This is a genomic window from Methylomonas koyamae (assembly GCF_019669905.1).
GTDB lineage: Bacteria > Pseudomonadota > Gammaproteobacteria > Methylococcales > Methylomonadaceae > Methylomonas > Methylomonas koyamae.
Window position 1 is genome coordinate 3,436,455 of sequence record NZ_AP019777.1, and the last position, 57,671, is coordinate 3,494,125.

Sequence of the window (57,671 nt, forward strand, 5' to 3'; positions counted from 1 at the left end):
TAATCTTCCCCGAAGACTCGGCCCTACATTTCTCCGCCTACTCAGTCTCCCTAATAGGCAAATACCTAACCTTCGCCCTACTCGGTTTGTCACTCGACATGGTCTGGGGCTACGCCGGCATTCTGGTCCTCGGCCAAGGCGCATTTTTCGCGCTAGGCGGCTATGCAATGGGCATGTATTTGATGCGGCAAATCGGCACCCGCGGCGTCTACGGCAACGCCGAGCTGCCCGACTTCATGGTGTTCCTGAACTGGACAGAACTGCCCTGGTATTGGCTCGGCTTCGAGAACTTCGGCTTTGCGATGCTGATGGTGTTACTGGCACCGGGCCTGCTGGCTTTCGTGTTCGGCTGGCTGGCTTTCCGTTCGCGCGTCACCGGCGTGTATCTGTCCATCATCACCCAGGCTCTGACCTACGCCTTGTTGCTGGCCTTTTTCCGCAACGAAATGGGCTTCGGCGGCAATAACGGCCTGACCGATTTCAAAGACATCCTCGGCTTCAATATCCAATCCGAAGCGGTCCGTTCAGTGTTGCTACTGATGACAGGCCTCAGCCTGATCGGCGCACTGCTGCTGTGCCGCTGGATCGTCAACAGCAAACTGGGCCGTGTGGTCACGGCAATTCGCGACCAAGAATCGCGGGTGCGCTTCCTGGGTTACCGGGTGGAATTGTTCAAGCTCTGGGTGTTCGTGTTCGCGGCGATGCTGGCCGGTTTGGCCGGCGCGCTGTATGTGCCGCAAGTCGGCATCATCAACCCCAGCGAATTCTCGCCGCTCAACTCCTTGGAAATCGTCATCTGGGTGGCGGTCGGCGGTCGCGGCACGCTTTACGGGGCCATCATCGGCGCTGTGCTGGTCAACTACGCCAAAACCGTGTTGACTGGCTTAATGCCGGACGCCTGGCTGTTCTGCCTGGGCGGCGCCTTTATTCTGGTGACCTTATTAATGCCCGATGGCATCGTCGGCCTACTGCGCCGCCGCGCCAAACCTAAACCCGAATCCACTCTTAACGCTACCGGAGGACAACCGGCATGATGATCTCGGCTGCATCCACACCCGAAGGCGGCGCCAGCCTGCCCTTGGCCGGCGAAGTCGACGCCCGCCACGGCCCGATTCTGTATATGGAAGACGTCAGCGTCAGCTTCGACGGCTTCCGCGCCCTCAACCACCTGTCGCTGTACATCGACGACGGCGAATTGCGCTGCCTAATCGGCCCGAACGGCGCCGGCAAGACCACGCTGATGGACGTCATCACCGGCAAAACCAAGCCCGACAGCGGATCGGTGTTTTTCGGCCAGACCATCGATTTGCTGGAGCTGGACGAACCGGCCATCGCCCAGGCCGGCATCTGCCGCAAGTTTCAGAAACCCAGCGTGTTCGACGCGCTGACCGTGTTCGAGAACCTGGAACTGGCCTTGAAAACCGACAAACGCACCTGGCCGACCCTGTTTCATAAATTAAACGCCGAGCAGCACGACCGCATCCAGGACGTGTTGCAAACCATCGCCCTACCCGCCCAACAACGGCAATTGGCCGGCGCGCTGTCGCACGGCCAGAAACAATGGCTGGAAATCGGCATGCTGCTGATGCAAGACCCGAAAGTAATGTTGGTCGACGAACCCATCGCCGGCATGACCCATCAGGAAGTCGAGCGCACCGCCGAATTATTGCTGTCCTTGCAAGGCAAACATTCCATCGTCGTCGTCGAGCACGATATGGAATTTGTACGCAGCATCGCCCGCAAGGTCACCGTGCTGCACGAAGGCTCGGTGCTCACCGAAGGCACCATGGACGAAGTCCAAAACGATCCGCGCGTGATCCAAGTTTATCTGGGGGGATGATGTTAAACATTAGCGCATTGCAACAATACTACGGCGCGAGCCACACCTTGTGGGACCTGGATTTAAGCGTGCCGGCCGGGGCCTGCGTCTGCCTAATGGGCCGCAATGGCGTCGGCAAAACCACGCTACTCAAAGCCATCATGGGTCTGCTGCCGGTATCCGACGGCAGCATCCAATTCGACGGCGTGGAACTGGCCAAAGCCAAGGCCGAATCGCGCGCCGAATTGGGCATAGGCTATGTGCCGCAGGGCCGGGAAATCTTTCCACTGCTAACCGTGGAAGAAAACCTGAAAACCGGCTTGCGCGCCGCCCACAAACACGGCATCAAAAAAGTCCCGGACAGCATTTTCGAGATTTTCCCGGTGCTGAAACAAATGCTGAAACGCCGTGGCGGCGACTTGTCCGGCGGCCAGCAACAGCAATTGGCCATTGGCCGAGCCTTGGTATTGAATCCGCGCCTATTGATTCTGGACGAACCCACCGAAGGCATCCAACCCAACATCGTCAGCGAAATCGGCGACGTGATTATCCGCTTGAACAAATCGCGCGGCGTGCCTACGCCAAGCCCCAAGCCGGAAACCGGCGAAATCCACCAAGCCATCGATCGGATTCATAAAGAACTGGGCGTAACGGTATTGCTGGTCGAACAAAAACTGCCCTTCGCCCGCAAGGTGGCGAACCAGTTTTGCATCATGGACCGGGGTAGGCATGTGGCGGTGGGGGCGATGGACGCGTTGGCCGATGATATGGTCAAGCGTTACCTCACAGTCTGAATATTCCTCTCTTTGCAAAAGCGGGGCTAATGGAGATTTTCTAAACGGGCGTAGGATAGGCTGAACAACGTGAAGCCCATCGTAGTTATTCAAAGCTTGATCACGGAGAAATGAAAATGAATTCCGATAAATTTTTGCTGGCCGCAGGAGCGCTATTGTTGGCTTGGTCGATGCGTAGTGAGGCACATGACAGTTACGATGCCATGATGGAAGGCGGCAATCTTCTGCAATTGACCCGTGCTTTAATCCATCCGATATTGGAAATCCCTTATCTGCCGGCCTTGCTGATTAGCGCATTGATTTTGGGATTCGTGTTCGGCCCGGTTATATTGCACCTCATCCGCCAGCGCGACGCGAACAAAGCGCAGCATCCGCACCTGTCGGAAAAATCGGCCATCGCGCCTAAGACCAAGAACTTGTAACCCTACCTTACCATGCCAGCTAACTGCGCCGCTTTAACCCACACAGCTGCCTCAACCGCTACCACGGCGTGGGAAGCCGAATTAACGCTGGGCTTTAGCCAACGCGGCGACAAAACCGCTTTGGTCAAGCGCCAGCATCGCGGCCCATTAACGGTACAGAGGCCGTTTTATCCGGAAGGCGAAGTCTGCCACGTATACCTGCTGCATCCACCCGGTGGCGTAGTGGCCGGCGACCGTTTGACCATCAACGCCAACGTCGAATCCGAAGCCCAAGCCCTAATCACCACCCCGGCCGCCGGCAAGTTTTATCGCAGCGGCGGCGGCGAAGCCCAGCAGACTGTTAATCTCAAAGTTGCTGAACACGCCAGCCTGGAATGGCTGCCGCAGGAAACCATCGTTTACCAAGGCGCCCGCTTACATTCGAGCATGACTATCGATCTGGCCGAGCGTGGCCGCTTCATCGGCTGGGAAATATTAGCCCTGGGCCGCCCGGCCGCCGACGAAGGTTTTGACAATGGTTCAGCCAACCTAAATTGGCGCATCAGTCGTGCCGGGCGTTTGGTATACCTGGAACTCTTGCGTCTGGATGCGGCCGCCTTCCAAGCCCGCTGGGGCTTATCCGGGCATTCTGCGTGCGGGACGTTGTTTGCTTATCCTGCTACATCTTTGCATTTGGCGGCGGTGCAGGCATTGATTGGTGATGAACCGAATCGTGGGGTGACCTTGATTGAGGGCTTGTTGATTTGTCGGGCGTTGGATAAGCGGGCGGATTTGTTGAAGGGCTTTTTTGAGAAGGTTTGGGGATTGGTGCGGGGGGACGTGGTTGGTAAGGAGGTTTGTTTGCCGAGGATTTGGGCGACATGAAGTTTTGAATTTGCTCGGAGACTAGCCCCCTCTCCCGCTGGGAGAGGGTTGGGGTGAGGGGTTTTGTGTCGCTGACGCGACAGCTTTATTTTGAAGTCGGTCCGCAAACCGACGTTAAAAAACCGTCGCGACAGCGACACCAATTAAACAAGCAGCCACATTAACCAACGTCAATACTCATAGTGATACCGCAACTGAGCAATCCACAACATATCGCCGGCAACCTTGTAAACGATCCTATGCTCGTCGTTAATCCGCCGCGACCAATAGCCGGACAAACCGTGTTTCAGGGGTTCCGGCTTGCCGATGCCTTCGAAGGGTTGGCGCTGAATTTCCTTTATCAGTTGGTTAATGCGTTTAAGTATGGCTTTGTCGGTGGCTTGCCAGTACAGGTAACTGTCCCAGGCGTCGGACGAAAAGGTGATTTTCACTCAATCAACTCGCGCTCGCTGCCTTGGCCGGATTCCAATTCGGCAATGGATTCCAGCAAGCGGCGGGCGTTGGCTGGCGAGCGCAGCAGGTAGGCGGTTTCTTCCATGGCTTGGTAGTCTTCCAGCGACAGCATCACCACCGGCGACTCGCTTTTGCGGGTGATGATGATGGGGGCATGGTCGGCACAAACCTTGTCCATGGTTTTGGCTAAATTGGCGCGAGCGGCGCTGTAACTGATGGCGTCCATGGGCGCTCCTTTTGTACAAAAAAGTGTACGATAGCTTAACGCCGACAGTTGGTTACTGCAAATTAGGAAAAACGCGTGGGCTCGATAAATCCACCCACTCTACGAAAACACGACTTTAACTAGACAAACCACCATGCAATTAACCCCAAGAGAAAAAGACAAACTCCTCCTCTTCACTGCCGCCCTGCTCGCCGAGCGCCGCAAAGCCAGAGGCTTGAAACTCAACTACCCGGAAGCGGTGGCTTATATCTCCGCCGCGATCATGGAAGGCGCCCGCGACGGCCAAAGCGTAGCGGAGTTGATGAGCTATGGACGAACGTTGTTGAGCCGTGATGACGTGATGGACGGCGTAGCGGAAATGATTCCCGACGTACAGGTGGAGGCAACGTTTCCAGATGGCACTAAATTGGTAACGGTACATGAGCCAATTGTTTGATGTACCCGTGGGCACAAAAAGCGTGTGCCCACCCTACGAAAATTCGCCAGAAAGCCAAGAAAATCCAATAGGTAGGGTGGACACGATGCTTCGTGCCCACGCGGAAAACCCAATTTAAAAGGAGCCCCACATGATCCCCGGAGAAATATTCCCCGCCGCCGGCGACATCGAACTGAATGTCGGTCTGGCCACTGTCAAAGTCCTGGTTGCCAATAGCGGTGACCGGCCAATTCAAGTTGGCTCGCATTACCATTTTTACGAAACCAACCCTGCTCTGCATTTCGACCGCGAGGCGGCGCGCGGCTTTAGATTGGACATCCCGGCCGGCACGGCGGTGCGCTTCGAGCCCGGCCAGCAGCGCGAAGTGCAGTTGGTGGCTTTCGCCGGCGAACGCAAGGTCTACGGTTTTAGAGGTGAGGTGATGGGCGCATTGGAGAAACACGCATGAGCAAAATCAGCCGACACGCTTACGCCGACATGTTCGGCCCCACCACCGGCGACCGCTTGCGGCTGGCGGACACCGATTTGATTCTGCAAGTCGAAGCCGATTACACCGTCTACGGCGACGAGGTGAAATTCGGCGGCGGCAAGGTGATCCGCGACGGCATGGGCCAAAGCCAGCTAGATAGCGAACACGCGGTGGATTTGGTGATTACCAACGCCTTGATCATCGACTATTGGGGCATCGTCAAAGCCGATGTTGGCGTCAAAGACGGCCGCATTTTCAAGATCGGCAAAGCCGGCAATCCGGACGTGCAAGCCGGCGTTGACATCATCGTCGGCCCCGGCACCGAAGTCATCGCCGGCGAAGGCCAGATTCTGACCGCCGGCGGCATCGACGCCCACATCCATTTCATTTGCCCGCAGCAGATCGAGGAAGCGCTGTGCTCCGGCGTTACCACCATGATCGGCGGCGGCACCGGCCCCGCCACCGGCACCAACGCCACCACCTGCACGCCGGGGCCGTGGCATATCCAGCAAATGCTAAAAGCGCTGGACGGTTTGCCGATGAACTTTGGCTTGCTCGGCAAGGGCAACGCCAGCCTGCCCGGCGCTTTGGTAGAACAGGTCAAAGCCGGGGCAATGGGCCTGAAACTGCACGAAGACTGGGGCACTACGCCGGCATCGATTGATTGCTGCCTGGGCGTGGCCGAGGATTACGACGTACAGGTGGCGATCCATACCGACACCTTGAACGAATCGGGCTTTGTCGAAGACACCTTCGCCGCCTTCAAGGGCCGCACCATCCACACCTACCATACCGAAGGCGCCGGTGGCGGCCATGCGCCGGACATTATTAAGGCTTGCGGTTTGGGCAACGTGTTGCCGTCTTCGACCAATCCGACCCGGCCTTATACAGTTAACACTGTCGATGAACATTTGGACATGCTGATGGTCTGCCACCACCTCGACCCGAGTATCCCGGAAGACGTGGCCTTCGCCGAATCGCGCATTCGCCGCGAAACTATCGCCGCCGAGGACATCCTGCACGACCTGGGGGCGTTTTCGATGATTTCGTCGGATTCGCAAGCGATGGGCCGGGTCGGCGAAGTGGTGATCCGCACCTGGCAGACCGCGCACAAAATGAAGGCGCAACGCGGCGCGCTGGCCGGCGACCCAGCGACGAGCGACAACCAGCGCATCAAACGCTACATCGCCAAATACACCATCAATCCGGCTATCAGCCACGGCATCAGCCACGAAGTAGGCTCCATCGAAGCCGGCAAACTGGCCGATTTGGTGTTGTGGCAACCGGCCTTCTTCGGCGTCAAACCCAGTTTGGTGATCAAAGGCGGTCTGATCGCCGCCGCGCCGATGGGCGACGCCAACGCCTCCATCCCCACCCCGCAACCGGTGCATTACCGGCCGATGTTCGGCAGCTTCGGCCGCACCGCAGCCAACACCTCGATGATCTTTCTGCCGCAAGCGGCGGTATCGGCCGGCGTGGCCGGGCAATTGGGCTTGCAGAAGCGGGTCGGTGTCGTGCGGAATACGCGAAATATAGGCAAGTCGGATATGAAGCTGAACGACTATCAGCCGGCGATGGAGGTTTGTCCGCAAACTTATCAAGTCAAGGCGGATGGAGTGTTGTTGACCTGCGAGCCGGCGGTGGTGTTGCCGATGGCGCAGCGGTATTTTTTGTTTTGATTTTGTTTGGGTTTGACTGATTCCCAAACTCCGGCTGGGGAATCGGAGCGCTCGAAAGCTCCAGCTTTTGAATATGTGTCGCTACCGCGACGGATTATTTGGACGTCGGGTCTCGGCCCGACAACCGACATTTAAAACATCCGTCGCGACAGCGACACAATAAAACCAAAAGACATCAAATAATCTAGAAGCCGACGTGTCGGGTTACTCTTCGCTAACCCGACCTACACAAATTAAACAAAATGCTAAAACTCACCGAAACCACCCAAACCTCAGAATCCCCCGACGACACCCTCACCCTCCCCTTCGAGGCTAGGCAAAAATCCCGGCAACCAGCCACTACTCAAGGCGGCATTAAAGTCGGCGTGTTTCTGCCCCGTGGACAAACCCTGAAACACGGCGCGGTGCTGACCAACGGCCAAGGCTTCAAGGTGCGGGTCAACGCCGCGCCGGAGCCGTTGTCGGTGGTGAAATGCGCCGATCCTCTGCTGTTCGCCCGCGCCTGTTACCACTTGGGCAACCGCCATGTGGCCTTGCAGATTCTGCCCGGCGAATTGCGGTTTTTGACCGACCACGTGCTGGACCAAATGCTGATTGGCTTGGGTTTGACCGTCGAACACGAAACCTTGCCGTTCGAACCGGAAGCTGGCGCTTATCACAGCCATGGTCACTAATTTAAGCCTGTTGCGGCTACTGCAACTGGTCAGCCCCAGCTTGCCGATCGGCATGTACAGCTACTCGCAGGGGCTGGAAACGGCGGTGCACGACGGCTGGGTAACCAATGCCGAACAAACCGGCGATTGGCTACGCGGTTTGTTGCATAACGGTTTGGGCAAGGTCGATGCGCCGCTGTTGGCACGGCTGCACGACGCCTGGCAAGCTGACAACCTGGATGCCGTCGAACGCTGGAGCCAAACCCTGATCGCTTGCCGCGAAACCGCCGAATTGCGTGCCGAAGACAAACAAACCGGCCAGGCGCTGGCCCGATTGTTGGTCAATCTGGACATGCCGGAAGCGCAAGTCTGGCAAAAGCGGCCCGATGCGACCTTGGCGACCTTGTTTGCATTGGCGGCGACTCGCTGGCAAATCGACAAAGCCGACGCGATTGCTGGCTATTTGTGGGGCTGGCTGGAAAATCAGGTGTTGGGCGCGATCAAGCTGGTGCCGCTGGGGCAAGTGGCCGGGCAGCGGTTGTTGCATGATCTAGCCGGCGAATTGCCGGGATTGGTCGAGCAAGCATTAATTATGAGTGACGATGACATCGGCGGCAGTTGCTTCGGCTTGGCCTTGGCCAGCAGCCGGCACGAAATGCAGTATTCCCGGCTGTTTCGGTCTTGAGCTTACGCGTGGGCACTTATTGTGCCCACCCTACGCTCTGTCGCAAACGCAAATGTAGGTTGGGTTGAGCAAAGCGAAGCCCAACAAAATTAAACCGTTGGGCTTCATTGCATTCAGCCCAACCTACCTTTTGCGACAGTCTCCAAAGGGAGAGGATTTGTTCAGCGTTTTGAGATACAAACCAAACCTCGATGCTGCGCGGCGAAATCGGGGTTTGGCAAACTTAACTCCCGGATTGCCTCCGGGCTACAGGAGACAACATGAACGACAAACAAGTATTAAGAATCGGCGTCGGCGGCCCGGTGGGTTCCGGCAAGACGGCGTTGGTGGACGCCTTGTGTAAGAAGATGCGCGACGATTATCAGATCGGCGTCGTCACCAACGACATTTACACCCGCGAAGATCAGCAGTTTTTGATCCGCAGCCAGGCGCTGCCGGAAGAACGCATCCTGGGTGTGGAAACCGGTGGCTGCCCGCATACCGCGATTCGCGAGGATGCATCGATGAACCTGGCGGCGGTGGACGAACTTTGCGAGCGCTGGCCGGAGCTGGATTTTGTGCTGGTGGAAAGCGGCGGCGACAACCTCAGCGCCACTTTCAGCCCGGAACTGGCCGATCTGACCATTTACGTGATCGACGTCTCGGCCGGTGACAAGATTCCGCGCAAGGGCGGCCCCGGTATTACCAAATCGGATTTGCTGGTCATCAATAAAATCGACTTGGCACCTTACGTCGGTGCGTCTTTGGAGGTGATGGACCGCGACGCGAAAAAGATGCGCGGCGAGCGGCCGTTTGTGTTCAGCAACATCAAAACCGGCCACGGCTTGGAGCAGATTGTCGACTTCATCGTCCGCCAGGGCATGCTGGAAGCGGCCTAATCGTATTAAGGCCGCCAAATTCCGGTCAGGCTCTATTCCCCTTCTTTGGGACCTAGGGGGCTGGGGAGATTGTTCGAACGCACTCCAACTCCCTCTGCCCTGGCGGTGCTTTGTCGAGTTGGCTAAAGCTCGGCTTTGCCCGGCTCACGCCCGACCGGCCCCAAATACCCGCCGGCTTTTCGGCCACCGGCCGCGGCAAGCGCGCGCCGAAACTTGCTCAAACTCGGGCGTTCGGAATCTGCAAGGCCGGCCAATCGAAAGCCGGGCCGATGTCCCATTTATCCTGCCGAAAATTGACGTGGCTGGCGATGCCGCTGTAGTTCTGGAAAAAATCCGGATCGCGTTCGAATTGTTTCGTCGCCGGCGGCAGCGTTCGCGGAATATCGAAGCGGGCGCATAAGTCCTCTAACAACCGCCGGATCGATTCGGTTTGTACGACCGGAAAGCTGGCAAAGTAATGTTCGCCGCGGTAGCTGTGTTTCCGGTATTTTTCGGTCTGGCTCAGTTCGCAATACTTGGTGCCGAACGGCGCAGTTTCGCCGCGTTTCGGCGGCCACCAATTCAAAATATCCGGATTGTCCGCCGCCGGCCGCAACGGGCCGACGTTGGCGATTTCGATGGCAATCGAGCGTTTGTCGTGGCGGCCGCCGCTGCCCTGGACGCCAAGATGGTAAGCCCATTGCGCCGGATCGAACACCTCGTACACGGTGCCGTCCACATCCACCAGATAGGCCGCACCGATGCGGCCGGCGTCGCCGTTCCAGGTATCGAACGCCGATTTGGCGCTGGAGCCGGCGGTAAAGTGCAGCACGATCAAATCCTTGTGCGGCCGCTCGCTGTAATACTGCCCGGCCGGCAAACGGAAGCGGCTGCGGTTGATCGCCGGCGCCGATGCTGCGGCCGCGGCCGGCGCCGAGACCGCCATGGTATCGGTGGTGCTGCGGCCGGCCGGATCGGTGTCCAGCAGGGCCTTGGGATCGGGCCGTTCGCTGGCGCCGGCCCAGAAAAAATGTCCGTCCAAATCGCGGTACCAATAGCGGTTGCCGGAGACCGTTTCGCCGACCACAAAACCGCCGATTTCGACCCGGCTCCCGGCCGGCAGCACTTTGACCAGGGCGCCGTTCAAGGCCGGCGCTTGCCGCAGTTTGACGTTCGCCGGCAAGCCGATCTGCTTGCCGGCCAGGCTGGCGGACTCCGCTTCCGGCACCGCCGCCGCCAGCAACTCGGCCACATTCAATGCCGCCCCCGGACAGTCGGCCGACGCCCGGATCGCGCTGTGCGGCAACACGTGTTCGGCATCGAGCGCGATGCGCCAGCGGTCGGCAATCTCACGCAACAAACGGGCGCAGACCGCGCGTTGTTCGGCGCTAAACCCTCGGCCGGCCGCCGCTTCCAAAACGATGCCTATCGTGTAGTAATTCGGGTTGCCGTTCGGCCGCTGTTTGACCAAGGCCGCGCTGGGATTGACTACGAATCCGGCGTGAAATGCCGTGTCTTTTTCGTCGACGTACTGCCGCACCCGGCCGTCGCCGGCGATTGCATAATGGGTGGAGACGAAGCTGCCGCCGTTCCGGTAGCCGAGTTCGGCTTGGGCCAAATCGTCGACGCTGTGCAACACGATCGCGTCCGGCCGGAAACCGCCCGGCCGGCCCGGGCGAAAGTTGTCCGCGGCGCAGCCTATCCAATCGATCTGCATCTGCCCTCCTCAGCCCAGCGCTTTCAAATCGCCGCGCTCGCCTTGCAGCGGATTGGCGGCTACCGGCGCTTCCGTCGCGGCGGTGGCCTGGGAACCCTGGCGGATGGCTTTCTGTTCGTCGTCTTTGCGCGCCAGTCCGGAACGCAATTGCAGCAGCTTGCTCAATGCGTTGTACCAGAACGGCCCGCCCAGGCTCAGCAGAAATATCGACAGCACCACGCCGGGCAGGCTGGCGTTTTGTTGCCAATTGTCCTGCCAAGCTTGCCAATCCTTGGGCCAGGTAATCAGGCCGCGGTCGGCCAACACGTTCAGGTAATATTTTTCGGTTTCGAGCCCTACCGCGGACTTGCCGGATTCGCTAGCTGCATCGCCGCTCTGGCCGGGTTTGGCCGAACTTTTGCCGTCGCCGCCAACCTTGGCTTTGACGGCCTCGTCCTGGGCAAAGGTCGGCGCCAATTGCACGAAAGCGCTGCGCATCTGCTCGTCCATAGCCAAGCGGTTGATGATGGCCAATGCATCCAATTGCAGGCCAATGGCGATCAATGCCGCGCTGAGCACGCTGGCCGTGCGCGCCGTCGCGGTAAATCGCAGCTTGACTCGGTCCAGCAGATTGTCGAAATTCAGATAAATCACGGCCAGAAAATCGCTGGCGGCCTCCTGCAGCAAGGCGTTGGCTTCGCGCACGTCCTGGGCCAGTTCCGGATTGGATTTTTCGAATTGCAACGCCAGCATCCGCACGTTCTTCAACGTTGCGGCCGGCGTTTCGATCCCGCTGTCGCGCAAGGTCTGACCCAGTTTCTCCGCCAGATCGATCTGTTGGCCGACGATGCCTTTCAGTTTTTGGTAAAGCCGTTTCTGTTTGTTGACGCCGGTTTCGGTCTTGACCTTATGGATCAGCCGGCCCGCTTCCAGGCTCTTCAAAAACGCCGGATGTTCGCGCAATGTGCTCTCCAGCGCCGCCAAACCGACGTTGACGGTAATCGCCCCGTTCGCCAATTCGGCGTTGACCCGGTCGAATTCGGCTTTAATGCCGGCATCGTAAGCCGCAGCCAATTCCAGCAGGCTTTTGACGAACTCTTCGCGGTGGATCACTTCGCCGTAAGACAGGAAACGCAGCCGCGGCGGCAGCCAACTGCGGAAGCGGCCGCCGATGGTTTGCTGGCTCAGCACTTTATCGGCGATGGCTTCGGCATCGGCCCGCGCCAAACGCGGGTCCAGCAATTCCAGCAGATCGGCCAGACCGTGGTGCAAATTGCGGCCGCGGCTGGCCAACAGATTGAGGATGGCCTGGCTGATCAGCGTCACGGCCATGCTGGCGATCAACATCACCACCGACAATCCCAGCAATATATCCAAGGACTTCAACATCAGTTCGTCTCCCCTACCACGCTAAAACGGTTCGCCGCGGCCGGCACCGGAGCATTTTCCCGGCGCCGGCGCGACGCATAAACGGTTAAGCTTAGACCATTAGGCCCAATCGCCAAACTTGAGGAGAGTTCCGAACCGGTCGCTTGCGGATCGGCTATAGCCCAATGCCGTTAAGTTAAGCCTCCCCCTTTGGAAAAGGGGGATTGAGGGGGATTTTTTTGAAGAATCTCCCCCAACCCCTTTTATACCCTTGGGTGCTTTTTCAAAGAGGGGAGCGGAAGTTGAAATGCTTAACTTAATGGCATTGGGGCATACCCTACAGCTCAGGTAATAGCACAGGATCAAAGCCGCTCGGCGTCCGGCGCTAGCCGCTCCATCAAATAGCACAGGCAATCCTGCCGAATCACCCGCTCGTCCAAAGTCAGCATCGACGGCATCGTCGGCCGCTGCAGCGTTAACTGCCCGTCCCGAATCGCGAAAAAGCGCTCGGTGACCGGCAGGCCGGCATTATCCTTAACGACCACCGGCAAGCGCGCCGCCGCCGTGCAGCCGAATACGGTACCGGCGGCGATTTCGGTGAAGTTCAACCGCTCCAGCCCGCTGTCCAGCAGCAAATCGGCACCGGCTTCCGTAAAGCTGAAACTGGCGTCCTCGGCGATACAAACCTGGGCCACCGTATGGAAGATATCGACATCCTGCCGGGCAAGCGGATGCGCCGGAAACTCGCGCAGATGCAGGCAACTGTCCAGAAACTCGAACGCGTGCTCGGTGCCGTAAGGTTGGCCGGGCCGGCCGCATTCCAAGGTCACGGCCGGGCAAAACTCGGCAAAGGCGCCGGATTGAATCCCCTTGGGTTGGGTAAAGTACACCAGCAAGCGGCCGAACAAGGCGCCCAGATGCAGAAACTCGGGCTCCAGCTTGTTGATGCAGGCGTAATGCGGATTGCGGCCGGTATTGTTATGCACGTCGACGCTGGCGAACACGCCGCGCCGGCGCATAACCTGGCAAATCTGCGCGGCCCATGCGGTCTCCGCCGACGCCGGCAGCCCGGTACCGGGCCAAATCCGGTTGAAATCGGGCTGGCCGTCCAGCCGGCGCAAATTATGGCGGGCGGCTTGGGTATTGCCGAAAAACAGCGTCAGCCCGCGCGGCAAGCTTTGCTCGCGGTATTTTTGCAATAGCTGTTGCACGGCCAGAAAACCGGTCGACTCGTTGCCATGCAGCAGCACCGACACGAACAGCGTCTCCGGCCGCTTGCCGGGCAGATGAAACAAGGCCGGTTCCGGCACCAGGGTATGTAAGGCTTCGACCGGGATGTCCAGCAAACCCGGCGGCAGGTTGTCGAATTGTTTCAGGGAAGACGAGGTCGATGGCATTGCAGTATTTTCGGTGGTTCGTTCAGTGGCTCAACATGCCCGAATATTCGGCCGAGAGCAACCAAAACGCGTTGTTCGGCGGCGGAGGTTCAGATGCCCCAGCTCGACACCGGCTCGCCGCCGAGCTGGCGCTGCAAATACTGCCGCGTCATTTCGCCGAATTGGCCGGGATGGGCTTCGATGAAGCGGCGCTGCCACTGGCTGCCGGTCTGGCGGCTGGCAACGCGGCGGCGGACGATGCCGAGGTAGTCCAGCGCATCGCGGTTGCGGATACCGAGGGCGTCCAGACCCAGGCCGGCGCGCGGCAGCAATTCCTGTTCGATCAGATTGGCCAGCCGCTGCTTGCGGTTGCCGAACCAGACCACATGGCAATCCAGCCCGTGCCGGGCCGCCTGGTAGAAATTGTCCTTGGCTTGGGCAAAAGGCAATAACGCCCCGCCCTCCGCCCGCTCGTCGGCCAGATTTTTCACCAGCCCGTAGAAAAACGCGGCGTTAGCGAGCATATCGATCAGCGTCGGCCCGGCCGCCGGCGTGCGGTGTTCGATGCGGATATGCGGTGTACCGTCGGCGTCGAACCCGACCAGCGGCCGGTTCCAGCGCCAAATCGTGCCGTTGTGCAGCCGCAGATAACGGAAGGCTTCGGCCGCGTCGTCGAACGGTTCCGGCAACAGCACCGGAAAATGTTGCAGATTCTCGATAAAGCATTCCTGAATCGAATGCCGGGCATAATCCGAACCGAAGCTGACCCGATGCAACGGCCCGTCCGCCGCACCGCTATACCCGCCGGCAGCGATGGCCTGCTCGAACATCGGAATCCGGCTCTCGGCCCATAAATCCTTGCCGAACAAATACGGCGCATTGGCGGCCACCGCCACCATCGCCGCCGAAGCGATGATAGAGGCGTTGTAAATATGGTGGGCCTGGCTCAGCGGACATTGGATATGCAATTGAAACGATGTGGTGGCCGCTTCTAGCATCACGTCGCGGTGCTCCAGCTTCAGATGCTCGTGGCCGCAGATATCCAGACAAATCGGCCGGCTGCGGTTTTGCAAAATCTGCTGGTTCAAGGCCCGGTAGCGGTTCATGTCCGACATATTGCCCAGGTGCAAATCGCCCTGCTCCAGCGTCGGCAGGGTACCGATCGCCAACAGATTCAAATCCATTTGCCGGGCATGCCGAACCGCATCGTGCCAGGTCTGTTGCAATTGTTTGTGCAACGTGGCGAACGCCGCGCCGGTCAGGGGTTGCGGCGGCGTGTTCAGTTCGATATTGAATTTCGCCAGCTCCGGGCCGGCCAGCGGCTGGCCGAAAGATTGCAGAAATGCCTGGTTAGCCGGCGCCGGCCGCATTTGCGCGTCCAGCAGCCAGGCTTCGATTTCGAAGCCGGCCACCGGCTCGGCTTCGGAACAGGCTTTAGCGGCGACCAATCTGCCCAGCAACTCGGTTTCCGCCTGCAAACGCTGGCAAAACCGCTGAAAATCGGCTTCTTGATACGCTGCGGCGCGGATTTCTTGGCCCATAGCTACGTCCGGCGGTGTGGCGGGAGTGCAGATAGTAAGTGCCCCTGCTCGCCCCGGTCAATCTCGAACCTAGCCAACGGCTGCCCGCCACCGGACCGTGCCGCCGAAAACGCGCCGGCAATCGCCGACCGGCATCGGCAACGACCGCTCGTCCCTGCAACGCGGGTCAATTCCGGTAAGCCAACATTGCCAAGCTCCCCTATTTGAAAAAGAGGGGCTGGGGGAGATTTTATAAGCAGCCCCGCGGGTGCGGGGAATGCCTCAAGGTAGACGAGTATGCTAACCAGACCGGTTAAGCCTTGCGGCCGCGCGTTTTAACGGCGGCGCGCAAGGCCCGGTTTGCGGCCGTTACGCGGCGAGCTTACGTTTGGCGGACAGGCGCAACGTGGCCAACATGCCAGTGCCGAACAACCAGACCGCAGCCGGGACCGGTACCGGGGCCGCGTAGTTGCCCAAGTCGGCGGCCGATATTTTATAGGCATGCAGCACGCCGGGCAGCAGTTTGTAATCGGCGCTCAGCGTCGCGCCGGCGCCGTTTGCGGTCCAGACGCAGGCTTCGGTTTGGCCCAGCGGGCATTGGATCGAGCTGGCGTAAGGGTCGGCGTCGCTGAAACGGAAATAGACGTCGAATTGGGTACCGCCGGCATTCTGGGTGACGCTGTAATCGTTATCGGTGCCGGCTAACAGCAAATAACTGCCGTCGGCCAGTTTCGGGCCGATGGCCAGACCTTCCCATTTTTCCGGCGACTTATTGCCCAGTTCGGCCAGCGTATTGGCATCCAGGTCCAGGAATTGGGCGGATTTGGCCACCTTGGTATAGGCGGCGCCGGCCGCATCCAGATCGATACCCGACACGTCGGTGGCGCCGGTCAGATCGATTTTATAGACTTCCTTGTCGGCGGTCGCCAGCTCGGCGCCGACGCCGACGCCGCGGTTGTTGCGTTCCAACACCAAAAATTCGTGGTCGTTCAACGCCACCAGTGCCGACACGCCCTGGCCCTGGCCGGAGCGTTTCATCTGGTAGGCGTATTGCGCCACTGCCTCGCCGGTGGCGGTATCGAATTTGACGATGCGGTTGACCGAACCGTTGCCGCCGCCTTCGTCCAACATCGCGCTTTGTAAAATCGCAAACGCATATTTGCCGTCCGGGCTGATGGCCAAGCCTTCGAAACCGCGGTTAGTGCGCTTGCCGGCGTCGTTGCCGCTATCGGCGGCGTAATTGGCGACGCCGCTGGCGGCATTGCGCGGAATCAGATTGGCCGGCGTGGTGTAGGTTTTGACCACGGCGCCGCTGTTACGGTCGATTTCGTACAAAGACGGGCCGTATTCGTCGGACACCAGCAAATTGCCGTTTTTGGGATTGACGACGATGCCTTCCGGATCGAAAGCGTTGCCCAACGCGCTGGTCGGATTGGGCGCCAGGCCATTCAAAGCGGAACCGTTTTTGGTGAATTTCAACGTCTGTGCAATCTGGAAATTCGAGATCGCGCCGGATACCGGATTGATGCCCAAGGTAAAACGCTGCACCCGGGTTTCATAGTTCAAGCTGCCGCCGCCCGGACCGCGGTCGGACAGGCCCCACCACTCGTTGCGGTTGGTGTCGTAATAAATATCGGAAAAGAAACCGACGCGGCCGTCGTTGACGCTGCTGCCGAACTGGTCGGGGGTGGCGCCGGGAATTGCCAAGCCGTTGACGAAGGTCGGTGCGGCGGAAACGGTGTCGGCCAGCAGCAAACCGGCCATCAGCAAAGTGGGTGTAAAACGCATAACAACATCCTGATTGGTTGAAAATCTTGTGATCGGATTCTCAACTTTATCCGGCGTTTGTGACATTCGCGTGACACGGCGCGGCCATACGGCACACGCCTGTTCTGGAAAAAGCTTTCGGCGGGCAGGCGCTCGACGCCGCCTGCAAAACAAGCAGCCGCCGCTACCGTGGCCGGCTACGGATGAACCGAAGCAAACAGTTACCGTTCATCCCGCAGGATCGAATCGGCGCTTGCCTACCTTTTGAATTGGCCGACTAACTGGTTCAACTGCCCGGCCAGCTTCACCAATTCGCCGATCGCGGCGTTGGTTTGTTCGGCATCGCGCGAGGTGCGTTCGGTCAGTTGGCCGATATTGCCGACGCTTTGGCCGACGTGCTGCGCCATCCGGCTCTGGGTGTCGGCCGCTTCCGACATTTTCGAGTTCAAACGGCGGATTTGGGTAACCCGTTCGGCGATGGTACTCAAGCCCTGGTCGGCGCTTTGCACCTGTTCGCGGCGTTGCTCGGCGCTGATTTTGGCCTTGCTCATCACCTCCACCGCATCTTTGGCCTCGTGCTGCAGTTGCTCGATGATGCTATGGATTTCTTCGGTCGCTTGGTGGGAACGGGTGGCCAAGGTGCGCACCTCATCGGCGACCACGGCAAAGCCCCTGCCCTGTTCGCCGGCGCGGGCGGCTTCGATTGCCGCGTTCAAGGCCAGCAGATTGGTCTGCTCGGCCAAGCCTTTAATCACGTCCAGCACCGCGCCGACGCCTTTGCTGCGTTGGTCCAGGCGTTTGATCACCTCGCTGGCCCGTTCGATTTCGTTGACCAATTCGTAAATGCCGTCGATTGCGTTTTTGGTGGTTGCCGCACCTTGGGCCGCATGCTGGTCGGCTTCCACCGAAGCGTCCGCGGCGCCGTTGGCGCCGCTGCGCACGTCCCGCACCGAGGATTCCAGCTCGTGAATCGCCCGAATCACCGATTCGGTCTCGTTACGTTGCTGGCTGGCGGCCTGCGCGGTTTGGCGGGCGACGTCGGAAATGCGGCCGCTGGCCGCGGCTAGCTGTTGGCTGACGGCCGAGACCTGCTCCAAACTGTCGGCGAAGTTGGCCAGCATCGAATTGAACGATTCGCTGACTTGGCCGATTTCGTCGCCGGATGCGACAACCAGGCGCTTGCGCAAATCGGACTGGCCGGCGATGGCGTTGACCGCGTCGCGCATCGCCACCAACGGATTGACCACGACTTTGCGCATCAACACGTTGACCAGCAGCAAGCCGGCGGCGAACATCGCCAGCGATATCAACGAAGCCGTGACCAGATGGCTATTGATTTGCGCATCCAGATTGGCCAACGAATACGACACCCGCACCGCCCCGACCACGGTACCTTCCGGCACCGCATGGCAGGTCAGGCAGTTGGTACCGCGAAAATCGGCGCTGGCCTTGATCGGTTCCACTACCGTGATCAAGCGGCCGGCGTTGTTTTCGCCGTAGTGGGTGATGCGTTCGCCGGCCAGCGCGCGCTGGTCCAGATCGTCGAGCGGCCGCTGATCCGCCTTACCCGGACCGTAGGCGTCGCCAATCGCTTTGCCGCGCACCAGACGCACCTCGGTGATATCGGCATGGGCGCGGGCTTTGTCGCGCAGCACATCGCTTTGGCCCATGGCTCCGGTCAGCATTAAGGTATTCAGGCCGTCGAAATAACTGTTGGCAGTATCTTGCGCCTTGCCGGTCGCCAGGCTGGCGACCATGTCTTTCTGCCGGTCGGCCATAAACAGCGTGCTGACGAACATCAGCAGCAAAAACACGCTGGCGATGCTGAGCAGAATTTTGGATTGGATCGTGGAATGGTTAGTCATGGAATATCGGCGGCTGTGCTGAATTTGAAGGAACATCCGATTTCGTTATCGGCCTCGGCCGGGAAAACTGAATGTGCACCCCGCGCCGAAGGCCTGTCATCTTACGCTGACAAGCATAGCCCAAGCCGGCGCCAAAAGCGTGTCCGCCACACATCTTTATTCGCATTCCGCTCGGCGAGCCGCTATGCTGCCGGCTGTCGAGATTTTGGAATTCCGGGAGCGTTGCCGTGGACGATTTTTGGGGATTTATCGCCGTTTTACTGCTGGCCTTGCCGATCGCCCTGATCGTGATGCTGAGCATGTTGCTGTCGCGGCAAAGGCTGGCGCGCGAGGAAGTTGCCGCCGCGCTGGCAAACATCGAGCGCCGTTTGCGGGCACAACAAGATTTGCTGGAACGGCTGGACGCGCAGCCGCCGCAAGCGGCCTTCGCTGCCGAACAAGCCGCGGCCGCGGCGGAAACGGCCGCGGAACCGCCACCGCCCCCGGAACCAGCGCCCGTTGCGGTAAGCGAAATGGCGGAACCGGTTTCGGCCCCCGCCGCACCGGCAATCCGGGTCGAACAGCCCGCTGCCGATCCCTGGCAAACCGCAGACTGGCAGCCGGCCGAACCGAGCCGATTCGAACTGGCCGCGCAGAAAATCCTGAAAGAAATCTGGAACTGGATCATCGTCGGCGAAGGCCACCGGCCGCAAGGTGCGGCGATGGAATACGCGGTAGCCAGCAATTGGCTGCTGCGGATCGGCGTGTTGATTCTGGTCACCGGCATCGGCTTCTTTTTGAAATATTCTATCGACAACGGTCTGATCGGCGAACAGGCCCGGGTGGCGTTGACCTTGCTGGCCGGGGTCGGCATGGTGGCCGGCGGCGTCAGGCTGGTCGGCGGCCAATACCATTTGTTCGGCCAGGGCTTGCTGGGCGGCGGCATCGCCGTGTTGTATTTCGGCGTGTTTGCCGCCTTTGCCTTCTACCATTTGCTCGGCGTGTATCCGACCTTCGCCTTGATGGTGCTGGTCACCGCCAGCGCGGCCTTCCTGGCGGTACGTTTGAACTCGATGCTGGTGGCGATCTTCGCCATCGTCGGCGGCTATTGCACGCCGTTGCTGTTATCCACCGGCCAGGTCAATTTCGTCGGCCTGTTTAGCTATATGCTGCTGCTCGGCGGCGGCCTGCTGGCGATCAACGGCTACAAACACTGGCATCTTTTGAATTTTTTGAGTTTTGTCTGCAACTGCCTGCTGTTTTTCGGAGCGATGCAGAAATATCAGACCGAGTATTTCTGGCAGGTGTTGCCGTTTCTGGTCGGGTTTTTCGTGCTGTATTCGACGATGGTATTCCTGTTTTGCCTGGTTAACCGCAGCAAATCGACCCTGCTGGATTTGATCGCACTGCTGGCCAACGCCGCGATATTCTTCGCCACGGCTTACCAATTGATCGACGAGGCTTACGGCCAAATCTGGACCGCGCTGTTGGCCGTCGCACTGGCGGCGTTTTACGTCGGCCACGCTTATTACTGCCTAGCGCGAAAAATTGCCGACCGCGAGTTGCTGGTCAGCTTCATCGGTCTGGCGGCGTTTTTCCTGAGCGTGACGCTGCCGCTGTTGCTGTCGGCCCCGTGGCTGACCGCCAGTTGGTCGCTGCAAGCGCTGGCGATGGTATGGATGGCCGGCAAGGTCAACAGCGCGTTTCTGCGCCAAGCCGCCTATTTGCTGTATTTGCTGGTGATCGTCCGCTTCTGTTTTGTCGATCTGCCCGGCCAATACGCCGCCGCCAGCGACTACGGCGCCAGCCTGGGCGGTTTCCTGTTCGGCCTGCTGCAGCGCCTGGCCGGTTTCGGCATCCCGATCGCATCGCTGGCACTGGCTTACCGCTTGATCGAACAGCCGGCCGCCGCCTCGGCGCTGGCCTGCACCCCGGAAACCGATACGCCGTTGTGGATCAAGGATCGCTGGCTGCTGCAGGCCATTGCCGTCGCCGGCGCCGGCTTGCTGTTCGTCGCGCTGCAACTGGAGCTGTACCGCAGCTTCGCCTACCTGTACCCACCGTTGCAATTGCCGATGCTGAGCCTGGTCTGGCTGGCGCTGTGCTGGTTGCTGCTGCAACGCTTCCTGGCCGGCTCCGGCGCTTGGCTGCTGACGGCTTTGCAATGGTTTTTAGTGGGCGTTGCCGTCAAATTGGTGTTTTTCGATTTGCCGTCCTGGGATCTGGCGCTGGGCGCCATCGGCGGCGGCGACGATTTGTTCACGCTGCGATACGCCGGCGCCTACCGCTTCGAAGCCGCGCTAATGCGGCTGTTCGATTTTGCCGCGATCATCGCCTTCCTGCTGTTTGCGCTGAACCGGCTGGCGGCCGGCGCAGCCGATACCGGCCGGCTGCGGCAATGGTTGGGCGGATCGGCGCTGGCCTTGCTGTTTACCTTTTCGAGTCTGGAGATTAACTCGATTTTGTATCAATATGTGCCGGGTTTGCGCTCCGGCGGCGTGACGATTTTATGGTCGATATTCGCGCTGGCGCTGGTGTTCAACGGCATCAAGCGCCGGATACCGGCCTTGCGTTTGGTCGGCTTAGGCCTGTTCGCGCTGGTGGCCTGGAAGGTGTTTTTCGTCGATCTGGCCCGGCTCGAGCAAATCTACCGGATCGTCGCCTTTATCGTGCTGGGCATGCTGGCGCTGGGCGGCGCGTTTTTTTACATGCGTTACCAACAAAACTTTATCGGCAACGATACCGCAGAGAAATCGCCATGATCGCCAAATCCGTTTTGCTGTTCTGCCTGGCGCTAACCGCCGCCGCGGCCGACCCAACGCCGCCGCAGCGTTTCAGCCGCAGCGTGGCCGGCGCCGGGCCAGACCAAGCCCTGCTCGCCGTCAAGTTGGATAGCGCGGTCTATGCCGCCAGCGCCGCCGACTTCCGCGACCTGCGCCTGATCGACCAAGACGGCGTCGAAACCCCGTATTTATTGCAAAAAATTGCCGAGCAAAAGACTGTGGTTCGGCGCGTTCCCAGCACCGGCAAGATTGCCAGCCTGAACCGGTCCGGCGAAAACGGCATCGAACTGGTCGCCGAGCTGGATAAAACCGCCGCCAATCCCGACGGCCTGACTATCGTTACGGCGCAGCGCGACTACGAATACCTACTGCAGATTTTCGGTTCGGCGGACGGCAAAACCTGGCAACCGTTGGCGGATAACGCCCGGATTTTCGACTATTCGCGCTACGCCCGGATCGGCAACAACGCTATCGAACTGCCGGCCAACGCTTACCGCCAATTCAAAATCGTCGTGGCCCAGGCCAGCCAGACCCAAAGCAGCGGCCTGACCGAACTGACCCGTACCCTGCAAAACGGCACCGAACAGCAACGCAGCGAAAGCGTGGCATTGCGCAGCGAACCCTTGCATATCGACCGCATCGAGTTCTGGCAAAACGTCACGGATACCGTGGCCGACGAAGCGCAGCGCTTCGACTATCCGGTTGCGTTCAAGATCGTCCAGGACGCCGAGTTGAAGGCCAGCCTGATCGAGATCGACAGCAAACGCCAACCGTTGACCGGTTTCAGCGTGCAAAGCTACACGCCCAATTTCAGCCGCCGCGCCGAGGTGCAGGTCAGCGACAGCCAGGGCCTGGAAAGCCGTATCCGCACTCTCGGCCAGGCTGATTTGCAGGCCCTGCATTTTCAAGGCTTCGACCGCGACCAAACCGAAATCGAATTTGCCGAGCAACGCCGGGAGCACTACCGAATCGTGATCTATAACGACGACAACCCGCCGTTGCACATCAACACCGTGACCGGCATCGGCCCCGGTTACCGCCTGTTGTTTCTGGCCCAAGCCGGCCGCAGCTACCAACTGCTGTACGGCGCCGATAAAGCCGAAGCTCCGCGCTACGACGTCGCTCCGATCCAGGAACTGCTGCGCCGCGGCTACCGGAGCAGCGATGCCGAATTGGGCGAAGAGGTGGCGCTGGCTCAGCCCGAGCCGGAATTCGACTGGGCGGAACTGGTCAACAGCCGCTGGTTTCTGGGTCTGGCAATCGCGGCGGTCGCGCTGGTACTGGCCTGGAGTTTGTTCAAAATCGGCAAACGCATCGGCGATTTCGATTGACCATCAACCCTGGCAATGCCGACCGCTCGCCTGCCGATGGCGCTTGGTTAAGCCGTTCGCCCCAAGGCGCGCTCTCAGCGTTATACACATCTCTGTTTAATACCCGTCATTCAGGCAGGGATTGCCGGAATCCAAGCTGCACGGATAGCTTGAGGCGACCATCCATGGCACTGGATGCCCGCGTCCTGCGGGCATGACGGCACTTGTGTATAACGATGAGCGGCGCGCTCGGGGCGAACGGTATTTGATGGCTGGGTTAATAGTTCTAGAGTCTGCCCGCAACCACATCCGCTACCATAGAACCAAGCCTGCTCAACGCGTTCTCCAATCGGTCGTTCCAGGGCACCGCACAACTCAAGCGAATGAAATTGCCGTACTTCCGTTGCGTAGCGGAGAACAACGGGCCGGGCGCGATAATGACGTTTTCCCGACTGGCACGACGGTGCAACTCCATGGCATCGACGCCGTTCGGCAACTCCACCCATAGGGCAAAGCCGCCTTCGGGCTGGGTGACGCGGGTGCCTTCCGGAAAATATTGGCTGACGGCCTTGACCGTCAGCGCGATATTGCGGGCGTATTCCTGGCGCACATGGCGCAGGTAACGGTCGTAACCGCCCTGCTCCAACATATGCGCGACGATCAACTGGTTCAGCGTCGGCACGGCCTGGTGTTTCATATATTTCAGATTTTCCACCCGCGCCATATAGCGACCAGGCACCAACCAGCCGACTCGCAAGCCGGGCGATAAGGTCTTAGCGAAGGAATTGCAATATAGCACCTGACCTTGCCGGCTCCAGGCCTTACACACCGCCGGCCGGCACAGGCCAAATCCCAGGTCGCCGTAAACATCGTCTTCGATCAGCGGAATTTCATGCCGCTCCAGCAATTCCACCAAGGCCTGCTTGCGCTCGTCGCTCATGCACGAACCCAGCGGGTTATTGTAATTGGAGACGATCAAACAGGCTTTGATCGGCCATTGTTCGATAGCCATTTGTAGCGCATCCAACGACAAACCGTCGCGGGGATGCGTGGGAATCTCCAGCGCTTCCATGCCGCAAGACTCGATGACCTGCAACAGCCCGTAAAAAGTCGGAGATTCGATCGCTATCAGGTCGCCGGGCTCGCAGACGGCCATTAGGGCCAATCGCACCGCCTCGCGAGCGCCATGGGTGACGACGATATCTTCCGGGCTGTCTGCACACTGCAGTTCCACCATGCGCTTGGCGATTTGCCGACGCAATTCCTGATTGCCGAGCAATTCGTCGGCATCGAAACAACGCTTACCATAACTGCGCGACACCTTACCGGTCGCTTGCTGCAAGGCGTGGGCCGGCAAGAAATCGGCATGCGGCACCGACGAGCCCAGATTGATCTGATACGGGTCCTTGGCCGCGCGCAGGATTTGCCGAGTCAGCGATTGCCCGGTGACCTTGGCCGGCACGACCGGCGCATCGGACATTTCCGGTTCCACCATCGCTTGCGGGCGAAAACCGCTGACATAGTAGCCCGATCTGGGCCGGGCCTGGATGCGGCCGGCGTCTTCCAGCAAACGATAGGCTTCCAGCGCGGTAGCGATACTGACATGCAATTGCCGGCTCAGCTTTCTGACGCCGGGCAGCTTTTCGCCGGGGTTGTAGACACCTTGTTCGATATGGGCAATCACCGTTTCCGCGACGGTTTCGTATAAATGTTTCATGCGCCGGTCCAAATTAATCCGCCAATTGTTACCTGGCCGTGGTTAGGTCGGGTAACGTCATTTTGACCCAGGCCAGCTCCGAATTGAATCGTCAGCCAAACAGCGGCCAAATGCTAGGCGCCTTATGCCATATCCTTGACCGCCAACCGGCCTTCGATTATCCCTGCCAGATACTGCGCGTCGTCGGCTATGCCCAAAAACCGTCCCGAACCCCAGGTATGCAGCCAAGGCAAGCCGATAAAATACAGGCCGTCGACGTTGGAGATGCCGCGATCGAATTGCGGAAAACCGCGGCCATCGAAGGCCGGCAATTCTATCCAGCGGTAATTCGGTCTGAAGCCGATCGCCCAGACGATGCTGGTGATGTTTTCCCGGTCGGCGTCGATGGCTGTCGGATCGAATTCAGGCTGCCAGACTTTACGGAACGGCGGCTCGACTGGGGCGTCGATATTGTGGGCGGCAATGTAGCTGTCGATGTCGTTGCGGATGCTGACATAGACCTCGTCGGCATCGTCCAGGTTTTTGGTCAGATCCGGTAGAAACTCCAATTTGCTGCCGCTGATATTGACCATGCTGCCGTAGAGTTTGACGCCTTCCAGTGCGAATTTGCGCAGATCGATTTCGTGGCCGCCGCCGCGGCCGGTCAGATAATGGTTGGTCTTGTGCTTGGCGGCATCGCCCAACGGATGCTTGTCTATCGTCAGATCGTAGAAGCCTAAGTCGTACAACCATTCGGTGGTTTCGCGGCCGCGATACATGCGCGGCGAGCGCGGCGCACTGCCGACGGCCAGATGCACCTTGCGGCCGGCCAGATGCAGGTCTTCCATCAATTGGACGCCGGATTGGCCGGAGCCGACCACCAGCACTTCGCCATCGGGCAATTGATCCGGGTTGCGATAATCGACCGAGTGCAGTTGGGTAATGTGTTTGGGCAAGCTATGGGCGTAATCGGGCACGATGGGTATGTCGTAACCGCCGGTCGCGACTACCACGTGGTCCGCCGTAAACTCGCCGTTGCTGGTAACGACATGCAGCACGCTATTTTTGCCCCGCCACACCCGATTCACCGACACACCTTCCATGATCGGCGGATTCACTTTTTTGGCGAAGGCTTCGACGTATTCGACGATTTCGTGTTTCAGCATGAAGCCTTGCGGATCGTCGCCCTGGTATGGAAAGTCCGGCAACCGGCATTGCCAGTTGGGCGTAACCAGGCAAAAGCTGTCCCAACGGTCGTGGCGCCAAGAATGGCCGATGCGGTTTTTCTCGAAGACGACGTGGTTGATGCCATGTTTTTGCAGGTAATAACTGACCGACAAACCGGCTTGGCCGCCACCGACGACAATAACTTCGTAGTGCAGATGGGTGTTTTCGCGTTTTTCTTTCATGGCTTCCTCTGTTTCTGGTGGTTGTTTTTATGCCCAATCGACACCGGGCTCGTTGAATGGCGTTTTTACCCGAACTTCGACCGGCTCAGCCCGAACGGAATACCGCTGATAAAACGAGACGGGTTGACAAGCCTCAAGCGCATCGCGTCAGGCCCAGGATTTATTCGATAAATTCGATTACGGTGACGGTCGGCGTTTGCTGTTCCCAAAACCGCATCGCGTCGGCTTCGATTTGCGCTAACTGATCCAACGCACCGGAACAGGCGTAGCCATACTTGTGCCGCACCCGCTCGCTAGCGATGTTCAGGGCCTCTCGGCTACGGCCGACAAAGTCGTCCAACGCATAACTCCGGCCGGGTTGAAAATAGTCCTTGATCACCAGCGACGGCGAATAGCACAGGCTTTCGCTGCTATCGGGCCAGCGGATTTTGAAATGCATTTCAGGCATGGGCGTTTCCTTGGGTTGCGAGTAACGAACGGTAATGGTTTGAATGGGTGTGTGCCGAACGCTGCCAGGAATACTCGGCGGCCAATCGCTTGGCGATGGCGGACAGGCGCGACCGGGGAAAGTTTTCGGCGGCGGCCAGCATCGCACCGGCGATCGAGTCGATCCGTTCCGGGTCGCACCAGACGCCGTCGTCCCGCCGTAGATAGTCGGTAAACGGCGGCCGATCCGAAACCACGACCGGCGTGCCGGAGGCGATGGCTTCCAAAACCGCCAAGCCGAAGCCCTCGGTCAGCGACGGAAATACCAGCGCGTCGGCTAAGCGATACAAAGCCGGCAGATCGGCGTCGGGCAACGGGCCGGTGACTAGCAGCGCCTGGCCGGGGCCGTCTGCGATGCTACTGGCGGCCCGTTCGGCTGCGAACCGGCGACGATAGTCGTTGTGGTCGAGCAGGCTGGCGCCGCCGGCAATCACCAATTGCGCGTCCGGGCGTTGCCTGAGCACTTGCCTAAAAGCCTGAAAAATCCTCAGCGTGTTCTTGCGCCGCTCCACGCCGCCGACCGCCAGAAACACCGGACCGACGCGGTTCAGGCCCAGCAAATGGCGCAAGGCTTCGTCGTTGCGCCCCATTTTGGGGTTGAAACGGTCGATATCGACGCCGTTGTTGATCAATTGCGCGGCGATGCCGTAGTCCTGGAGTAAACTGACTTGCCAGAGCCGGCTGACGCACAGCACATAATCGGCGGCGAGAAACGACGCGGTTTGCCATCGGTTGAGCCGGTCGTCGTCGAAGCGGTCCAAGTGATGCACGGTGCGAATGAACGTCCGGATCATGCCGGCTTGCTTCAACTCCGCCAGCGCACAACCGCTGATCGCGTCCTGGGCATGGTAAATGTCGTAGTCTTCCTGGCTGCTGCGGGCGAAATAATCAACATAGGCCTGGATGCGTTGGCCGACGGTGGCAACCAAATCGCCAACCAAGCCCATTAGCGGTATCAGCACGGTTTTGCAGCGCACCGGACGGAAGAAGTCTTTGCCGGCTTCGGCGGGGGCAATCAAGGTCACATCGTAGCCCAGGTCATGTAGGGCTTCGGCCAGTTGCAGGGCGTGGACCACTCCGCCGCGCGGATTGACGGAATGGGTCAGCATGGCGATTTTGAGTGTTGACATAGGGTTATCTCCCTCACCCCATCCCCTCTCCCTGAGGGAGAGGGGCTTTCAGTTATGATTGGGCCGCAGCCGGTCAAGGGCTGTTCGTTCAAATCCCACAGCGCTTGTTGTTCATCGCCAAGGGCGAGGCGTAACTGGCGACTGGAGTCGGTCGTGCCGATCACCGCGCAAGCGATGCCGCGTTGCGTGAAGCGTTCGATCACCGCCGCGCTATTCTCGCTGTCGACACTGAGCACGAAGCCGAAGCTAGGAAAGCAACTCAGCCATCTTTCCAAGACTATGCCTGCCGGGCGCGGTATCGCTTGGATATCCACGGTGCCGCCCAAGTCCGAGCATTCCAACAGCATTAATATGGTGCCGACGACGCCGGCATTGCTGATGTCCTTGGCGGCAGCGCAAAGGCCGGTTTCGGCCAGGGTCGGCAGGATTTCCAAGTCTTGGCGCAGGCGCTCGGGCGGCGCGCCGGTGCTGGCGTCCCACCATAAATAGGGTTCGCGGAAGTGGCCGCGCAAATCGATGGCCGCCAGCAGTTGTTGGCCTGGTTTTGCGGCGAAGCTGCTGAGCAGTTTTTGGGCGCGGCCCAAAATCGCCACCGACAGTTGCGGGCGGTCGTTACGCAGGTTGCTATGGCCGCCGACCACCGGCACGCCGTAAACTTGCGAGGCGGTCGCTAGGCCTTCCAGTATCGGCTTGGCTTGACCAGCACCGTCGCTCCAGAGCGCATCGACCACCGCGATTGGCCGGCCGCCCATCGCGTAAATGTCGCTGACGTTGACCATCACCCCGCAGTAGCCGGCAAACCAGGGCTGGCTGGCGACGAAGTCGTTCAAATAGCCTTCGCTTGCCAGCAGCAGGTAGCCGTCGCCGTCAGGGATGGCGGCGCAGTCGTCGCCGACCGGTACATCGTTCCCACGCTGCGCGCGGGAATGCATACTGAACCGCTCCGCGGTTCGGGACGCTGGAGCGTCCGTGGCGGGGTTCCAACGCGGAGCGTGGGAACCATAGAGTCTTCCCATCACCTCGGCGATGTCGCGCTTATGCGCTAGCCCCAAGCCTTGCCGGATGCTCAGCGTCAATTCGGCGAGCGCACTCATGCCGCGATCCGGGAGGTGGCGACGAAACCGGTGGCGCCGTCGGCATAGGGCGGATAGCTATCCAGGTCTGCCTGCATCAAATAATGCGACCGGCCATGCGCCTCGATTTCCTTCAGCGAGCGCCAATGCAGGCGACGGAACAGCAACTGGTTGCGGGCCTGCACCTGGGCCAAAAAGGTGTTGCAGCCCTGGGCGTGGGCGCTGGTCACCGCCAGCTTAATCAAGGCCGCGCCGAGACTGCCTTGCTTGCGGTAGTCCCGATCCACCGCCAAGCGCGAGCCCCACCAGACGCCGGGCTTTTCCTGGTGGATGCGCACGGTGCCGACCACCCGGTCCGGCATGCCGGCCAGGCAGGCGATGGCGACGATGGGCGTGGCGACTTTATCGATATCGTCCAGATCGTCGCCGGCGAAGATGCCTTGCTCCTCGCAGAACACCGCCTGGCGCAGTTCCCGCATCTGCTTGCGCTCCCAATCCTGGGTGACGAACTTGATCAAATATTCGTTGGCGAAATAGGGTTTAAAGTTATCGGTCCACATCTCACACCTCGTAGCTGGCCAGTGCCGAGCAGGCGCCGCATTTGGCGCAGCCGGCCTTGATGTCTTGGGATAACAGCCGGGCTTGTTTGAGCATCGCGCCGAGCGTCGGCAGGATTTGCGCCATGAAGGCCGGCGTCGGTGCCGGATGGTTTTCCAGCGGCGTGCCGGTGATCGGCACGAAGGGCACGACGAAGGGGTAAACGCCTTTGGCTATCAAGTGTTGCGAGACTTCCAGGATCGCCTCCGCCGTATCGCCCAGCCCCGCCAGGATGTAGGTGCTGACCTGGCCGCGGCCGAATACCGCCACCGCAGCGTCGAAGGCGTCCATGTAACGCGCCATAGTCAGGCCGGCTTTGCCAGGCATGATGCGGGCGCGCACTTCCGGCGTCACCGCTTCCAAATGCATGCCCAAACTATCGATGCCGCAAGCCTTCATGCGCTGGAACCAGAGGTCTTCATCCGGCGGCTCGCATTGGCCCTGAATCGGCAGATCGACGGCGGCTTTGACGGCCTGGGCGCTTTCGCAGAGGATGGCCGCGCCCCGGTCGGTCAGATTGGGCGTGCCGGTGGTCATCACCATGTGCTTGACGCCGTCCAGCTCGACGGCGGCCTTGGCGACCTCCGCCAGTTGCTTAGGCGTCTTGCGCAAAATGGTATTGCCGGCTGCCAGCGATAGTCCTATGGCGCAGAACTGGCAGGCGGTCTTGCGGTTGCCGTAGCGGATACAGGATTGCAGCAGCGTGGTCGCCAGCACGTCCGACGAATGCAGCGTGGCGATTTGCGAATAAGCTATGCCGTCCTCGGTTTTTAAATCGTAAAAGCGCGGCTGCCGCGGAAATTCGATATGGCTGACCACGACGCCGTCGCGCCGAATTTCGCTGATACCGTGCTGGTCCGGCTTGCCGGCGACGAAGGGCGAGTCGCAGGCCGAGGCGGTGGCGATTGGGATCATCACCGTTCGCCCGGCGAAATTGACGGCCTTGTGATCGGAAGGCCCGGCGCCGCCGCGCCGGCCTGTGACGCCAACTTCGCTGTCTTCCAGGCGTAATCCTAAGGATTGCAGATCGAGCAGCAAAGCAGCGGTGCCGGCGTCAGCCAAGGCTAATGGATTCATCGCGATCTCCTGTTGGGACGGTGGGGGAAACATGGCTGGACGGATTGGCCGCCGCATCGCTGAACATCGGCACGGCCGGCCTGTCGGCTATACGCAGGCTGAGCAGTTCCGGGCGGGCGTAATGGCCGACCGAATCCATCATGCGCTTGCGCTTAGTGATCAAATTCATGTCCAGGTCGGCGATCAGGATGCCTTCGCCTGCGCGCAAGGGTTCGACGACGTGCTGGCCTTCCGGCGAGACGATGGCGGTGCAACAGCCGCCGCGCAGGGCTTTTTGCAAGTTGGGATCGGTGGTCACTGCGTCGATTTGTTCGTCCGAGAGCCAGCCGGTGGCGTTGACCACGAAGCAGCCGGATTCCAGGGCGTGGTGGCGTATCGTCACTTCAATTTGCTCGGCGAAGATAGGGCCGACTAATGAGCCCGGAAACTGGCTGCAGTGGATTTGTTCGTGCTGGGCCATTAATGCATAACGGGCCAGTGGGTTGTAATGTTCCCAGCAGGCCAGCGCGCCGATGCGGCCGATGCCGGTTTCGACGACTTTGAGACCCGCGCCGTCGCCTTGACCCCAGACCATGCGTTCGTGGTAGGTCGGGGTGATCTTGCGGCGTTTCAACGCCAGACGGCCGGTTTCGTCGAAAATCAATTGGGTGTTATAGAGACTGCCATGGTCGCGTTCGTTGACGCCCAACACCACGACCACACCATGAGCCTTGGCCTGCGCCGCGACCGCGTCGGTGACCGGGCCAGGCACCGTCGGCGCTAAATCGTAAAGCTTCAAGTGTTCGCGTCCCTGGGCGACCGGCGGCAGCACGAAGGAAAAGTAGGGGTAATAAGGCACGAAGGTTTCCGGGAACACCACGATTTGCGCCCCCTTGGCGGCGGCGTCGCTGATGGCCTGGCAAACCTTGTCGGCGGTGGCAGTGGCGGATTCGAACACCGGCGCGATCTGTACCGCCGCCGCTCTGACGATATTGGGATGGGTCACAATGAGTTCTCCTGTGGCAGTGCGTAGGGTACACACCGCGTACCTTCCGCAGCGTTACCGTTGGAAGGCGCAAAAAGGCACGCAATGCGTACCCGGCTAATTTGGACTTACAAAGTCCAGGTATCCAGGATGAAGGCGTTGTCGCGCTGGTGCAGCAACACAATATCTAACACGTCTAATGGGTTGATAGGACGAATGCCCGGCAGCAGGCTGGGTTCGCCGTGGCCGTACAAGGCTTGCAGCGCAAAGCGGCAGGCGTAGACCTTGCCGCCCTCCTCGATGAATTTGGCGATCTGGTTGGCGTAATTCTGGTGCCCCGGAAATGACTCGTCGCCCAGGCGCGGAAAGCCGCGTTGCAGACCCAGCGTCACGCCGGGGCCGTACAACAAGATCGAGGTTTCGAAGCCTTTGCGTTGCAGGCGAGTCGCTTGCAACAAGTTGACGAAGCCTATCGAGCCCTCGAAGGCGACGGTGTGGAATTTGACCAGGGCTTTCTGGCCCGGTTCTGCTTTGACGTCTTCGAAGACTTTTTCTTCGAAATCGACAAAAAAGTCGCCTTTTTGGTGGGCTGGTGCGGTAACGGCTGGCATCTAAATCTCCTGATGATCGGTAAAAAACCCGGTGCCGGCGAGCGACGCCGGGAGCAACAATGACTGTCAATCCTGTGTTCGATCGACGGGAGATACTTTACTGACGCGTATAAAAGCGGAACAGATTCAGTCAGTCGTATAATTTTTCAGTACAGATACACCTGAAACGGATCTGTATGGTGCCAAAACGCGCCTAACTGTTACGTTTGAATTTTGCCCGGTCCGATAGCGTTCGAAACAACCAGGCCGGAGCTGGCTGCGCGGTTTGTGCGATGATGGCCGGACCGGCTTCACTTTACCGACCATGACGCAAAAACGCTTTTTCGGCCATCCGCCCGGCCTGTTCGTGCTGTTTTTCACCGAGATGTGGGAACGCTTTTCCTATTACGGCATGCGCGCCCTGTTGGTGCTGTACATGACCGAACACCTGCTAAAGGCGGCGCAAACCGGCCGGGAGGTATACGGCCTGCCGCTGCTGAAGCGGGTTTTGCAAGCGGTTTTCGGCCCGCTCGGCGAGCAAGCGTTGGCGTCGCAGATTTACGGCCTGTACACCGGCTTGGTCTATCTGACGCCGCTGTTCGGCGGCCTGCTGGCCGACCGGGTGCTGGGCCGGCGCCGCGCCGTGCTGTTGGGCGGCAGCCTGATGGCAGTCGGCCATTTCTTGATGGCCGACGAAGCCTGGTTTCTGCCGGCGCTGTTGTTTTTGATCGTCGGTAACGGCTGCTTCAAACCCAATATTTCCGGCCAGGTCGGCGACTTGTATCCGCCTGGCGATCCGCGCCGCGACGGTGCATTCACCATTTTTTACATGGGCGTCAATCTCGGCGCATTTTTTTCGCCGCTGGTATGCGGCACGTTGGGCCAGCGCTATGGCTGGCATTACGGCTTTGCCGCCGCCGGCGTCGGCATGCTGCTGGGCTTGCTGGTTTACGGCTGGGGCCGGCGTTATTTGCCGGCGGCCGAGCCGCCGCAGCCGCGGGTTGGCCAGGCCGAAGCCTTATCCGGCGAGGATTACCGAGCCATCGCCGCACTCGGCACTATCGCGCTGCTGAACGTGATGTTCTGGGCCGTTTACGAACAGCAAGGCAACACGCTGCAACTGTTTGCCGAACACGAGACCGATTGGCACCTGTTCGGTTGGGAAATGCCGTCCACCTGGTTCCAGTCCTTGAATCCGGCGTTTATTTTTATGCTGGCGCCGCTGATCGACGCCCACGCCCGCCGGCAAAGCCGACGCGGCCGCCAGGCGTCCAGCATCGGCAAAATGGCCTTGGGTGCGGTGTTGTTGGGCGCTTCGTTTTTCGTATTGATTTTCGCGGTCGGCGCTACCGGCCAACCCGGCAAAATCAGTTTTCTGTGGCTGGCCTTGTGCACGCTGGTGTACACGCTGGGCGAACTGTACCTGTCACCGGTCGGTTTGTCGCTGGTCAGCAAAATCGCGCCGGCCGGCCTGATCGGGCTTTTGATGGGAATTTGGTTTCTGTCGTCGTTCTTCGGCAACTTGCTGTCGGGTTACATCGGCAGCTTTTACCAGACCATGCCCAGACCGGCGTTTTTTCTACTGTTGGCCGGCTTGGGCATCGGCACCGGTCTGGCGATACTGGCGGTGAAACCGCTACTGCGCAAGGCCTTGGGGCCGGTTTGAACTCACTGCGGCCAGGGCACGGCCGGCGCGCAGTTTTCGACGAAAATATTGCCTTTGCCGGCATCGTTAGGAATATAGACCTGGTTTGCGGCTGAAGGCGGGTAACTGGAACCGTCGGCGCATTGTGCGCTTTGCCCCGGCCCGACCGCGATGCGGGCTCCGGGCTTGATCTTGCAGACGCTGAGCCGGTCCGGCGCGCTCCATTCCGGACAAATCGCTTCGGCCTCGCGGTAGGCGTCGAGGCCGGCGGCCGGCGGCGAAAACGACCACCAGCTACCGTATTGGCCGGCCGGCCGGCTGCTGTCCCACACCCGGTATACCGTCAACGCTTGCTGCACCAGATAGACCTTGCCGGTGCACAACTTGCCTTCTCCGGGTGCGCCGCGGGCAATTTCGACCAATTTGACATCGTCGATAGGCTCCAGTCCGGCTGCCGGCACTTCGACGCTGCCGACGCAGGCCCAATCGCCGCCCTTAAACACCAGCGTTCCGTCGATCACGGCCATATCGGCGCAACCGGCCAAACCCAGTAACAAAATGCCGACAAGCCGTTTCGGGCCGAATCCGCTCATACCTTCAGTCTCCCCTGGCCGGTGGCGGCCAATTCCGTGCAGACGCCCCGTCCGCAATGCCGTAGCATAATAACCGGATCAACCGGAAACGCCGCCAATCATTCTGCCGATGACTCAATTACCGCATCCTGCCCTGCCTGCGCCGCGCCTGTATCTTGCTGTATTGGCCGCCATCGTTTGCGGCGCCCTGTTCGGCGCGTTGGACGCCGGACACGCCGTGCTGCTCAAACCGATGGGCGACGCTTTTATCGCGTTAGTGAAAATGCTGATCGCGCCGGTGATTTTCTGCACCATCGTGCTCGGCATCGCCGGCGCCGAAGACATGAAAAAAACCGGCCGGGTCGGGATCAAGGCCTTGTTGTATTTCGAAACGGTCTCGACCTTTGCCCTCGGCCTGGGGCTGCTGGTCGCCAATCTGCTGAAACCCGGCGCCGGTTTTAATGCCGATCCGGCGACGCTGGACCCGCAAGCGGTGGCCGGTTTCGTCAGACAAGCTTCCGAGCAACGCGTGGCCGATTTTGTGTTGCACGTCATCCCGAAAACCTTCACCGACGCCTTCACCGGTTCCGGCGATTTGCTGCAGGTCTTGCTGGTGTCGGTGCTGTTCGGCTTCGCGTTGCAGCGGCTGGGCGACGCCGGCCGCTCGGTACACCGCTTCGTCGAGGAAAGCGCGCAGTTGTTTTTCGCGATGCTGAATCTGGTGATGAAACTGGCGCCGCTGGGTGCCGGCGCGGCGATGGCGTTCACGGTCGGCAAATACGGCCTCGCCGCGTTGAAACCGCTGGCGGCGCTGATGGGCTGTTTCTATCTGAGCTGCATCCTGTTCGTCGGCCTGGTGTTGGGCGGCATTGCCGCGCTGACCGGATTCAACCTGGTTAAATTGCTGAACTATCTGCGGGCGGAACTGCTGATCGTGCTCGGCACCTCGTCGTCCGAATCGGCGTTGCTGCCGCTAATGCAGAAACTGGAAAGGCTGGGCTGTTCGCGTTCGGTGGTCGGCCTGGTGGTGCCGTCGGGTTATTCGTTCAACCTGGACGGCACCAACATTTATCTGACGATGGCGGCATTGTTCATGGCCCAAGCTCTAAATATCGAGCTGCCGCTCGGCCAGCAACTGAGCCTGCTGCTGGTGGCGATGCTGACCAGCAAAGGCGCGTCCGGCGTCAGCGGCGCCGGCTTTATCACGCTGGCGGCGACCTTGAGCGTGGTGCCGGCGGTGCCGGTCGCAGCGTTGTCGTTAATACTCGGCATCGACCGCTTCATGTCCGAAGCCCGTGCTCTGACCAATTTGGTCGGCAATGCAGTGGCGGCCATCGTCATCTCCCATTCGGAACGCGAGCTGGACCGGGATAAGTTGCGGGCGGAATTGAACGCCGCAGTCGGCAGCGGCCGCCACTGATTCTACTTTGTCGGATTCCGAAAAGTGCTGACCGTAACCGCATTGGCTTAAATCCGGCCAAGCGCAACTAAGCCCATTAGCTTAATTCAGCCAAATTTCCTGGTGTTTTCATCGGCACCGACTCTAGTGTATAAAGTACAGCGACCCAAGCGGCCCGGCACCGATCCGGAACATCGACCGGCCGGGTTCAGGCAATCCCGACCGCAGCGGCCGGCTGGCGCCTTCTCGGCGCCGCGGCCGCCGCCCTCCGAACCGACTAGTGAGTGAGCAGAATATGGAGCATGCGTCGCTGGCTGCAAACAAAGCGTTCGCTTTCCCCAAAAGCAATAGGCAACGCGGCAGCTTGAAAGATTTTCTACTGTTGTTTCTGCCGATCACCGTGCTGATCGTGGCGGGAGCCTGGACACTGGGCGAGGCGCGCCTGCACAGCGAACTGGCGACGTTAATGGCCGAGGAACGCACCTATGTCGACCTGAGCCAGGGCCGGCTGGACCAGGAGTTGGCCGTGCCGATTCGGCATTTGCTGAGCCTGGCCAGCGAACGACCGGTACGCCAAGTCTACGAGGCCGACGAAAACGGCGATTTCCAGCCCATGGTGGAGGCCTTCCTGTCGCTGATGGCGCGCAATCCCAGTTACGACAAAGTCCGCTGGCTGGACGAATCGGGGCGCGAGAAAGTTCGGGTCAACAATGTCGACGGCCGACCCTATTTGGTTCCGCAACACGAACTGCAAAACAAGCAGCAGCGCTATTTCTTCCAGGAGACGCTCCGGCTCAACCGGGGCGCGGTCTATATTTCGCCGCTGGACCTGAACATGGACCGCGACCGGATCGAGTTTCCCTACAAGCCGACGCTGCGGGTCGCCACCCATGTGTTTCGCGCCGACGGCAGCCCGGCGGGCATTTTGATGATCAACCTCGCCGCCCGCTCGATGTTGCAGGCCTTCGTCGCCAGTTCCGGCCCGGTCGCCGAGCGGCTGATGCTGCTCAACGCCGAAGGTTACTGGTTGAAAAGCCCCGACCCGGCCGACGAATGGGGCTTCATGTTCCAGCGCGATTCGACGTTGGCCAGCCGTAACCCCTCAGCCTGGGCCGCAGTGTCCCGGCAGAGCCGCGGCCAGGCCCGGCTCGGCGACGGCTTGTGGACCTGGACCTCGGTATCGCCGGTCCCGGACGGCGACACGCCGCTGGCCCACAACATCCGCTGGAAGGTCGTCACCCAAGTACCGGAAAGCCGTTTGGCCGAATTGGAACAACAGGTATGGCCGGCCAAAATCGCCGGCGCGCTGGTACTGCTACTGCTGTTCGGCCTCGGCGTCGGCCGGCTGGTCCGGGCCAAATCCGCCCAGACGCTCGCCGAAAAGGAAGCGGCTTTGGCACGTAGCGAAGCCGATGCGGCGCTGCGGTTGCACGAGGCGCAGGCCGGCTTCCGTATGCTGTTCGAAGCCAACACCAACGGCTTGCTGGTCGTCGACGGCGAGGGCCGGATCACGATGGGCAACCCGGCTTTCGAGGCGATGTTCGGCTACCGTTTGGCCGAACTGCGCGGCCAGCCGGTCGAAGTGCTGCTGCCCGACGCCGACCGCGCCGGCCACGCCCTGAAACGCGCCCAATACCTGCAACAGCCCTCCAGCCGGTCGATGGGGGCCGGCCGCGATTTGTACGGCACCCGCAAGGACGGCAACCGGTTTGCCCTGGAGATTGGCCTGAGTCCGTTCTGGGACAATAAACAATTTTTCGTACTGGCCACCATCGTCGACATCTCGGAGCGCAAACGCAGCCAGGACGAAATCCTGCGCATGAACGAGACGCTGGAGCAACGCGTCGCCGAACGTACCGCCGAATTGCAGGCCGCCCGGAGCGAAGCGGAACGTCTGGCCCACGTCAAGGGAAACTTCCTGGCCAACATGAGCCACGAGATCCGCACGCCGATGAACGCGATTCTCGGCATCGCCTATTTGCTGGAAAAAGCGCCGCTCGGCGCCGACGAACTGGCGTTGGTCAAAAAAATCCGCGTGGCCGGCCGGTCGCTGATGGGGATAATCAACGACATTCTCGATTTTTCCAAAATCGAATCCGGCCGCCTGGAAATCGAACGCGCCCCGTTCCGGCTCAACGACGTGCTGGATAACGTTGCAACCTTGATGTCGTCGGTTGGCGCCAACGAAGACGTGGAATTCATCATGGGCCCGGCGCCGGAAGGCGTCGAGTTCCTGCTCGGCGATGCGTTGCGGCTGGAACAGGTACTGGTCAACCTGACCGGCAACGCGCTGAAATTCACCGCGCACGGCAGCGTCGCGCTGGCTGTCGCCCGTTGCAGCGTCGGCGGCAAGCCGGGCCTGCGTTTCAGCGTTGCCGACACCGGTAAGGGCATTGCCGCGGACAAGCAAGCCGAAATCTTCTCCGCCTTTTCCCAAGAAGACAGCTCGACCACGCGCCGCTTCGGCGGCAGCGGGCTGGGCCTATCGATCTGCCGCTGCCTGGTAAAGATGATGGGCGGCGAAATCGGCGTGGTCAGCGAGCCTGGCAAAGGCAGCGAATTCTGGTTCGAGATTCCGGTGACGCCGGTCGAGCCGCAAGATTACGTGCATCCGGCACTGACCTTTCAAAACGTGCTGATTGCCGACGACCACCCGCTGGCGCGGGACATGCTGGCGGCAACGGTGCGCAGCCTGGGCTGGAACCCGGAAGTGGTCGCATCCGGCGCAGAAGCGATACAACGCATCCGCAGCCGCGTCGCCAGCCACGGCAAACTGCCGGACATTATGCTACTGGACTGGCGCATGCCCGGCGTGGACGGCTTGCAGGCCGGCAAAGAAATTAAGCAGTTACTCGGTACCGCGCCGGAAGCGCCGCTGATTGTGATGGCCACCGCGCACGACCGCGAAGTTTTGAGCCACGAAGCGGGCGCGGAACTGGCGGATGCGATTCTGACCAAACCGGTCACCGCATCGGCCTTGTACAACGCCATCAGCGAAGCCAGGCGCCACCTGCATGGCACGCTCGGCCCGCGGCCCGCCGCCGCGGCCGGCAAGGGCCAGCTCGAGCAGTTGCGGATATTGGTGGTCGACGACAGCGAAATCAACCGCGACATGGCGAAGCGGATCTTGGAATCGGAAGCCGCCGAAGTGTTTCTGGCCGACGACGGCGCGGCCGCATTGGCTTGGCTGAAGGCCAATCCGGGCCGAGCCGACGTGGTATTGATGGACGTGCAGATGCCGGAAATGGACGGCCACGAAGCCACCCGCCGCATTCGCCAAGAGCTGGGTTTGACCGATCTACCGGTCATCGCGCTGACGGCCGGTGCCTTCAAAACCCAGCAGGACGCCTCGCTGGCGGCCGGCATGAACGGCTTCATCGCCAAACCGTTCGACGTCGATAAATTGATCGCCTACCTGCGCCAGTACGCCGCGTCGCCGCAACCGCCGTCTGCGGCTGCCGCCGATGCGGAAACCCCGCCCGCTTATTCGGTACCGGTAATCGACCTGCAAAAAGGCTTGCGGATCTGGAAGGATCTCGGCGTGTACAAAAAATACCTGGAAAAATTCGTCGCCAACCATGCCGGCGACGGCGATGGTATAGCCGCAGCCCTTGCGGCCGGCGACGCCGAAACCGCGCGCGCGATGACCCATAAGCTGAAAGGTTCTGCCGCCAATCTGGCTCTGATCGCAATTTGGGAAGCGGCCGAAAATCTGGAACTGGCATTGTACGAACGCCGCGCAACCGACGACTGGCTGCAACGCTTGCGGATGACTTTGCAGCGCGGCGGTGCGGCAATCGCCAGGCTGGTCTCGGACGACGCCGCTACGCCCGGCGCCTCCTGCATTGCCGTTGCCGACAGCGCCGGCAGCGCCCGGCTGCTACGCAATGTGTTGCAAGCGCTGGACCGAGACGATTCGCAACTGGCCGAACCTTGGCTACAGGCATTGGCGCGGGAATTGTCCGCCGAGGAACTGGCCGCGATCCGGGAGCGGGTGGATAACTTCGATTTTCGCGGCGCCGAGATCTATATCCGCCGGTTGCTGGCTCGGCTGCATGGCGCCGGCGCCGCGGACGACAGCGATTGATCCGAAACCGGCGGACCTTACTTGGCCAGACAGCCGGCCAGAAACAAACGCACCACCGGGCCGACCCATCGCTCGATTTCGGCGGCGTCCGGCGTCGGCTCCAATCCCAATTGCAAGCGCTGCAAACGCTCGCCGCGGACGGCGCTGACGAACTGGTCGGCGAGGAAATCGGGGTCGATATCGGCAATCAAACCGGCCCGCTGCTGTAAACGGAAGAACTCGGCCAGTTGCCCCAAGGTACGCTGGGGGCCCTGTTCGTAAAACTGGGTCGCCAGTTCCGGAAATCGCGGCGATTCGCCGATCAGGATCGCCCGCATCCGCAGTACGTCGGGGCGGGTGATGCGAAACAAAAACTGGCCGGCGAAGCTGAGCAAGGCTTCCTCCGGCGGCAACTCAGGACATAAGCTACCGATGAACTGGTCGCTACAGCGCCGGATCAATGCGCCGAATAAGCCGGCCTTGCCGCCGAACTGGCTGTAGACGGTGCGTAACGAGACCCGCGCGTCGCGGGCGATGGTTTCCATACTCAAATTGCCGTAGCCGTGTTCCAAAAAAAGCCGCAGCGCCGCGTCGAGCAATCTGTCCCGACTTTGTTGCTCGTCGCCCTTACACGGGCGGCCACATTTAACCATGCTGTCGTACTCGCAAAAGAAATTGACTTGCCAAACGATGATACCCTAGACTAAACGGTAATAGATATTACCATTTTATTTCAGGGGAACGGGCATGGCATTCATGATGGAATCAGCAACGGCAATTCGGCCGGGAAACTCCGCGGCGTTAACAGGACGCGCCCGATTTGCCGGCCTCTGCCTCCTGGCCGCAACGCTGCAACTGGTCCTGTCGGGTTGCGGCGATTCCGCTACCCCCGGCAACGCCGCACCGGCGATGCCGCCGGCCAACGTCAAAATCGCGCAGCCTCTAAGTCGGGAAACCAGCGACTGGGACGAATACACCGGCCGGATCGAAGCCGTCAACGCAGTGGATGTGCGCGCCCGCATCGGCGGCTATTTGGAAAAGGTCAATTTCCGCGCCGGCGATAAGGTCAAAAAAGGCGATCTGCTGTTTCTGATCGACCAGAAACCGTTACAAGCGCAATTGAATTTCGCCAACGCCGAACTGGAGCGGGCCAAAACCAAGCGCGAACTGGCGATAAACGATCTGGCCCGCGCCGAGAATCTATTCAAAGCCAAGGCCATTTCCGCCGAAGAATACGACGCCCGCAGCAAAGGCCTGCGCGAAGCCGCTGCCGCCGTGGTTTCCGCCGAAGCCAGCGCCTACGCCGCCAAATTGAATCTGGAATACACCGAAATCCGCGCCCCGATCAGCGGCCGGGTCGGTCGGGAATTGTTGACGGTCGGCAATCTGGTCAAAGCCGACGACACCTTGTTAACCCAAATGGTATCCACCGATCCGATCTACGTTTACGTCGATGCCGACGAGCAATCGGTGCTGAAATACCGGCGCCAGGCTAAGCGGGACGGCAGCGTTAGCGCCGATCTGCATGGCGCGGCGGTGGAAGCGGCAGTGGCCGACGAGGACGGATTTCCGCACCAGGGCAAACTGGACTACATCGCTCCGCGCGCCGATGCCGCCACCGGTACTTTGACCCTGCGCGGCGTGTTCCCGAATCCGGATGAACTGCTCAGCCCCGGTTTCTTCGCCCGCTTGCGCCTGAAAGGTTCGGCGGCTTACCCGGCGCTGTTGGTGCCGGACCGTGCTATCGGCGCCGACCAAGCCCAGCGCTTCGTCTGGGTGGTCAACGCCAACAACCAGGCCGAGTACCGGCCGGTCAAGCCCGGCGCCCGCATCGGCCAACTGCGCGTGGTGCGCGACGGCTTGAAAGCCGAGGATTGGGTCGTCGTCGAAGGCTTGCAAAAACTGCGGCCCGGCGCGACGGTCAACCCGGAAAAAATCGCACTCGACGGCCAGGGAGGCCAATAAGCCATGGATAAATTCAGCCATTTTTTCATCGACCGGCCGATCTTCGCCTCGGTGTTGTCGATTGTGATCGTACTGGTCGGCGGCCTGGCGCTGATCGGCCTGCCGATTGCCCAATATCCGGAAATCGCCCCGCCCACTGTCGTCGTCACCGCCACCTACCCCGGCGCCAACGCCAAAGTCGTCGCCGAAACGGTGGCGACGCCGGTCGAGCAGGAAGTCAACGGCGTCGAGGACATGCTGTACATGTCGTCGCAATCGACCAACAGCGGCGTGATGGCGTTGACCATCACCTTCAAGCCCGGCACCAACCTGGACAAAGCCCAGGTGTTGGTGCAAAACCGGGTGGCGCTGGCCGAACCCAAACTGCCGGAAGAAGTGCGCCGCCAAGGTCTGAGCGTGAAAAAGCGCAGCCCGGACCTGAGCCTGGTGGTCAATCTGGTATCGCCGGATAAACGCTACGACAGCGTTTACATGAGCAACTACGCACTGCTGCAAGTCCGCGATACGCTGGCCCGGCTACCCGGCGTCGGCGATATTCTGTTGTTCGGCGCCCGCGACTACAGCATGCGCTTATGGCTGAACCCGGAAAAAATCGCCGCCCGCAATCTGAGCGCGGCCGAAGTGGTCAATGCCGTGCGCGAGCAAAACGTGCAGGTCGCGGCCGGCGTAGTCGGCCAGCAACCGTCGCCGACCGCGGCCGAATACCAATACACGGTCAGCACGCTGGGCCGCCTGAGCGATCCGGAACAGTTCGGCGAAATCGTGATCAGACCCGGCGACAACGGCCAGGTCACCAAGCTTAAAGACGTGGCCCGCATCGAACTCGGCGCCAAAGATTACAACTCCGGCCTGTTCCTGGACGGCGAAGAAACCGTCGGTCTGGCGATTTTCCAATTGCCCGGCTCCAACGCCATCGATACCAAAAAAGCCGTGGTCGACGCGATGGAAAAACTGAAAACCCGCTTCCCGGAAGGCCTGGATTATGTGCTGGTCTACGACACCGTCGTGTTCGTCCAGCAATCGATCGACGCCGTGGTCAAGACTTTGTTCGAAGCGCTGGGCTTGGTGGTGTTGGTGGTCATCGTGTTCCTGCAAAACTGGCGGGCGGCGGTGATTCCGTTGCTGGCGGTGCCGGTGTCGTTGATCGGCGCTTTTGCGGTGATGGCCGGCTTGGGTTTGTCGTTAAATACCCTGTCGTTGTTCGGCCTAGTATTGGCGATCGGGATCGTGGTCGACGATGCCATCGTCGTGGTCGAAAACGTCGAACGCCATATTTCCGAGGGCATGCACGCCCGCGAAGCCACCCGCCTGGCGATGAGCGAAGTGATAGGGCCGGTCGTTGCCACGGCCTTGGTACTGGTCGCGGTATTCGTCCCGACCGCGTTCATCACCGGCGTGTCCGGCGCGTTTTACAAACAGTTTGCCTTGACCATTGCCGTGTCGACGGTAATCTCGGCCTTCAACTCGCTGACCTTGAGCCCTGCGCTTTGCGCCCTGTTGCTGGACCGGGCCCACGAAAACAAGGATGCCTTTACCAAGCTGTTCGATAAATTATTCGGCTGGTTCTTTGTTGGCTTCAACCGCTTTTTCGAGCGTTTCAGCCTGGGATATTCCAGACTGGTCGGCCGCCTGATCCGGATGGTGGCGGTAGTCTTGGTGCTTTATGTCGGCCTGAACGGCCTGAACTTCTTGGCCTTCGAAAAAGTGCCGACCGGTTTCATACCGGACCAGGACCAGGGCTATCTGATTTTGTACGCGCAGTTGCCGGACGCAGCGTCGTTGGCGCGTACCAAAGACGTGGTGCAACAAGCCAGCAAAATCGTGCTGGATACCGAAGGCGTCAGCCATATCAACGCCTACGCCGGCTGGTCGATTCTGAGCGGCGCCAACCAATCCAACGTCGCAACCATGTTCGCCCGGCTGGATTCGTTCGACAGCCGCGCCCACCGTCCGGATTTGCATGCCTCGCAAGTCGTCAAAACCCTGAACCAGCGGCTGGCGGCCATCCCCAACGCCCGCATTGCCGTGTTCACACCGCCGCCGATTCGCGGCATGAGCTCGGTCGGCGGTTTTAAATTGCAGGTACAGGACCGCAATAACGCCGGCATCGACGAGCTGCAAAAAGTCGCCGGGGAAATGATCGAAAAAGGCAACCAGCAACCGGGCTTGGTCGGTTTATTCACCACCTTCCGCGCCGGCGTGCCGCAATTGTTCGTCGACGTCGACCGCACCCAGGTTAAATCGATGAACGTACCGTTGAAGGACGTGTTCGACACCTTGCAGATTTATTTGGGTTCGTTGTACGTCAACGATTTCAATATCTTCGGCCGTACTTACCAGGTTACGTCCCAGGCCGACGCCGATTTCCGGATGCTACCTAGCGACATCACCGAGCTCAAGACCAAAAATCTGAGCGGCGGCATGGTGCCGTTGGGCGCGGTCGCCGACGTCAAGGAAATCAGCGGTCCGGACAAAATCACCCGCTACAACATGTACACCGCCGCCGAAATCAACGGCAGCACGCTGCCCGGCGTCAGCTCCGGCGATGCCATCGAAAAAATGAGCCGGGTGTTGCGCGACAACCTACCGCCCGGCTTTGATTTCGAATGGACCGAACTCAGCTTGCAGCAAGTGCTGGCCGGTAACGTCGCATTGTTGGTGTTTCCGCTCAGCGTGATTTTCGTGTTCCTGGCCCTGGCCGCGCAATACGAAAGCTGGGCGCTGCCGTTCGCGGTCATTCTGATCGTGCCGATGTGTATTCTGTCGTCGATGACGGGGGTCTGGATCGGCGGCATGGATAACAACATCTTTACCCAGATCGGCTTCATCGTCTTGGTCGGTCTGGCCAGCAAGAACGCGATTTTGATCGTCGAGTTTGCCAAGCACCGCCAGGAATCGGGCCTGACGCGTTTCGAAGCGGCCGTCGAGGCGGCACGGATTCGCTTGCGGCCGATTTTGATGACCTCGTTCGCTTTCGTGATGGGCGTATTTCCGCTGGTGGTCGCCAAAGGCGCCGGCGCCGAATCGCGGCATTTGCTGGGTACCGCGGTATTCAGCGGCATGATCGGCGTGACGGTTTTCGGTTTGCTGCTGACGCCGGTGTTTTTCGTCGCGGTACAAGGGCTGGCCGGCAAATTGCGCCGCAATACCAACGTTCAACACGCCAACGAGGAGTAGTTGCCATGAATCCTAGTTTGAAACTTAGCGCGTTGGCTCAAGCCATGCTCGCTGGCGCCCTGCTGGCCGGTTGCGCGGTCGGCCCGGATTACCGAACCCCGGCCACGGCCGATTTGCCTGGCCAATTCGCCAATGCGCCCGCGCCGTTATTTTCGGCGGACAGCAGCGAGGTGGCTTGGTGGAAATTGTTCAATGACAGCTTGCTGGAAAATCTGGTCGAACAAAGCCTGCACCACAACCGCGATTTGCAAGCCGCCAAAGCCAATCTGGCCGAGGCTAGGGCCTTGTATCTGGAATCCGGCCTGAGCCTGCTGCCGACCGTTACCTCGCGCGCCAGCTATAACGAACAGAAACGCAGCGCCGGCTCGTTGAACAACCGAGCTTTCGTGCCGCGCGAATTGAAGCTGTACAGCATGGGCTTCGACGCGTCGTGGGAATTGGATTTCTTCGGCCGGGTCCGGCGTAGCGTCGAAGCCGCCGACAACCAGGTCGCCGCCGAGGAAGCCAGTCTGCGCGATGTCGAAGTCAGCCTGGTCGGCGAAGTCGCCCGCAATTATTTTGCGCTGCGCGGCCTGCAACACCAGTTGGCCGTAGCGCAACGTAATGCCGAAAACCAGGCGCAAACCCTGGAAATCACTCGGGTTAAGTTCGAAAACGGCCGCGGTACCGAGCTGGATACTTCGCGCGCCGAAGCGCAATTGCAAAGCACCCGTGCCGGCATTCCGCCTTTGGAGACCGCCATTCGCCAAGCCATCCACCGCTTGAGCGTATTGAGCGGACAAATGCCGGATGCATTGACTACGACGTTAAGCGCCCACCAATCGTTACCCAAAGCCCCGGAAACCATCCGCATCGGCGATCCGGCGCAACTGCTGCGGCGGCGGCCGGACATTCGCATGGCGGAGCGCAATCTAGCCGCCGCGACCGCGCAAATCGGCGTCGCCACCGCCGATCTGTTTCCGCGGGTAACCTTCGTCGGCAGCATCTCGCTGGAAGGCAACACCTTGACCAACTTGGTCGCGCCGGGCGGCGATGCCTATTCGATCGGTCCGCGCATCACCTGGGCCGCATTCGACCTGGGCCGGGTCTATGCCCGGATCAAAGCCGCCGACGCTCGCGCCGAGGCCGGTCTGGCCCAGTACGAGCAAACCGTGCTGAACGCGTTGGAGGAAACCGAAAACAGTCTGGTGGCCTACCGGCAAGAATTGAGCCGCCGCGCCGACTTAGCCAAAGCCGCTACCGCCAGCGCCAAGGCGCGCGAGCTGGCGCAACTGCGTTATCAGGAAGGCATCAGCGATTTTCTGACCGTACTCGATGCCGAACAGCGGCTGTTGCAGGACCAAAGCCAATTGGCGCAAAGCGAAACCGCCGCAGCGACGGCGCTGGCTGCGGTGTACAAGGCACTGGGCGGCGGTTGGGAAACGGCCGCCGAAGCGGTTAGCGCCGGCGAATAAAGCCCGGATTGGCCGCCGCGATCCCGAGCCGGCCGGCCGATAACGCCGCCGCCGGCTGCCGGCGGCAACCGTTTCCGGGCGGAACCGTTCGTTCGCCCGGCCACATTTTCCAGGCATCGTCAACTGGCGTGCCGACATATTGCCCAGCCGTCTTCCGGCATGCTAACCTGCCGACCCTTGTTTGAAATATCTAAAAATTTCAAATATTTCTCCGCAAAAACTAGAATCTTGCGCATATACGATCTTTCGCTACAGTTATCATAATCCGTTCACAATTGCCGCATCGTTAGGTTTTGCCCGCCCTGCCCGCCATGAATAAATCTCTTTCTTTATTTCGGATCGCAACGGCATTGCTGGCCTGGCTACCGGATAGCCTGCACGCCGAAACCGACCTGACCGATCTGAATCTGGAAGAACTGCTGGCGGTAAAAATCACTTCGGTGGCAAAAAAAGTGCAGCCCTTGCAGGATTCGGCGGCGGCGGTATTCGTCATCAGCGACGAAGATATCAAGCGCTCCGGCGCCACCAGCATCCCCGACGCACTGCGGTTGGCGCCGGGCATCGACGTCGGCCGGATCGACTCCAACAAGTGGGCGGTCAGTGCGCGCGGTTTCAACGGCCGTTTCGCCAATAAATTGCTGGTGCTGATCGACGGTAGAAGCTTGTACACGCCGGCATTCGCCGGCGTGTATTGGGAATTGCAGGACGTGATGCTGGAAGACGTCGAGCGCATCGAAGTCATCCGCGGTTCCGGCGCGGCCTTGTGGGGCGCCAATGCCGTCAACGGCGTGGTCAACATCATCACCAAACATAGCGCCGACACCCAGGGCGGCTTGCTCAGCGCCGGCGGCGGCAGCGAGGAACTCGGCTTCGGCGCCTTCCGCTACGGCAAGCAAATCAACGCCTCGACCAGTGCCAGGGCCTATCTGAAAGGTTTCGAGCGGGATGCGTTGGCCCGCTCCGCCGGCCAGAGCGCCGGCGATGCCTGGAACAAAATGCAGGGCGGCTTCCGCCTCGATTCCGACCTGTCCGACGCCGATTCGCTGACGCTACAAGGCGACATGTACGCTGCCGACCTGAACCAACAACTGCTGCTCGCCGCATTGGCCGCGCCTTACCGGCAAACGGTCGGCGACCGGTCGATGGCCAGCGGCGGCAATATTATCAGCCGCTGGCAGCACACTTTCTCGGACACGTCGAGCAGCACGCTACAACTGTATTTCGATAGCTACAACCGGCGCGAAGCCTATATCGAAGAGGAACGCCATACCGGCGACCTGGATTTTCAACACCGCTTCGCGCTGAACGATTGGAACGACATTATCTGGGGCTTGGGTTTCCGCTACTCATCTTCCGACGTCACGGATATCTATCCGGATCTGATTTCCTTCAATCCGACCGACCGCGACAACAGCTATTACAGCGGCTTTGTGCAAGACCAACTGACGCTGGTAGACGATACGCTTTGGCTGACGCTGGGCTCGAAACTGGAACACAACGATTTCACCGGCTTCGAAGTGCAGCCCACGGCGCGCTTGATGTGGGGGCCGCACCCGAACCACCGCCTGTGGGGCGCGATATCGCGCGGGGTACGGATTCCGTCGCGGGTCGACGCCGATATGAGCTTGGTGGGCCAAACTCTGCCGCCATTTACCGGCCAAAATGCAACGCCGTTTCCATTGGCGCTTGCCGTGATGGGTTCGCAAACTTACCAGGCCGAACAATTGCTGGCATACGAAGTCGGTTACCGCTTCAGTCCGAATCCGGCCTTTTCGTTGGATATCGCCGGCTTCTATAACAACTACAGTACGCTTCGTTCATACCAACCCAGCGCCATTGACACCTCGCAACTGCCGGCCTATCTGCGCCAGCCGTTTTACATCGACAACGGCGGCGCCGGCCGTACTTACGGTATCGAAACCTCGGTCGTTATGAAAATGCTGGACTGGTGGCGTTGGGACGTCAGCTACAGTGCGCTGAAAAGCGAACTCAGCAGCAACGCCTATTACCGGGAAGCGATCTCGCCGCAGCATAAACTTTCGTTGCGGGCGGCATTGAATCCGGTATCCGACGTGACGCTGGACGCCTGGCTGCGCTACGTCGACAACGCCAGCGCCTTCACGCTGGCCGGGCCGGCCTACATCCGCTCCTATACCACGCTGGATTTACGGCTGGGATGGAAGTTGAACCGCGCGGTGGAACTGGCGCTGGTCGGCCAGAATCTGCTGGATAACCGCCATTTGGAGTACATCCAAGAATCGTTCACCCTGCCGACAGAAGTTCAGCGCGGCGTTTACGGCAAAATCACCTGGGAGTTTTAGACCCCCACCGCACCGCCCGCTAGGCCGTAATGCGCGGCCGCAGCCGCCCGTCTAAACGCCGGCGTGGCCGGCAGACTTTGTCTGCTAAGCGATATCAATCGGCGGTTAGCGGTTGCCGCAAACATGCTCGCCTTGAGCCCGCAGAAAACCGAGCTGTTTCCGGACGATGCGATCGACCTGCTTTGCGGTAATGCGTTCTTCCGCGGCGGCCTCGCGGCAGGTTTTGCCGTCGACGCGGCATGCCAGCAACAATTGCCGCTGCGGCAAAGGGAGTTGCGCCAAGCCGTTCAGAAAACTCCGCCAGGCTTGCCGACCGGCCAGGATTGCGTCCGGCTGCGGCCGCGGGCATGCCCAGTCTTCGTCGATGTCGCCTCCGTCCCATTGCCCGCGCCGCGCCGCCATACGGGCATGATCCAAGGCCAGATTGCCGGCCACCCGGTACAAAAACGCCCGCGGGTTGGAAATTCCGTCACCGGTTTCGAGCCGGGCGATACGGATAAAAGTGTCTTGCAGCAAGTCGGCGGCGGTATCGGGGCAATTGACTTGGCGCAGCAGATATTGGCGCAGTTCGGCTTGATGGCGCAAAAAGGCGGCGGTGAGCGGGGGATGGTTGGTGTTCATAATCCAGAGGAAAACAATAGCCGCCGATCAATAAAAAATGCGGCGGCGAGGTATTTTGGTTTTATTTGCCGGCGTAGCGTGGGCATACATGAGGCCGGTAATGCCGGAAGCGACTGCCGAGACCATTGCCCCCAAAACGTCTGCCGTTCAACCACCTGCCGCTCTTCAAAGTCAACATGTTGGGGGACGCGCCTCCCCTAAGCTACGGCCGTCAGTAGTCCACACGCACCGAGCCGATGAAGGAGATTGGCTCTCCCGGCAACGCGCCTGTCCGATCGGAAGCTCGCGAACCGCGGTAATACTCCTTATCCAACAGGTTATTGACATTGAATTGCGTGGTTAGCTTGCTTCGGCTCAAATTCCAGCTATACGAGACCATCGCATCCAAGCGTACGAAACCGGGCAAATCGTAGGTATTGTCGTTATCCCCCGCCCGCTTGCCTTGGGCAAACATGCCAGCGCCGACCTTGAGATGTTCGTCCGGATGGTACGTCAACCATAGGCTGCCCGAGTGTTCGGGTACGTTTGGCAGGCGCTTGCCCTGTTTGGACGCTAAGCCCCACGGTGCGAAGCCGTTGTCCTTGGTTACTCGGGCATCGGCATACGCGTAGGTTCCCACCATACTCAGGTAATCCGTAATTTCCCCTGTCAGATCCAATTCCACCCCCTGACTGCGCGCGGCGCCAATTGGAATCCGGTAAGGCAAGCCCGGCACGCCGGTCAACATATTCTCTTTGGTCAAATGGTAATAAGCGAGATTGGAGGTAAAGCGGCCGTCAAAAAACTCGGTTTTCAGGCCGGCTTCATATTGTTCGCCCAATTCGGGTTTGTTGTTGGCGTTGGTCGGCGTCAAGCCGTTATTGGAACCGATGGATTCGACATAGTTACCGTAGACGGAAAGCCACTGCCAGGGTTGATAGACGATGCCGAAACGCGGATTCAGCCGATTGTCTTCATGATCGCTGATCTGACTGGTCGCCGCGCAACAGACGGTACCGTAACTGAGGATGTCGTAACGCCCACCGATCAAGAAATGTACTTTATCCCACAGTGTGATTTGGTCTTGGGCGTAGACGCCATACCATTCGTCTTTCTCTTTCCACCAAAAATCGTAAGGTATGGCATTGACCGCATTCATGTCGATCAAGTGATTGTTCGGTTCGAAAACGTCCAGTGCCGGAATCGCGCCGTAAGTCCAGTGATTGTCGTAAGTGTTGGTTTTCAGATGAAAATAATCGCCACCGATCAGTAGCTTGTGGCGTAAACCATACGTTTCGAACTCACCGGCAAGATCCAGACTGGTTGCGAATGTTTCCCTGTCCGTAGGTCCGGTCGTCAACGCCCGATTGATCGTACGGTTATCGCCGTTCAAACTTCCCGCCGGAAAAATCGAGTTAAATTGATGGTCCCACTGGTGCCAATTGAATTTATGCTCGATTTTCCAATGGTCGTTAAAGCGATGGGAAAGATTGGTGGAAATCTGATTGCTGTCCATGCTGCTGAGGCGCAGTTGCTCGTCGCCGACGTAAAATCCTTTCGGCAACGGCGCCGGACGATTGCCTAACGCCGGAATGCCGAAATCCATGACGTAGTCGTCGTGCTGATGCTCTAGTTGAATCGTCGCTTCGGTCCGGTCCGAAATTCGCCAAGTTAACGAAGGTGCGACATAAATGCGTTCGTTTTCGTTGTAGTCTCGAAACGAATTCTGGCTTAGATAGGCCACATTCAGCCGATACAACAAGGACTTATCGTCGTTGACCGGCCCGGTCGCATCGACTGTCGTACGGTACATATCGAACGAACCGAATTGTTGTTGCAGCGAATAGTGGGCTTCTTCGCGTGGCTTCTTGGTGACGTAGTTAACCAAGCCGCCGGGTTGGGTGCGGCCGTAAAGCATGGCCGCTGCACCTTTCAGCACCTCGATGCGCTCCATCCCGGCCGGCTCGAAATAGCCGGCGTGTTGCCGCAAGCCGTCGCGGTAGATGTTCGCACCCAAACTGAATCCGCGCACAATAAAGCCCTGGTACAAATCGCCAAATTCGAAATTCCGCTGCACGCCACTGACATTGCGAGTCACCGCGTCGTCGAATAGCACCGCTTGCTGATCGTCCAGCACCGTTTTCGGCACCACCTTAATCGACATCGGCGTCTGCATAATTGGCGTATCCGTTTTGCTCGCGGTAGAAGAGTTGGTGCGCGCGTAGCCGGGATTGTCGGGACTATTGGGATCGAATCGGTAACGGCCGACTACTTTAACTGCCGGCATCGTCGTAGTGGCATCGCTGCCATTTTCGGCGGCTTTCACCGCGACCGCGTTCTCGGCTGTAAAACGGTAACTTAGGCCGGTGCCCACCAGCAGCTTTTGCAAGGCTTCGCGGGCGGTGTAAACGCCATTCAGGCCGGCGGTAGTTTTACCCTTCAACGCCTCGCCGTCGCTGAAAATTTGCAAATGCGTTTCCGCCGCCAATACTTTCAGGGCGTCGTTGACGCTTTGCGGCGCGATATTCAGGGTGTGCGGCGCGTCGTCGGCAACCGCCGGTGCGACGGCGGCCATTACGGCAACTGCGAGTAGCGTGCGGCGCAAAATCCTTGTATTCGGTCTCATGGTATTCCTCGGGTGGCTAAACGAATGGCGCCGCGATTTTTGCGGCTCGTTAGCTAAGACAGGTCAGCGCCAGGAATCTGGTCAGGTTGTACGGGAAATATCTTGAAAAAGGCATTGCCCGGTTTCCACGCGTCGCGTAGAGACAGGGCTCGCCACGTCGCAATGTATGCCAAGCCCGGCATTCTCGCGCGGCACGGGAACGAATATCGAAAATGTCAGGCATCCGCAAAACGCATTACGGGCTGACAGCGCCCCGACGTCAGAGTCTAGCGGCTACGCAGGCTTCTTTGCCCCGCTCACGACAAAACGCCGCCCGTCGATTTGCTTGATGCTGATCGGAAATGTGGCTTTCAGCGTGTTTAAAATCACCGCCAGATTGCCGGTGTCGAAACTGGCCGATACCCGGATAGGCTGCAAGTCGGGGTCGGCGAACTCGAATTCCACCGGATGGTAACGCGCGACTTGCGCCAACACCTCCTCGAGGGTGGCCAACTCGAACACGGCGCGGCCGTCGCGCCAGGCGATTTCCTTGCCGGTATCGGCCTCAACCGGCCCGGAGAACTCGCCGCCGCGAGCTACCCATTGCCGGCCGGCGGTTACCGCCACGCCGCCGCCGTCCGGCAGCGCCAAAGCGGTTTGCAGCCAGTGGCGGCCGGCGTGCAGCCAGCGGTCCAGCCGGCGATTGCCGGTGAGTGCGGCGTCGGGATGGACCGCAACTTCGCCTTCGGTCACGGTCACCTTGGTTTCGCCACCGGCCAGGCTGACGTTAAAACCGGTGCCGATGTCGCGCACGCGGACGTTGCCGGCGACCACCTCGAACGGCCGATCCGCTTGATGCGCGACGTGGAAAAACGCTTCGCCGCGTTCCAACCAAACCTCGCGCCGCTCATTGCCGATTTTGACGCTGACTTGGCTATCGGTATTCAGTACCAATTGCGAACCGTCGGCCAGCGTCAGGCTCTGGCGTTGGCCGATCGCGGTGCGGTACTGGTCGGTGGACAGATAGCCGTTAAGGCCCAACGCGGAAACCATCACCAATAATGCCGTTCCGCCGTGACGCCGGACTGCGCGCAGACATTGCCGGCGCTTCAGGTTTTTGGCGCGCAAACGCTGCACGCTGTGTCGCAACGGGAAATCGGCAGCCTTGAATTGGTCCAAGCGCTGCCATAACTGCAACGCACGCTGGTATTCGTGCCGGTGGGCATCGCTTTGCGCCAGCCAAGCCTGAAGTTGGCTTTCCGCAGCAGAAGTCCATTCACCGTTATGTTGGGCGAATACCCAATATCCGGCTTGTTGTTGCAGGTTTCCGGCGGGAAGGTGAAGCGTCGATTTCATTGCGCAGTCGGTTCTAGGGTCTATGGTCCTATTGGTTAAGACAGCTCAGCGACGTTTAGCCGGCCATGCCGTCGCCGAAAAATTCCTCGCCCAGATTTTGCAGCACGTGTTGCCAGGCTTTCAGAACATAGCGCTGCGCCGACTTGGCGGAGATGCCCAGCGCTGCGGCGACTTCAGGATAACTGAGGCCATCGAATTTGTTCAACACGAAAGCATGCTGGCAAACCTCCGGCAACAGGCCCAACACCGCCAGAAAGCGTTCGAGCTGCTGTTGCGCGGCAACGGCGGCATCCGGGCTCGGCGCCGTACTTGGTAGAGATTCGGTATCTACGGGCTCTTCGCTATGGTAACGCCGCCGCACCTGGTCGTAGTCGTAAAGGTTGCTGCTCAGATTGGCGGCGGTTTTAAACAAATATGCCCGCGGATTGTCGATGGCGTCCAGGTCCGGATGGTTCATCAGCCGCAAAAACGCTTCCTGAGCGATGTCTTCCGCCGAATGCGGTGAGGCTCGGCGTGCAGCGAAAGCCAACAGCTCTCCGTTGTGCTTGCGAAATAATTTGTCCAGTAAGTGGTGCCAGGTCATAGGCGCAGTGTTGAACCCGATGGGCGGGGCCGGGAATAAAGTGAAAGGCGGCAGCGCAACCCGCTTTTACAGCAAGATTCGCGCCGCCATTCGCGCTGCGCCCCGATCAGCCCATGCTCCAGCTTGGCAGTCCCTTGTTTTCTATCGCGAATTCGGCGACAGGTATTGCCGGCTCGGAAAAACCGGGTAGCAAAGGCTGCCGGCCGAAAATTAGGTGATATCGCGCAAATTCCGGGAGAATTATGGGAATTGGCTTATTTGCGGTCGAATGGCGATATCGGCAAACTTTTGGCTGGTGGTTTGGATCGGAACGGAATTCGGCAACAAGACTGGCGACTGAAGCCCAAATCAGCGGGCGGCGGCGTTTAACCTGCGATCTCGGTTAGAATGGCCGCTGTTTTCAACCCAGGAGACACCGCGATGAACGAATTCTATGGACCGCACCAGCGGGAACTGCAAGCGCGGCACGACACCGTCAAGCTGGCGGACCGTTTGCAGCAAATCATCGTCGAACCGCAAATTAACGAGCAACACCGGGCTTTCATCGAGAGCCGGGACTTTTTCTTTCTAACCACGGTAGACCACCGCGGCTACCCGACCTGTTCCTATAAAGGCGGCAATCCCGGTTTGGTAAGAGTGGCCGGTCCGCAGGAATTGGCGTTTCCGAACTACGACGGCAACGGCATGTTTTTGTCGCTGGGCAATATCAACGGCAACCCGAAAATCGGCCTGTTGTTCATCGACTTCGAGACGCCGCACCGGATTCGGGTACATGGCGACGCCTCGATCCAAACCAACGATCCGCTGCTGGCCGCCTATCCCGGCGCGGAATCGATCGTGCGGGTGGCGATCAGCGAGATTTTTGTCAACTGCCCGCGCTATATTCACCGGATGCACCGCGTTGCTTCGTCAAAATACGTCCCGCAAGCGCATCAAGCGACACCCTTGCCGCAATGGAAGCGCATAGACGCGGTACAGGATGTTTTGCCGGCTGGCGATCGGCACATCGCCGAGAGCCTGGGCGGTATTATCACCCCGGAGCAATACGGGGCGATGGTGATTAGCGGCGATGCCTGAACGTTGAGCCTCGGCCTTTAAATTTAAAAAAGGGAGACCGGGAGGTATTTTCCAAACACACTCCCCTACCCCCTTGCTGTCCTAGCGGTACTCTTTCAATGAAGAGAGCCGCCACACATAACCCAACAATAAGCACGTTAAATTTGGAGAACAACATGAGCGGAAGAATCGTAATGCGTACCGGCGAAGCACTGGTCGCCGGCGGCCCGGCCGGCACCGCGGCAGAGCCGGAAATTGTGATCGGCGAGCTGGACGGGCCGGTCGGTACCGCAATCGCCACGCTGACCGGCGACCAGGTCCAAGGCCATAGCCGGGTGTTCGCGATTTTGAACACCGATATTCAAGTGCGGCCGGTGACGTTGATGGTCAGTAAAGTCACGGTCAAAAACAGCCGCTACACCAATATTTTGATGGGTACGGTGCAGGCGGCAATCGCCAACGGCGTGTTGGACGCGGTGCGCGCCGGCGACATTCCGAAAGAAAAAGCCAACGACCTGGGCATCATTTGTTCGGTATGGCTGAATCCGAGCGTGATCAAGGACGATAAACTCGACCACCGGATTTTGTTCGACATCCACCGCCAAGCCATGGCCAAAGCCATCCATAAAGCCATGACCAACACCCCGGACATCGATTGGCTGCTGGAAAACCAGGAAAAAATCGTCCACAAATACTTTCAAATGGGCCTGGACGGTAAGATTTGACCCCTCCAGCTTAATATCGGATCAATATTAATTTGACAGACCGGCAAAATCCGCCTAAAAAGACAAACTGATTTCGATTCGAAATCAGTTTGTCTTGTTTACACGGGAGATTTTGCTATGAATATGCGCCTTTCACTGTCCGCCGCCGGACTGTTCCTGACTCTTTTCGCTTCAGCCCAAGCTGCCGAACACAGTGTGGCTTACCCGGAAGGCTACCGCACCTGGCTGCACGCCAAAAGTATGCTGATCCAGCCCGGCCATGCCTTGGAAAATCCGTTTCAAGGCCTGCACCACGTCTATGCCAATAAAAAAGCCGAGAGCGGCCTGAAATCCGGCAAATATGAAGACGGTTCGGTGCTGGTATTCGACCTGTTGCAATACCAGGAAAAGGATAAAACCATCCAGGAAGGCGAACGCAAACTAGTGGGCGTGATGCAGAAAGATTCGAAAAAATATGCCGCGACCGGCGGCTGGGGCTTCGAGGGCTTTGCCGGCAACAGCAAAACCGAACGCTTGGTCAAAGACGGCGGAGCGAGTTGTTTTGCTTGCCACGCCTCCGAGCAAAAAACCGATTATGTGTTTTCCCAATACCGGCCCTGATCCGGTTTTCCCGGCCGACAGGCAGGTGCCGGTTGCCGGCGCCTGCCGTTGGTCGAGTTATTTTGCCGAGGCATGCTCCAGCAAACGGATACCGTCCTGCTCTATCGCAATCCGCCGTTGTTTGTACAAGCCGCCGATGGCCTGTTTGAACACCTTTTTGCTGACGCCAAAGGTATCGTAGATCAACCCCGGATCGCTTTTATCGGTCAGGGCGATATAGCCGCCGCGCCGGGCCAGGATATCCAGAATTTTCGCCGACGTGGCATCCACTTTTTGGCCGTATTTTTCTTGGCTCAGGATTAAATCCAATTTATGGTCGGGCCGGATCTTCTTGATGTAGCCGGTCAATTTCTGGCCTTTCTTCAGCGGCTGGAACACTTCGTTTTTGTACAGCACGCCCCAGTATTGGTTATCGACCACGGCCTTGAATCCCAGCTCGGTATGCTCGGCAATGATCAATTGCACGGCCTGGCCTTCCTTGTAGTAAAACGCCTGATCCTGGATGAAATCGTCCAACACCATCGACGCGGCGATGCGGTTGTCCTCGTCCAGAAACAAGCGAACCAGATAGGAACGGCCTTCGCTGACCTTGCCTTTTTGCTCGCTGAACGGCAGCAACAAGTCTTTCGGTAAGCCCCAATCCAGAAACGCCCCCGCGTGGCTTAACGACACGCACTTCAACCAAGCCACCTCGCCGGCTTGCGCCAACGGCATTTGCAGAGTAGCCACGGTTTGGCCTTTGCCGTCGATATAGACAAAGGCCTCGACTTTGGTCCCGGCCGGCAAATCGGTTACGGGCTGGGTATCGGCCAACGCAATTTCTCCCCATTCGCCGCCGTCTAAATAATATTGGTTGTCGCGCCGACTGAGGACGGTTAACGCATTGACTTTACCTAATTCGATCATGGGAATCCGAGAAATTGAGACAGGCCGGCCGCATCGCGTCGGCAGCGGGAGAATAGCGAAACCGCATTATACAAGCAATCATGCAACGGCTGACCGCGACTTGCGGAGCGCGAAATCGGCAGCAATTGACTCGGCTCAATCCCATTACCGGCGCGAGCGACTATAATGGCCGGTTTTTCAGCACGATACGGCGCTCGAAATCGAGTGCAAGAGCCCCCCGATGAATCTATTACTCAAATACCTGTCCTCTTGCTGGTTTCTGAATAATCCGGCAGATTTGGTCCCGCCCAAATCCTTTATGTGGAAAAACGTGGCGTTTTATTTAACTTCCGGCATCATCGTCGAGAGCTTGATCGCCGATCCGGCCGACGGCACGTTGGAAGTATTGGGCCGTACCATCATGGCTTTCAGTTCGGTTGCGGTATTGCTGCTGTTAGAGAAAAAATGGAGCCTGTTCAGCCAGTTATACACGTCGATTTTCGTCTGCGAAAACTTCATTATGTCGCTGGCCATCGCCGCGGAAGGCCTGGATTACTGGCTGGTGTTGAAACACCACCCCTACCGCGAGGAAATCGGCATCGGCATCGCCGTGTTCCTG

The 57,671-nt window shown here is 59.6% G+C and carries 48 protein-coding genes (2 of these 48 cut by a window edge); 24 read left to right on the plus strand and 24 right to left on the minus strand.

The genetic code is table 11. The features are described from left to right. The 5 genes from urtC to MKFW12EY_RS15420 all read left to right on the plus strand — a co-directional run. On the plus strand, positions 1-1,034 hold the 3' portion of the coding sequence (gene urtC / locus MKFW12EY_RS15400) for an urea ABC transporter permease subunit UrtC (protein WP_221053314.1). Its footprint begins 91 nt before the window's first position; only the last 1,034 of its 1,125 coding nucleotides appear in the window; its start codon lies off the left edge, out of view; the stop codon is at positions 1,032-1,034. Beyond that, positions 1,031-1,840, plus strand: a complete 810-nt coding sequence (gene urtD / locus MKFW12EY_RS15405; RefSeq protein WP_221053315.1) for an urea ABC transporter ATP-binding protein UrtD — start codon at positions 1,031-1,033, stop codon at positions 1,838-1,840. Before urtC ends, urtD begins: the two co-directional genes overlap by 4 nt. Next, positions 1,840-2,613 (plus strand): ABC transporter ATP-binding protein, encoded by a 774-nt coding sequence (locus tag MKFW12EY_RS15410; RefSeq protein WP_054761870.1) that lies wholly within the window; start codon positions 1,840-1,842, stop codon positions 2,611-2,613. The genes urtD and MKFW12EY_RS15410 overlap by 1 nt, the downstream gene beginning before the upstream one ends. A 116-nt stretch (positions 2,614-2,729) precedes the next feature. Further along, complete coding sequence (locus tag MKFW12EY_RS15415) at positions 2,730-3,035, plus strand: hypothetical protein (protein WP_157199387.1); 306 nt, start codon at positions 2,730-2,732, stop codon at positions 3,033-3,035. Positions 3,036-3,047: 12 nt separating this feature from the next. Then, positions 3,048-3,899, plus strand: coding sequence for an urease accessory protein UreD (locus MKFW12EY_RS15420; protein WP_054761866.1), 852 nt, complete (start codon positions 3,048-3,050; stop codon positions 3,897-3,899). A 170-nt stretch (positions 3,900-4,069) separates the two neighbouring features. Here the strand turns inward: MKFW12EY_RS15420 and MKFW12EY_RS15425 are convergent, their stop codons facing one another. Continuing rightward, positions 4,070-4,330 (minus strand): Txe/YoeB family addiction module toxin, encoded by a 261-nt coding sequence (locus tag MKFW12EY_RS15425; RefSeq protein WP_054761864.1) that lies wholly within the window; start codon positions 4,328-4,330, stop codon positions 4,070-4,072. Next, positions 4,327-4,578 carry a type II toxin-antitoxin system Phd/YefM family antitoxin gene (locus MKFW12EY_RS15430; RefSeq protein WP_054761862.1) on the minus strand — a complete coding sequence of 84 codons (252 nt, stop codon included), beginning with the start codon at positions 4,576-4,578 and terminating at the stop codon, positions 4,327-4,329. Before MKFW12EY_RS15430 ends, MKFW12EY_RS15425 begins: the two co-directional genes overlap by 4 nt. Before the next feature lie 133 nt (positions 4,579-4,711). Here MKFW12EY_RS15430 and ureA point away from each other — a divergent pair, with 133 nt between their 5' ends. The 6 genes from ureA to ureG all read left to right on the plus strand — a co-directional run bounded on the left by ureA (position 4,712) and on the right by ureG (position 9,378). Further along, entirely contained in the window at positions 4,712-5,014 is a 303-nt protein-coding gene (gene ureA, locus MKFW12EY_RS15435; RefSeq protein ID WP_054761860.1) for an urease subunit gamma, read from the plus strand. A 130-nt stretch (positions 5,015-5,144) separates the two neighbouring features. Then, positions 5,145-5,462 (plus strand): urease subunit beta, encoded by a 318-nt coding sequence (locus tag MKFW12EY_RS15440; protein ID WP_054761858.1) that lies wholly within the window; start codon positions 5,145-5,147, stop codon positions 5,460-5,462. Further along, a complete protein-coding gene (ureC, locus tag MKFW12EY_RS15445) occupies positions 5,459-7,162 on the plus strand; it encodes an urease subunit alpha (RefSeq protein WP_221053316.1) in 1,704 nt (567 codons plus the stop codon). Before MKFW12EY_RS15440 ends, ureC begins: the two co-directional genes overlap by 4 nt. A 242-nt stretch (positions 7,163-7,404) precedes the next feature. Further along, complete coding sequence (ureE, locus tag MKFW12EY_RS15450; RefSeq protein ID WP_221053317.1) at positions 7,405-7,836, plus strand: urease accessory protein UreE; 432 nt, start codon at positions 7,405-7,407, stop codon at positions 7,834-7,836. Continuing rightward, entirely contained in the window at positions 7,826-8,500 is a 675-nt protein-coding gene (locus MKFW12EY_RS15455; RefSeq protein WP_054761880.1) for an urease accessory protein UreF, read from the plus strand. Before ureE ends, MKFW12EY_RS15455 begins: the two co-directional genes overlap by 11 nt. Positions 8,501-8,760: 260 nt before the next feature. Beyond that, the gene (gene ureG / locus MKFW12EY_RS15460) at positions 8,761-9,378 is read left to right on the plus strand and encodes an urease accessory protein UreG (RefSeq protein ID WP_054761856.1); all 618 of its coding nucleotides are present in this window, start codon (positions 8,761-8,763) and stop codon (positions 9,376-9,378) included. Positions 9,379-9,595: 217 nt separating this feature from the next. On the opposite strand, the gene MKFW12EY_RS15465 is transcribed toward ureG, so the two are convergent. The 6 genes from MKFW12EY_RS15465 to MKFW12EY_RS15490 all read right to left on the minus strand — a co-directional run bounded on the left by MKFW12EY_RS15465 (position 9,596) and on the right by MKFW12EY_RS15490 (position 18,949). Then, a complete protein-coding gene (locus tag MKFW12EY_RS15465) occupies positions 9,596-11,074 on the minus strand; it encodes an N-acetylmuramoyl-L-alanine amidase (protein ID WP_221053318.1) in 1,479 nt (492 codons plus the stop codon). A gap of 9 nt (positions 11,075-11,083) precedes the next feature. Next, the gene (locus MKFW12EY_RS15470) at positions 11,084-12,442 is read right to left on the minus strand and encodes a hypothetical protein (protein ID WP_221053319.1); all 1,359 of its coding nucleotides are present in this window, start codon (positions 12,440-12,442) and stop codon (positions 11,084-11,086) included. A gap of 341 nt (positions 12,443-12,783) precedes the next feature. Continuing rightward, a complete protein-coding gene (locus tag MKFW12EY_RS15475) occupies positions 12,784-13,818 on the minus strand; it encodes a M14 family metallopeptidase (RefSeq protein WP_221053320.1) in 1,035 nt (344 codons plus the stop codon). A gap of 89 nt (positions 13,819-13,907) precedes the next feature. Then, on the minus strand, positions 13,908-15,338 hold the full coding sequence (locus MKFW12EY_RS15480) for a glutamate-cysteine ligase family protein (RefSeq protein WP_221053321.1): 1,431 nt from the start codon (positions 15,336-15,338) through the stop codon (positions 13,908-13,910). 348 nt (positions 15,339-15,686) lie between these two features. Continuing rightward, positions 15,687-17,105: an esterase-like activity of phytase family protein gene (locus tag MKFW12EY_RS15485; RefSeq protein WP_221053322.1), complete on the minus strand. Its 1,419-nt coding sequence runs from the start codon at positions 17,103-17,105 to the stop codon at positions 15,687-15,689. A 236-nt stretch (positions 17,106-17,341) separates the two neighbouring features. Continuing rightward, positions 17,342-18,949 carry a methyl-accepting chemotaxis protein gene (locus MKFW12EY_RS15490; protein ID WP_054763340.1) on the minus strand — a complete coding sequence of 536 codons (1,608 nt, stop codon included), beginning with the start codon at positions 18,947-18,949 and terminating at the stop codon, positions 17,342-17,344. A 227-nt stretch (positions 18,950-19,176) separates the two neighbouring features. Between MKFW12EY_RS15490 and MKFW12EY_RS15495 the strand changes: the two genes are divergently transcribed. Together MKFW12EY_RS15495 and MKFW12EY_RS15500 are read left to right on the plus strand one after the other, a co-directional pair. Beyond that, positions 19,177-21,690, plus strand: coding sequence for a DUF2339 domain-containing protein (locus MKFW12EY_RS15495; RefSeq protein ID WP_221053323.1), 2,514 nt, complete (start codon positions 19,177-19,179; stop codon positions 21,688-21,690). Beyond that, on the plus strand, positions 21,687-23,042 hold the full coding sequence (locus tag MKFW12EY_RS15500; protein ID WP_221053324.1) for a DUF3999 domain-containing protein: 1,356 nt from the start codon (positions 21,687-21,689) through the stop codon (positions 23,040-23,042). Before MKFW12EY_RS15495 ends, MKFW12EY_RS15500 begins: the two co-directional genes overlap by 4 nt. A gap of 265 nt (positions 23,043-23,307) precedes the next feature. Here the strand turns inward: MKFW12EY_RS15500 and MKFW12EY_RS15505 are convergent, their stop codons facing one another. The 9 genes from MKFW12EY_RS15505 to MKFW12EY_RS15545 all read right to left on the minus strand — a co-directional run bounded on the left by MKFW12EY_RS15505 (position 23,308) and on the right by MKFW12EY_RS15545 (position 32,064). Beyond that, on the minus strand, positions 23,308-24,738 hold the full coding sequence (locus tag MKFW12EY_RS15505) for an aminotransferase-like domain-containing protein (RefSeq protein ID WP_082409917.1): 1,431 nt from the start codon (positions 24,736-24,738) through the stop codon (positions 23,308-23,310). A gap of 122 nt (positions 24,739-24,860) precedes the next feature. Then, positions 24,861-26,126, minus strand: a complete 1,266-nt coding sequence (locus MKFW12EY_RS15510; protein WP_221053325.1) for an MSMEG_0569 family flavin-dependent oxidoreductase — start codon at positions 26,124-26,126, stop codon at positions 24,861-24,863. A gap of 160 nt (positions 26,127-26,286) precedes the next feature. After that, positions 26,287-26,574 (minus strand): MSMEG_0570 family nitrogen starvation response protein, encoded by a 288-nt coding sequence (locus MKFW12EY_RS15515; protein ID WP_054763104.1) that lies wholly within the window; start codon positions 26,572-26,574, stop codon positions 26,287-26,289. Then, positions 26,567-27,742, minus strand: coding sequence for an MSMEG_0565 family glycosyltransferase (locus tag MKFW12EY_RS15520; RefSeq protein ID WP_054763103.1), 1,176 nt, complete (start codon positions 27,740-27,742; stop codon positions 26,567-26,569). The genes MKFW12EY_RS15515 and MKFW12EY_RS15520 overlap by 8 nt, the downstream gene beginning before the upstream one ends. Then, positions 27,715-28,836: a sll0787 family AIR synthase-like protein gene (locus MKFW12EY_RS15525; protein WP_221053326.1), complete on the minus strand. Its 1,122-nt coding sequence runs from the start codon at positions 28,834-28,836 to the stop codon at positions 27,715-27,717. Before MKFW12EY_RS15525 ends, MKFW12EY_RS15520 begins: the two co-directional genes overlap by 28 nt. Then, positions 28,833-29,375, minus strand: coding sequence for an MSMEG_0567/Sll0786 family nitrogen starvation N-acetyltransferase (locus MKFW12EY_RS15530; RefSeq protein WP_054763102.1), 543 nt, complete (start codon positions 29,373-29,375; stop codon positions 28,833-28,835). Before MKFW12EY_RS15530 ends, MKFW12EY_RS15525 begins: the two co-directional genes overlap by 4 nt. 1 nt (position 29,376) lies before the next feature. Beyond that, a complete protein-coding gene (locus MKFW12EY_RS15535) occupies positions 29,377-30,489 on the minus strand; it encodes an MSMEG_0568 family radical SAM protein (protein WP_221053327.1) in 1,113 nt (370 codons plus the stop codon). Beyond that, entirely contained in the window at positions 30,467-31,474 is a 1,008-nt protein-coding gene (locus MKFW12EY_RS15540; RefSeq protein ID WP_054763101.1) for a Nit6803 family nitrilase, read from the minus strand. Before MKFW12EY_RS15540 ends, MKFW12EY_RS15535 begins: the two co-directional genes overlap by 23 nt. A 107-nt stretch (positions 31,475-31,581) precedes the next feature. Beyond that, entirely contained in the window at positions 31,582-32,064 is a 483-nt protein-coding gene (locus MKFW12EY_RS15545) for an MSMEG_0572/Sll0783 family nitrogen starvation response protein (protein ID WP_221053328.1), read from the minus strand. Positions 32,065-32,368: 304 nt separating this feature from the next. Here MKFW12EY_RS15545 and MKFW12EY_RS15550 point away from each other — a divergent pair, with 304 nt between their 5' ends. Continuing rightward, the gene (locus tag MKFW12EY_RS15550; RefSeq protein ID WP_221053329.1) at positions 32,369-33,709 is read left to right on the plus strand and encodes a peptide MFS transporter; all 1,341 of its coding nucleotides are present in this window, start codon (positions 32,369-32,371) and stop codon (positions 33,707-33,709) included. A gap of 2 nt (positions 33,710-33,711) precedes the next feature. Here MKFW12EY_RS15550 and MKFW12EY_RS15555 read toward each other — a convergent pair whose 3' ends face one another. Then, a complete protein-coding gene (locus MKFW12EY_RS15555) occupies positions 33,712-34,281 on the minus strand; it encodes a hypothetical protein (RefSeq protein WP_221053330.1) in 570 nt (189 codons plus the stop codon). Between the two features lie 109 nt (positions 34,282-34,390). Here MKFW12EY_RS15555 and dctA point away from each other — a divergent pair, with 109 nt between their 5' ends. Both dctA and MKFW12EY_RS15565 read left to right on the plus strand, forming a co-directional pair. Beyond that, positions 34,391-35,680, plus strand: a complete 1,290-nt coding sequence (gene dctA, locus MKFW12EY_RS15560; protein WP_054763098.1) for a C4-dicarboxylate transporter DctA — start codon at positions 34,391-34,393, stop codon at positions 35,678-35,680. 259 nt (positions 35,681-35,939) lie between these two features. After that, on the plus strand, positions 35,940-39,746 hold the full coding sequence (locus MKFW12EY_RS15565; protein ID WP_245006324.1) for a response regulator: 3,807 nt from the start codon (positions 35,940-35,942) through the stop codon (positions 39,744-39,746). Between the two features lie 17 nt (positions 39,747-39,763). Here the strand turns inward: MKFW12EY_RS15565 and MKFW12EY_RS15570 are convergent, their stop codons facing one another. Then, complete coding sequence (locus MKFW12EY_RS15570) at positions 39,764-40,378, minus strand: TetR/AcrR family transcriptional regulator (RefSeq protein WP_221053331.1); 615 nt, start codon at positions 40,376-40,378, stop codon at positions 39,764-39,766. 103 nt (positions 40,379-40,481) lie between these two features. On the opposite strand from MKFW12EY_RS15570, the gene MKFW12EY_RS15575 reads away from it, so the two are divergent. From MKFW12EY_RS15575 to MKFW12EY_RS15590, 4 genes are all read left to right on the plus strand, one after another. Then, entirely contained in the window at positions 40,482-41,690 is a 1,209-nt protein-coding gene (locus MKFW12EY_RS15575) for an efflux RND transporter periplasmic adaptor subunit (protein WP_425334044.1), read from the plus strand. Positions 41,691-41,693: 3 nt separating this feature from the next. Then, a complete protein-coding gene (locus MKFW12EY_RS15580) occupies positions 41,694-44,867 on the plus strand; it encodes an efflux RND transporter permease subunit (protein WP_221053333.1) in 3,174 nt (1,057 codons plus the stop codon). Between the two features lie 5 nt (positions 44,868-44,872). Then, positions 44,873-46,321, plus strand: coding sequence for an efflux transporter outer membrane subunit (locus tag MKFW12EY_RS15585; RefSeq protein WP_221053334.1), 1,449 nt, complete (start codon positions 44,873-44,875; stop codon positions 46,319-46,321). 311 nt (positions 46,322-46,632) lie between these two features. Continuing rightward, positions 46,633-48,642, plus strand: a complete 2,010-nt coding sequence (locus MKFW12EY_RS15590) for a TonB-dependent receptor plug domain-containing protein (protein WP_221053335.1) — start codon at positions 46,633-46,635, stop codon at positions 48,640-48,642. A 105-nt stretch (positions 48,643-48,747) separates the two neighbouring features. Here the strand turns inward: MKFW12EY_RS15590 and MKFW12EY_RS15595 are convergent, their stop codons facing one another. From MKFW12EY_RS15595 to MKFW12EY_RS15610, 4 genes are all read right to left on the minus strand, one after another. Further along, positions 48,748-49,263 carry an RNA polymerase sigma factor gene (locus MKFW12EY_RS15595; protein WP_064040357.1) on the minus strand — a complete coding sequence of 172 codons (516 nt, stop codon included), beginning with the start codon at positions 49,261-49,263 and terminating at the stop codon, positions 48,748-48,750. A gap of 211 nt (positions 49,264-49,474) precedes the next feature. Further along, entirely contained in the window at positions 49,475-51,868 is a 2,394-nt protein-coding gene (locus tag MKFW12EY_RS15600) for a TonB-dependent siderophore receptor (protein WP_082409979.1), read from the minus strand. 273 nt (positions 51,869-52,141) lie between these two features. Beyond that, positions 52,142-53,203 carry a FecR family protein gene (locus tag MKFW12EY_RS15605; RefSeq protein WP_221053336.1) on the minus strand — a complete coding sequence of 354 codons (1,062 nt, stop codon included), beginning with the start codon at positions 53,201-53,203 and terminating at the stop codon, positions 52,142-52,144. Between the two features lie 55 nt (positions 53,204-53,258). After that, the gene (locus tag MKFW12EY_RS15610) at positions 53,259-53,786 is read right to left on the minus strand and encodes an RNA polymerase sigma factor (protein ID WP_054763120.1); all 528 of its coding nucleotides are present in this window, start codon (positions 53,784-53,786) and stop codon (positions 53,259-53,261) included. A 420-nt stretch (positions 53,787-54,206) separates the two neighbouring features. Here MKFW12EY_RS15610 and MKFW12EY_RS15615 point away from each other — a divergent pair, with 420 nt between their 5' ends. The 3 genes from MKFW12EY_RS15615 to MKFW12EY_RS15625 all read left to right on the plus strand — a co-directional run bounded on the left by MKFW12EY_RS15615 (position 54,207) and on the right by MKFW12EY_RS15625 (position 56,167). Further along, positions 54,207-54,863, plus strand: a complete 657-nt coding sequence (locus MKFW12EY_RS15615; RefSeq protein ID WP_054763118.1) for a pyridoxamine 5'-phosphate oxidase family protein — start codon at positions 54,207-54,209, stop codon at positions 54,861-54,863. A gap of 155 nt (positions 54,864-55,018) precedes the next feature. Beyond that, entirely contained in the window at positions 55,019-55,567 is a 549-nt protein-coding gene (gene fae, locus MKFW12EY_RS15620; RefSeq protein ID WP_054763122.1) for a formaldehyde-activating enzyme, read from the plus strand. A gap of 117 nt (positions 55,568-55,684) precedes the next feature. Beyond that, positions 55,685-56,167: a cytochrome P460 family protein gene (locus tag MKFW12EY_RS15625; RefSeq protein ID WP_064020944.1), complete on the plus strand. Its 483-nt coding sequence runs from the start codon at positions 55,685-55,687 to the stop codon at positions 56,165-56,167. A gap of 57 nt (positions 56,168-56,224) precedes the next feature. On the opposite strand, the gene MKFW12EY_RS15630 is transcribed toward MKFW12EY_RS15625, so the two are convergent. Continuing rightward, on the minus strand, positions 56,225-57,073 hold the full coding sequence (locus MKFW12EY_RS15630) for a CvfB family protein (RefSeq protein ID WP_054763117.1): 849 nt from the start codon (positions 57,071-57,073) through the stop codon (positions 56,225-56,227). Between the two features lie 220 nt (positions 57,074-57,293). On the opposite strand from MKFW12EY_RS15630, the gene MKFW12EY_RS15635 reads away from it, so the two are divergent. Then, positions 57,294-57,671 carry the 5' portion of a hypothetical protein gene (locus tag MKFW12EY_RS15635; RefSeq protein WP_245006325.1) on the plus strand. It continues 135 nt past the right edge of the window, so the window shows 378 of its 513 coding nt (coding positions 1-378); it begins with the start codon at positions 57,294-57,296; the stop codon falls past the right edge of the window.

Bases quoted from the DNA above. Each gene is read 5' to 3' on its own strand.
- MKFW12EY_RS15410 (WP_054761870.1), top strand. From the start codon at position 1,840: ATGTTAAACATTAGCGCATTGCAACAATACTACGGCGCGAGCCACACC.
- MKFW12EY_RS15570 (WP_221053331.1), bottom strand. From the start codon at position 40,378: ATGGTTAAATGTGGCCGCCCGTGTAAGGGCGACGAGCAACAAAGTCGG.
- MKFW12EY_RS15430 (WP_054761862.1), bottom strand. From the start codon at position 4,578: ATGGACGCCATCAGTTACAGCGCCGCTCGCGCCAATTTAGCCAAAACC.
- ureC (WP_221053316.1), top strand. From the start codon at position 5,459: ATGAGCAAAATCAGCCGACACGCTTACGCCGACATGTTCGGCCCCACC.
- MKFW12EY_RS15525 (WP_221053326.1), bottom strand. From the start codon at position 28,836: ATGAGTGCGCTCGCCGAATTGACGCTGAGCATCCGGCAAGGCTTGGGG.
- MKFW12EY_RS15520 (WP_054763103.1), bottom strand. From the start codon at position 27,742: ATGTCAACACTCAAAATCGCCATGCTGACCCATTCCGTCAATCCGCGC.
- MKFW12EY_RS15415 (WP_157199387.1), top strand. From the start codon at position 2,730: ATGAATTCCGATAAATTTTTGCTGGCCGCAGGAGCGCTATTGTTGGCT.
- ureE (WP_221053317.1), top strand. From the start codon at position 7,405: ATGCTAAAACTCACCGAAACCACCCAAACCTCAGAATCCCCCGACGAC.
- MKFW12EY_RS15600 (WP_082409979.1), bottom strand. From the start codon at position 51,868: ATGAGACCGAATACAAGGATTTTGCGCCGCACGCTACTCGCAGTTGCC.
- ureA (WP_054761860.1), top strand. From the start codon at position 4,712: ATGCAATTAACCCCAAGAGAAAAAGACAAACTCCTCCTCTTCACTGCC.
- MKFW12EY_RS15500 (WP_221053324.1), top strand. From the start codon at position 21,687: ATGATCGCCAAATCCGTTTTGCTGTTCTGCCTGGCGCTAACCGCCGCC.
- MKFW12EY_RS15610 (WP_054763120.1), bottom strand. From the start codon at position 53,786: ATGACCTGGCACCACTTACTGGACAAATTATTTCGCAAGCACAACGGA.
- MKFW12EY_RS15530 (WP_054763102.1), bottom strand. From the start codon at position 29,375: ATGTGGACCGATAACTTTAAACCCTATTTCGCCAACGAATATTTGATC.
- MKFW12EY_RS15555 (WP_221053330.1), bottom strand. From the start codon at position 34,281: ATGAGCGGATTCGGCCCGAAACGGCTTGTCGGCATTTTGTTACTGGGT.
- MKFW12EY_RS15575 (WP_425334044.1), top strand. From the start codon at position 40,482: ATGATGGAATCAGCAACGGCAATTCGGCCGGGAAACTCCGCGGCGTTA.
- MKFW12EY_RS15630 (WP_054763117.1), bottom strand. From the start codon at position 57,073: ATGATCGAATTAGGTAAAGTCAATGCGTTAACCGTCCTCAGTCGGCGC.
- MKFW12EY_RS15485 (WP_221053322.1), bottom strand. From the start codon at position 17,105: ATGCGTTTTACACCCACTTTGCTGATGGCCGGTTTGCTGCTGGCCGAC.
- MKFW12EY_RS15470 (WP_221053319.1), bottom strand. From the start codon at position 12,442: ATGTTGAAGTCCTTGGATATATTGCTGGGATTGTCGGTGGTGATGTTG.
- dctA (WP_054763098.1), top strand. From the start codon at position 34,391: ATGACTCAATTACCGCATCCTGCCCTGCCTGCGCCGCGCCTGTATCTT.
- fae (WP_054763122.1), top strand. From the start codon at position 55,019: ATGAGCGGAAGAATCGTAATGCGTACCGGCGAAGCACTGGTCGCCGGC.
- MKFW12EY_RS15580 (WP_221053333.1), top strand. From the start codon at position 41,694: ATGGATAAATTCAGCCATTTTTTCATCGACCGGCCGATCTTCGCCTCG.
- urtD (WP_221053315.1), top strand. From the start codon at position 1,031: ATGATGATCTCGGCTGCATCCACACCCGAAGGCGGCGCCAGCCTGCCC.
- MKFW12EY_RS15465 (WP_221053318.1), bottom strand. From the start codon at position 11,074: ATGCAGATCGATTGGATAGGCTGCGCCGCGGACAACTTTCGCCCGGGC.
- MKFW12EY_RS15585 (WP_221053334.1), top strand. From the start codon at position 44,873: ATGAATCCTAGTTTGAAACTTAGCGCGTTGGCTCAAGCCATGCTCGCT.
- ureG (WP_054761856.1), top strand. From the start codon at position 8,761: ATGAACGACAAACAAGTATTAAGAATCGGCGTCGGCGGCCCGGTGGGT.
- MKFW12EY_RS15625 (WP_064020944.1), top strand. From the start codon at position 55,685: ATGAATATGCGCCTTTCACTGTCCGCCGCCGGACTGTTCCTGACTCTT.
- MKFW12EY_RS15480 (WP_221053321.1), bottom strand. From the start codon at position 15,338: ATGGGCCAAGAAATCCGCGCCGCAGCGTATCAAGAAGCCGATTTTCAG.
- MKFW12EY_RS15515 (WP_054763104.1), bottom strand. From the start codon at position 26,574: ATGCCTGAAATGCATTTCAAAATCCGCTGGCCCGATAGCAGCGAAAGC.
- MKFW12EY_RS15510 (WP_221053325.1), bottom strand. From the start codon at position 26,126: ATGAAAGAAAAACGCGAAAACACCCATCTGCACTACGAAGTTATTGTC.
- MKFW12EY_RS15590 (WP_221053335.1), top strand. From the start codon at position 46,633: ATGAATAAATCTCTTTCTTTATTTCGGATCGCAACGGCATTGCTGGCC.
- MKFW12EY_RS15615 (WP_054763118.1), top strand. From the start codon at position 54,207: ATGAACGAATTCTATGGACCGCACCAGCGGGAACTGCAAGCGCGGCAC.
- MKFW12EY_RS15550 (WP_221053329.1), top strand. From the start codon at position 32,369: ATGACGCAAAAACGCTTTTTCGGCCATCCGCCCGGCCTGTTCGTGCTG.
- MKFW12EY_RS15545 (WP_221053328.1), bottom strand. From the start codon at position 32,064: ATGCCAGCCGTTACCGCACCAGCCCACCAAAAAGGCGACTTTTTTGTC.
- MKFW12EY_RS15420 (WP_054761866.1), top strand. From the start codon at position 3,048: ATGCCAGCTAACTGCGCCGCTTTAACCCACACAGCTGCCTCAACCGCT.
- MKFW12EY_RS15440 (WP_054761858.1), top strand. From the start codon at position 5,145: ATGATCCCCGGAGAAATATTCCCCGCCGCCGGCGACATCGAACTGAAT.
- MKFW12EY_RS15505 (WP_082409917.1), bottom strand. From the start codon at position 24,738: ATGAAACATTTATACGAAACCGTCGCGGAAACGGTGATTGCCCATATC.
- MKFW12EY_RS15605 (WP_221053336.1), bottom strand. From the start codon at position 53,203: ATGAAATCGACGCTTCACCTTCCCGCCGGAAACCTGCAACAACAAGCC.
- MKFW12EY_RS15475 (WP_221053320.1), bottom strand. From the start codon at position 13,818: ATGCCATCGACCTCGTCTTCCCTGAAACAATTCGACAACCTGCCGCCG.
- MKFW12EY_RS15595 (WP_064040357.1), bottom strand. From the start codon at position 49,263: ATGAACACCAACCATCCCCCGCTCACCGCCGCCTTTTTGCGCCATCAA.
- MKFW12EY_RS15455 (WP_054761880.1), top strand. From the start codon at position 7,826: ATGGTCACTAATTTAAGCCTGTTGCGGCTACTGCAACTGGTCAGCCCC.
- MKFW12EY_RS15490 (WP_054763340.1), bottom strand. From the start codon at position 18,949: ATGACTAACCATTCCACGATCCAATCCAAAATTCTGCTCAGCATCGCC.
- MKFW12EY_RS15535 (WP_221053327.1), bottom strand. From the start codon at position 30,489: ATGAATCCATTAGCCTTGGCTGACGCCGGCACCGCTGCTTTGCTGCTC.